The organism is Streptomyces sp. NPDC046985, from assembly GCF_040644415.1.
Taxonomy (GTDB): domain Bacteria; phylum Actinomycetota; class Actinomycetes; order Streptomycetales; family Streptomycetaceae; genus Streptomyces.
The window spans coordinates 1-56549 of the sequence record NZ_JBEYWK010000032.1; the positions used below are offsets into that span (position 1 = coordinate 1).

50 protein-coding genes and 3 pseudogenes are annotated in these 56549 nt (G+C 73.1%); 26 read left to right on the top strand and 27 right to left on the bottom strand.

All coding sequences use genetic code 11. From position 1 onward, the window contains the following. The 3 genes and pseudogenes from ABZ861_RS29745 to ABZ861_RS29755 form a co-directional block, all read left to right on the top strand. Positions 1-102 (top strand): annotated as a pseudogene (locus ABZ861_RS29745) (alpha/beta hydrolase); the annotation flags it as partial. Between the two features lie 55 nt (positions 103-157). Next, on the top strand, positions 158-631 hold the full coding sequence (locus tag ABZ861_RS29750; RefSeq protein WP_361636548.1) for a nuclear transport factor 2 family protein: 474 nt from the start codon (positions 158-160) through the stop codon (positions 629-631). A 570-nt stretch (positions 632-1201) separates the two neighbouring features. Next, positions 1202-1590, top strand: a pseudogene (locus ABZ861_RS29755) (transposase family protein); the annotation flags it as partial. A gap of 57 nt (positions 1591-1647) precedes the next feature. Here the strand turns inward: ABZ861_RS29755 and ABZ861_RS29760 are convergent. Next, positions 1648-2481, bottom strand: coding sequence for an MBL fold metallo-hydrolase (locus tag ABZ861_RS29760; protein ID WP_361636551.1), 834 nt, complete (start codon positions 2479-2481; stop codon positions 1648-1650). Positions 2482-3751: 1270 nt separating this feature from the next. Between ABZ861_RS29760 and ABZ861_RS29765 the strand changes: the two genes are divergently transcribed. Both ABZ861_RS29765 and ABZ861_RS29770 read left to right on the top strand, forming a co-directional pair. Further along, a complete protein-coding gene (locus ABZ861_RS29765; RefSeq protein WP_361636554.1) occupies positions 3752-5209 on the top strand; it encodes an FAD-dependent monooxygenase in 1458 nt (485 codons plus the stop codon). A 104-nt stretch (positions 5210-5313) separates the two neighbouring features. Next, positions 5314-5625 (top strand): hypothetical protein, encoded by a 312-nt coding sequence (locus tag ABZ861_RS29770; protein ID WP_361636556.1) that lies wholly within the window; start codon positions 5314-5316, stop codon positions 5623-5625. 223 nt (positions 5626-5848) lie between these two features. Here ABZ861_RS29770 and ABZ861_RS29775 read toward each other — a convergent pair. Together ABZ861_RS29775 and ABZ861_RS29780 are read right to left on the bottom strand one after the other, a co-directional pair. Next, a pseudogene (locus ABZ861_RS29775) lies at positions 5849-6045 on the bottom strand (hypothetical protein); the annotation flags it as partial. A 234-nt stretch (positions 6046-6279) separates the two neighbouring features. Then, positions 6280-6993: a chaplin gene (locus ABZ861_RS29780; RefSeq protein WP_361636559.1), complete on the bottom strand. Its 714-nt coding sequence runs from the start codon at positions 6991-6993 to the stop codon at positions 6280-6282. Positions 6994-7285: 292 nt separating this feature from the next. On the opposite strand from ABZ861_RS29780, the gene ABZ861_RS29785 reads away from it, so the two are divergent. Next, positions 7286-8941 (top strand): alpha/beta hydrolase, encoded by a 1656-nt coding sequence (locus ABZ861_RS29785; RefSeq protein ID WP_361636562.1) that lies wholly within the window; start codon positions 7286-7288, stop codon positions 8939-8941. A 34-nt stretch (positions 8942-8975) separates the two neighbouring features. Here ABZ861_RS29785 and asnB read toward each other — a convergent pair whose 3' ends face one another. Next, the gene (gene asnB, locus ABZ861_RS29790) at positions 8976-10817 is read right to left on the bottom strand and encodes an asparagine synthase (glutamine-hydrolyzing) (protein ID WP_361636565.1); all 1842 of its coding nucleotides are present in this window, start codon (positions 10815-10817) and stop codon (positions 8976-8978) included. Positions 10818-11202: 385 nt separating this feature from the next. Between asnB and ABZ861_RS29795 the strand changes: the two genes are divergently transcribed. Both ABZ861_RS29795 and ABZ861_RS29800 read left to right on the top strand, forming a co-directional pair. Continuing rightward, complete coding sequence (locus ABZ861_RS29795) at positions 11203-12228, top strand: Gfo/Idh/MocA family oxidoreductase (RefSeq protein ID WP_361636568.1); 1026 nt, start codon at positions 11203-11205, stop codon at positions 12226-12228. Positions 12229-12651: 423 nt separating this feature from the next. Next, positions 12652-13263 carry a PAS domain-containing protein gene (locus ABZ861_RS29800; RefSeq protein WP_361636571.1) on the top strand — a complete coding sequence of 204 codons (612 nt, stop codon included), beginning with the start codon at positions 12652-12654 and terminating at the stop codon, positions 13261-13263. 41 nt (positions 13264-13304) lie between these two features. Here ABZ861_RS29800 and ABZ861_RS29805 read toward each other — a convergent pair whose 3' ends face one another. Continuing rightward, positions 13305-14798: a hypothetical protein gene (locus ABZ861_RS29805; protein WP_361636573.1), complete on the bottom strand. Its 1494-nt coding sequence runs from the start codon at positions 14796-14798 to the stop codon at positions 13305-13307. A 234-nt stretch (positions 14799-15032) separates the two neighbouring features. Between ABZ861_RS29805 and ABZ861_RS29810 the strand changes: the two genes are divergently transcribed. Both ABZ861_RS29810 and ABZ861_RS29815 read left to right on the top strand, forming a co-directional pair. Continuing rightward, a complete protein-coding gene (locus ABZ861_RS29810) occupies positions 15033-16160 on the top strand; it encodes an aminoglycoside phosphotransferase family protein (protein WP_361636576.1) in 1128 nt (375 codons plus the stop codon). Positions 16161-16397: 237 nt separating this feature from the next. Next, positions 16398-18374: a peptidoglycan recognition family protein gene (locus ABZ861_RS29815; protein ID WP_361636579.1), complete on the top strand. Its 1977-nt coding sequence runs from the start codon at positions 16398-16400 to the stop codon at positions 18372-18374. 88 nt (positions 18375-18462) lie between these two features. Here the strand turns inward: ABZ861_RS29815 and ABZ861_RS29820 are convergent, their stop codons facing one another. Together ABZ861_RS29820 and ABZ861_RS29825 are read right to left on the bottom strand one after the other, a co-directional pair. Then, positions 18463-18960 (bottom strand): hypothetical protein, encoded by a 498-nt coding sequence (locus ABZ861_RS29820; RefSeq protein WP_361636582.1) that lies wholly within the window; start codon positions 18958-18960, stop codon positions 18463-18465. Between the two features lie 127 nt (positions 18961-19087). Beyond that, complete coding sequence (locus tag ABZ861_RS29825) at positions 19088-19330, bottom strand: DUF397 domain-containing protein (RefSeq protein WP_361636585.1); 243 nt, start codon at positions 19328-19330, stop codon at positions 19088-19090. Positions 19331-19619: 289 nt separating this feature from the next. On the opposite strand from ABZ861_RS29825, the gene paaK reads away from it, so the two are divergent. Beyond that, complete coding sequence (gene paaK / locus ABZ861_RS29830; protein WP_361636588.1) at positions 19620-20912, top strand: phenylacetate--CoA ligase PaaK; 1293 nt, start codon at positions 19620-19622, stop codon at positions 20910-20912. Positions 20913-20942: 30 nt separating this feature from the next. On the opposite strand, the gene ABZ861_RS29835 is transcribed toward paaK, so the two are convergent. The 4 genes from ABZ861_RS29835 to ABZ861_RS29850 form a co-directional block, all read right to left on the bottom strand. After that, a complete protein-coding gene (locus ABZ861_RS29835; protein WP_361636591.1) occupies positions 20943-22427 on the bottom strand; it encodes an acyl-CoA synthetase in 1485 nt (494 codons plus the stop codon). Positions 22428-22621: 194 nt separating this feature from the next. Beyond that, entirely contained in the window at positions 22622-22813 is a 192-nt protein-coding gene (locus ABZ861_RS29840; protein ID WP_361636593.1) for a DUF2795 domain-containing protein, read from the bottom strand. Between the two features lie 188 nt (positions 22814-23001). Then, the gene (locus ABZ861_RS29845) at positions 23002-24564 is read right to left on the bottom strand and encodes an NAD(P)/FAD-dependent oxidoreductase (RefSeq protein ID WP_361636596.1); all 1563 of its coding nucleotides are present in this window, start codon (positions 24562-24564) and stop codon (positions 23002-23004) included. Between the two features lie 91 nt (positions 24565-24655). After that, positions 24656-25072, bottom strand: coding sequence for a ferredoxin (locus ABZ861_RS29850; RefSeq protein ID WP_361636598.1), 417 nt, complete (start codon positions 25070-25072; stop codon positions 24656-24658). A gap of 91 nt (positions 25073-25163) precedes the next feature. Between ABZ861_RS29850 and ABZ861_RS29855 the strand changes: the two genes are divergently transcribed. Next, a complete protein-coding gene (locus ABZ861_RS29855) occupies positions 25164-25568 on the top strand; it encodes a ChaB family protein (protein WP_361636601.1) in 405 nt (134 codons plus the stop codon). A gap of 77 nt (positions 25569-25645) precedes the next feature. Then, entirely contained in the window at positions 25646-26032 is a 387-nt protein-coding gene (locus ABZ861_RS29860; protein WP_361636604.1) for a DUF6479 family protein, read from the top strand. A gap of 87 nt (positions 26033-26119) precedes the next feature. Here the strand turns inward: ABZ861_RS29860 and ABZ861_RS29865 are convergent, their stop codons facing one another. From ABZ861_RS29865 to ABZ861_RS29880, 4 genes are all read right to left on the bottom strand, one after another. After that, entirely contained in the window at positions 26120-26569 is a 450-nt protein-coding gene (locus tag ABZ861_RS29865; protein WP_361636607.1) for a hypothetical protein, read from the bottom strand. Between the two features lie 59 nt (positions 26570-26628). Next, a complete protein-coding gene (locus ABZ861_RS29870) occupies positions 26629-27120 on the bottom strand; it encodes an SHOCT domain-containing protein (protein WP_361636610.1) in 492 nt (163 codons plus the stop codon). Positions 27121-27292: 172 nt separating this feature from the next. Further along, positions 27293-27994: an HdeD family acid-resistance protein gene (locus ABZ861_RS29875; RefSeq protein ID WP_361636612.1), complete on the bottom strand. Its 702-nt coding sequence runs from the start codon at positions 27992-27994 to the stop codon at positions 27293-27295. 239 nt (positions 27995-28233) lie between these two features. Then, entirely contained in the window at positions 28234-29139 is a 906-nt protein-coding gene (locus ABZ861_RS29880; RefSeq protein ID WP_361636614.1) for a DUF1918 domain-containing protein, read from the bottom strand. 283 nt (positions 29140-29422) lie between these two features. Here ABZ861_RS29880 and ABZ861_RS29885 point away from each other — a divergent pair, with 283 nt between their 5' ends. Beyond that, positions 29423-30409 carry an SDR family NAD(P)-dependent oxidoreductase gene (locus ABZ861_RS29885; protein WP_361636617.1) on the top strand — a complete coding sequence of 329 codons (987 nt, stop codon included), beginning with the start codon at positions 29423-29425 and terminating at the stop codon, positions 30407-30409. 116 nt (positions 30410-30525) lie between these two features. Continuing rightward, entirely contained in the window at positions 30526-30978 is a 453-nt protein-coding gene (locus ABZ861_RS29890; RefSeq protein WP_361636619.1) for an SRPBCC family protein, read from the top strand. A 166-nt stretch (positions 30979-31144) separates the two neighbouring features. Here ABZ861_RS29890 and ABZ861_RS29895 read toward each other — a convergent pair whose 3' ends face one another. Beyond that, positions 31145-31558, bottom strand: a complete 414-nt coding sequence (locus tag ABZ861_RS29895; RefSeq protein ID WP_361636622.1) for an SRPBCC family protein — start codon at positions 31556-31558, stop codon at positions 31145-31147. Between the two features lie 220 nt (positions 31559-31778). On the opposite strand from ABZ861_RS29895, the gene ABZ861_RS29900 reads away from it, so the two are divergent. Together ABZ861_RS29900 and ABZ861_RS29905 are read left to right on the top strand one after the other, a co-directional pair. Next, positions 31779-32156, top strand: a complete 378-nt coding sequence (locus ABZ861_RS29900; protein WP_361636624.1) for a WhiB family transcriptional regulator — start codon at positions 31779-31781, stop codon at positions 32154-32156. 197 nt (positions 32157-32353) lie between these two features. Continuing rightward, entirely contained in the window at positions 32354-34018 is a 1665-nt protein-coding gene (locus ABZ861_RS29905; protein ID WP_361636627.1) for a GAF domain-containing SpoIIE family protein phosphatase, read from the top strand. A gap of 214 nt (positions 34019-34232) precedes the next feature. Here the strand turns inward: ABZ861_RS29905 and ABZ861_RS29910 are convergent, their stop codons facing one another. From ABZ861_RS29910 to ABZ861_RS29925, 4 genes are all read right to left on the bottom strand, one after another. Beyond that, the gene (locus ABZ861_RS29910; RefSeq protein ID WP_361636684.1) at positions 34233-35609 is read right to left on the bottom strand and encodes a glucose-6-phosphate dehydrogenase; all 1377 of its coding nucleotides are present in this window, start codon (positions 35607-35609) and stop codon (positions 34233-34235) included. Between the two features lie 338 nt (positions 35610-35947). Continuing rightward, positions 35948-36325, bottom strand: coding sequence for an STAS domain-containing protein (locus ABZ861_RS29915; RefSeq protein ID WP_361636630.1), 378 nt, complete (start codon positions 36323-36325; stop codon positions 35948-35950). A 266-nt stretch (positions 36326-36591) separates the two neighbouring features. Next, positions 36592-37044, bottom strand: coding sequence for an ATP-binding protein (locus ABZ861_RS29920; protein ID WP_361636633.1), 453 nt, complete (start codon positions 37042-37044; stop codon positions 36592-36594). Further along, positions 37041-37382 carry an STAS domain-containing protein gene (locus tag ABZ861_RS29925; RefSeq protein ID WP_361636636.1) on the bottom strand — a complete coding sequence of 114 codons (342 nt, stop codon included), beginning with the start codon at positions 37380-37382 and terminating at the stop codon, positions 37041-37043. The genes ABZ861_RS29920 and ABZ861_RS29925 overlap by 4 nt, the downstream gene beginning before the upstream one ends. Before the next feature lie 244 nt (positions 37383-37626). Between ABZ861_RS29925 and ABZ861_RS29930 the strand changes: the two genes are divergently transcribed. The 7 genes from ABZ861_RS29930 (at position 37627) to ABZ861_RS29960 (ending at position 45231) form a co-directional block, all read left to right on the top strand. Further along, positions 37627-39003, top strand: coding sequence for a mycothione reductase (locus tag ABZ861_RS29930; protein WP_361636639.1), 1377 nt, complete (start codon positions 37627-37629; stop codon positions 39001-39003). 210 nt (positions 39004-39213) lie between these two features. Further along, positions 39214-41031 (top strand): SpoIIE family protein phosphatase, encoded by a 1818-nt coding sequence (locus ABZ861_RS29935; protein ID WP_361636642.1) that lies wholly within the window; start codon positions 39214-39216, stop codon positions 41029-41031. Beyond that, on the top strand, positions 41028-41513 hold the full coding sequence (locus ABZ861_RS29940) for a hypothetical protein (RefSeq protein ID WP_361636645.1): 486 nt from the start codon (positions 41028-41030) through the stop codon (positions 41511-41513). Before ABZ861_RS29935 ends, ABZ861_RS29940 begins: the two co-directional genes overlap by 4 nt. Positions 41514-41779: 266 nt before the next feature. Next, a complete protein-coding gene (gene dhaK, locus ABZ861_RS29945; protein ID WP_361636648.1) occupies positions 41780-42772 on the top strand; it encodes a dihydroxyacetone kinase subunit DhaK in 993 nt (330 codons plus the stop codon). Positions 42773-42826: 54 nt separating this feature from the next. After that, complete coding sequence (dhaL, locus tag ABZ861_RS29950; protein ID WP_361636651.1) at positions 42827-43435, top strand: dihydroxyacetone kinase subunit DhaL; 609 nt, start codon at positions 42827-42829, stop codon at positions 43433-43435. Positions 43436-43438: 3 nt separating this feature from the next. Next, entirely contained in the window at positions 43439-43849 is a 411-nt protein-coding gene (locus ABZ861_RS29955; protein WP_361636654.1) for a PTS fructose transporter subunit IIA, read from the top strand. A gap of 746 nt (positions 43850-44595) precedes the next feature. Then, on the top strand, positions 44596-45231 hold the full coding sequence (locus ABZ861_RS29960) for a hypothetical protein (RefSeq protein ID WP_361636656.1): 636 nt from the start codon (positions 44596-44598) through the stop codon (positions 45229-45231). 185 nt (positions 45232-45416) lie between these two features. On the opposite strand, the gene ABZ861_RS29965 is transcribed toward ABZ861_RS29960, so the two are convergent. From ABZ861_RS29965 to ABZ861_RS29975, 3 genes are all read right to left on the bottom strand, one after another. After that, on the bottom strand, positions 45417-45971 hold the full coding sequence (locus ABZ861_RS29965) for a PadR family transcriptional regulator (RefSeq protein WP_361636659.1): 555 nt from the start codon (positions 45969-45971) through the stop codon (positions 45417-45419). A gap of 31 nt (positions 45972-46002) precedes the next feature. Further along, complete coding sequence (locus tag ABZ861_RS29970; protein WP_361636662.1) at positions 46003-48018, bottom strand: NADPH-dependent 2,4-dienoyl-CoA reductase; 2016 nt, start codon at positions 48016-48018, stop codon at positions 46003-46005. A 222-nt stretch (positions 48019-48240) separates the two neighbouring features. Further along, on the bottom strand, positions 48241-48612 hold the full coding sequence (locus ABZ861_RS29975) for a hypothetical protein (RefSeq protein ID WP_361636664.1): 372 nt from the start codon (positions 48610-48612) through the stop codon (positions 48241-48243). Between the two features lie 227 nt (positions 48613-48839). On the opposite strand from ABZ861_RS29975, the gene ABZ861_RS29980 reads away from it, so the two are divergent. Beyond that, positions 48840-50924 (top strand): SpoIIE family protein phosphatase, encoded by a 2085-nt coding sequence (locus ABZ861_RS29980; protein ID WP_361636667.1) that lies wholly within the window; start codon positions 48840-48842, stop codon positions 50922-50924. A 129-nt stretch (positions 50925-51053) separates the two neighbouring features. On the opposite strand, the gene ABZ861_RS29985 is transcribed toward ABZ861_RS29980, so the two are convergent. Both ABZ861_RS29985 and ABZ861_RS29990 read right to left on the bottom strand, forming a co-directional pair. Continuing rightward, complete coding sequence (locus ABZ861_RS29985) at positions 51054-51854, bottom strand: putative protein N(5)-glutamine methyltransferase (RefSeq protein WP_361636670.1); 801 nt, start codon at positions 51852-51854, stop codon at positions 51054-51056. Positions 51855-52246: 392 nt separating this feature from the next. After that, positions 52247-52972, bottom strand: a complete 726-nt coding sequence (locus ABZ861_RS29990; RefSeq protein ID WP_361636673.1) for a class I SAM-dependent methyltransferase — start codon at positions 52970-52972, stop codon at positions 52247-52249. Positions 52973-53236: 264 nt separating this feature from the next. On the opposite strand from ABZ861_RS29990, the gene ABZ861_RS29995 reads away from it, so the two are divergent. Then, positions 53237-54388 carry a serine hydrolase gene (locus tag ABZ861_RS29995; RefSeq protein ID WP_361636676.1) on the top strand — a complete coding sequence of 384 codons (1152 nt, stop codon included), beginning with the start codon at positions 53237-53239 and terminating at the stop codon, positions 54386-54388. Between the two features lie 116 nt (positions 54389-54504). On the opposite strand, the gene ABZ861_RS30000 is transcribed toward ABZ861_RS29995, so the two are convergent. Both ABZ861_RS30000 and ABZ861_RS30005 read right to left on the bottom strand, forming a co-directional pair. Next, positions 54505-55521: an asparaginase gene (locus ABZ861_RS30000; RefSeq protein WP_361636679.1), complete on the bottom strand. Its 1017-nt coding sequence runs from the start codon at positions 55519-55521 to the stop codon at positions 54505-54507. Between the two features lie 11 nt (positions 55522-55532). Continuing rightward, on the bottom strand, positions 55533-56282 hold the full coding sequence (locus ABZ861_RS30005; RefSeq protein WP_361636681.1) for a FadR/GntR family transcriptional regulator: 750 nt from the start codon (positions 56280-56282) through the stop codon (positions 55533-55535). Between the last annotated feature and the right edge of the window lie 267 nt (positions 56283-56549).

Consider the following 56549-nt stretch of genomic DNA (forward strand, 5'->3'; position numbering starts at 1 on the left):
AAGAACGGGACCCTGAAGAGCTACGAGGGCTACCCGCACGGAATGCTGTCGCTCCACCCGGACGAACTCAACCCGGAGATCCTCGCCTTCATCGAAACGTGACCAGTTCGTTCGTGTCGCCCGTGGCCACGGGTCGGGAACTATCTCAGGGGATGGTATGAGCAATGACGTGCGCCCGCCGCAGCCGCCCTTCAACGAGCGGACGGCGACCGAGAAAGTACGGCTGGCCGAGGACGGCTGGAACAGCCGCGACCCCGCGCGGGTCGCACTCGGCTACAGCGTTGACTGCCGGTGGCGCAACCGGGCCGAGTTCCCCACCGGCCGTGATGAGATCATCGCCTTCCTCCAACGCAAATGGAGGCGTGAACTGGACTATCGGCTGATCAAGGAGCTGTGGGCCTACAGCGGGAACCGCATTGCCGTCCGCTTCGCCTATGAGTGCCACGACGACTCCGGGAACTGGTTCCGATCCTACGGAAACGAGAACTGGGACTTCGGCGAGAACGGGTTGATGGTCAGACGCTATGCCTGCATCAACGACCTTCCCATCGAGGAATCGGAACGCGCGTTCCATTGGGACCTCGGCCGCCGTCCCGACGACCACCCGGGCCTGAGCGACCTTGGCCTGTAACAGTCACGGGTCATGGTCAACGGCAGCCTTCACGTGGAACTCGCTTCAGGATTCGCCCGAGAGCGAGGTGGGCGGGGGGAACCCAGACGCACAGCATGGCATCGGATCCGCCCGCTCTTGTGCTGGGCTGGTGGGTGATCAACGGGTGGTGTCGCGGACGAGGACGAGTTCGGTGCTCGTCCGGCGGCGGGTGGCCCGCTGCATGGATCGGTCGGAGACGAGTGAGGCGATCGCGAGATGGGTCTCGGCGCGTGTGTCGCGGCGTCCGTGTGGCCGTCTCCATGTCCGCCAAGGCCGTAAACCGGTAGACGGCTCTCCGGCTCTGGACAAGCATCACCGCGATGGAGAACGAACCTCTCTCCGCCCCCAAACGCGTCCGCTTCGCCGAGCTCAGCGCAAAGGCACTGCGGGCGCTTGCCGACGGTGACCTCGCTGGCGGCAGCGCCGAGGCCGGGGTCGCCCTTGACGAACACTTCGTCGGTGAGCGAGCCCGCTGGATCTTCGGCTACCGCGCCGACCAGCTCGCCAAGGACCCCTCTGCCGCGCCCTGGATCACGCGTGCTGCGGTGTCGGAGGGCGGAGGGCGCCGGCAGAGAGCCCAAGCTGGTCTTCCTCGATCGGCTGCCGGTCACCCTGGTCCATCTGCGCCCTCAGTTGCCGCATGTGGTGCTCGCCGAGCTCTTCGAGGTGGATCGCTCCACCGTCTCCACGGCCATCCGCCAGGTCCGCCCGCTGCTGGCAGCCCGTGGTTTCGCTGTGCCCGACCGGCCCGGCCTGCGGCTGAAGACGCTGGAGGACGTCTTCGCCTATGCCGAGGCGGCGAGTTGCGGCTCGACGGGGCCGCGACTTAGGTCCGCCGCCCGCATGCCGACCGTCCTGGGCGCCGGGCGTTCGTCTCCGGCAAACGCAGGCAGAACACCATCAAGACCACGTTCAGCGCCGGCCGGGGCCGCCTGCTGCTGTCGGGCTTGGCACACCCGGGCCGGCATGTCCACCTCGCGGGCGCCGGCACACCTTCAGTGCACGCCGCGATACACGAGCTTGGTGAAGAGGTCCGGGCCGATGAGTCCCTGCCCCCACTTGGCGTCGAAGGGCTGGGTGGGCTTGGCCGCGATGGTCTGTTCGACCGTAAGGCCCCTGTGCTTCAGGTCGGCGACGCGGTGACGAATTCCCACGAGCATATCGCGGAACTTCACGAGATCGGCGCGCTTTCCAGCCGGTCCGTGCCCGGGAACGACGATGGTGTCGCCGCCCACCATTGCAATGTTCTGGTTTGCGTCCCGGATCATGCCGTCAATGCTGCCGCCGGTCTCGTAGTCGATGAACGGGTAGAGACCGTTCCAGAACGTGTCGCCGGTGAACAGCACGTTCGCCTTGGTGAAGTCGGCGGAGAGGTCACCGTCGGTGTGGCCGGGGCTGTAGGGGCGCAGGCGCACCGACTGGCCAGCGGTGAAGGTCTTTTCTGATGAAACGGTCACCGTGGGACGAGCGGCGGCAGGGACGGGGGTGAAGGTGTGCGCCCATTCTGCCACCCGGATGGTCCTGCTCAGGTTGCGCAGCGTATTCGGGGTGGCAATGATTTCCGCCCCGTGCTTGTGGACCCAGGCATTTCCGCCCGTGTGGTCGAAATGCCAATGGGTATCCACTAGGTACCTGACGCGGGAGGCCCCGATCTTGTGCAGGGCGCCTTCCAGCTTCGAGCGGGACACGGTAACGCCGGCGTCCACCATGAAAGCGCCGTCCTTGCTCGGCAAGACGCCAATGTTGCCGCCCGACCCCTGGAGCAGATACACCCCACCCCGAAGCGGCGTCACGGTGATGGGGTTTCGGGCGGCGTCGGCGTTGATCACCTCATAAGGGTTCCTCTGCTTCTTCTGCGTGCCAGGAGAGGGAGTTGTGTCCGATGCGGCCGTATGCGGCGAAATAGCCTCGTGGGCGCTGAGCGGGTGCGTCTTACTCGATGCGATCGCAGGAGGCGCGCCTATCGTACACGCCGCCAAAGCCGCGGCGATTGCCGCTTTTCCTGAAGTCTTCATCTTTCGTGCAACCCCTTCTTCCCGCCCCCTGCGCTGATCTTCTGTGGCTCCACTGGACGTCGAGCTTTGTTCGTTTTCCAACAGCTCATCCGCACGATCACGCCCAGGCCCTATTGTCAACGGGCGCTTATCAACGTTAGCGGCGTGACGCTAGGGCTGCAGCCTGGCTTCGTGATCTTGCCGGGTGGTCAGCGAGGGGACTCACCTCGGCGGCTGACGGAGGGGCGCCGGCCTCTCTCCGCCTTCACCGTGCGGGCCGCCGCTGCTCATCAGTCGTTCAACCTCTGGGACGGTCGCTGGGGAAGGTCATTACGCTTTACAGAGCGCTCCCTTTCACGAACCGGGATCGAGGCTCGTTGCACTGAGGACTGTGCGGTGCTCGCACTACGACGGGCGGGAGATTCACACGGCGGCCGCCAGTTCGCGGACGAGGATGGCGCCGACCTGTGGCGCCTCGCCGTATCCGGGTCGTCGCCGTCGACGGGGAGCTGTTGCCGCCACTGGCCGGGAAGTGCAGCCGAAACCGGCTTTCGTCACGATGGCCGGAGGCGTTCCGGAGCGCGAGGACGAGGGCGCCCTCACGGTGGACGGACTGGCTGTTGGCGAGCAGCGCCAAGGAGGCCGCGGCAGTCGGCATGGCCAGGATCAGGGCCGCCGACACGGCAACCCGAAAACCGGAGCAGCGGAATCCGCCGCCACCGCTGAACGACAGTCGGCCCTCGGCTTGCTCACTCTCAGCCCACGGCACGAAAACGGCCCACCGACTCCGCCGGCGAACCGTCACAGAACGTCGAGGTCAACGACTCAGGACACCGGCTACGGCGGAGCCACTGAGATTTTCTCATTCGGGACGGGGAAATACAGGGAGAACCTGGCGGGCGGTGGATGAACGCGCCGCGCCGCCCTCACCCTTTGTCGGTACGGTGAGAGAAGGCCGGGCGGTTCGCGTGAACCCAACGGCGGCGCGGTGCCGTACGCGCGGTGCTTTCGTTGGTCAACATGCTTCGGACGCGCCGGCGAGGCATGTTGGGCAAGTCTCTCTGGAGCTACCCGGCAGGTTTCTGATCGCGGTAGAGGAGAGCACATGAGCTCCGATGTACAGGTAGTGGTCGTGGGGGCGGGCCCGGCAGGGCTGCTACTGGCGGGCGATCTGGCGGAAGCAGGTATCAGATGCATCGTTCTGGAGCGACGCGTGAAGGATTCGAACCTCACCCGCGCCTTCTCCGTGAACGCCCGGACACTGGAGCAGTTGGATGCCCGTGGAGTCGCCGACGAACTGATTGAGACCGGCCTTCGCAGCTCTGTGCTGCAATTCCTGCAGATCGATCTGTCGCGGTTGCCGACCCGTTTCCCTCACGTGCTGGTCACGCCGCAGTACAACACCGAACGTGTGCTTCGCACACGGGCCCGCACTCACGGTGCCGACATCCGTGAGGGCTGCAAGGTCACAGGAATTTGGCAGGATGCCACAGGCGTCGACGTGCAGGTGCACGACTTGGGTGGCACCACTCAACGTCTGCGTGCGGACTACGTGGTAGGCGCTGATGGACGCAACAGCACCGTACGTCGGTCCCTGGGCCTGCCGTTTCCCGGCCGCGCGGCGGTGCGGTCGATGATGCTCGCCGATGTACGGCTGTCCGATCCCCCGCGACACCCCCCCACGGTCGGCGCGGTGGGGGACGCTTTCGCCATCGTGGTCCCCTTCGGCGACGGATGGTTCCGCGTCATGGCCTGGAACCGACACCACACTATGCCCGACAGTGCACCCGTCGATCTCGAGGAGATTCGTGCAGTAGCCCGCCGGTCCCTGGGCCACGACTTCGGCATGCACGACCCACGCTGGATCTCACGCTTCCACAGCGACGAGCGGCAGTCGCCGCGCTACCGTGTCGACAGGGTGTTTCTCGTGGGTGACGCGGCACACGTGCACTCACCGGCCGGAGGCATGGGCATGAACACCAGCATTCAGGACTCGGCCAACCTCGGCTGGAAACTCGCTGCTGTCCTACGCGGCCGGGCCCCTGAGAGTCTGCTCGACACCTACCAGGCCGAAAGGCACCCAGTGGGACGCAGGGTTCTCCTTCGGAGCGGCGCGCTGCTCCGTGGGGTACTGACCACCCCACGACCTCTCTGCGGCCTGCGAGACCTCGCTGCACGCACCGTTCTGCGCTTTCCGCCACTGGCCAGGCGGCTGGCACGGGCCATGGCCGGAATCGACGTCGCCTACCCGGCTGCGACCGGCGCCCACCCGCTCACCGGCAAGCGAGCCCCGGACATCCGACTGACCGACAAGCGACGCCTCTACGAGGCACTTCGCGCGCGGCGATTCGTACTAGTCACCCCCGCGAACACACCGCTGTCTGCCCTCATCGCTGACACCTGGGCAAATGACGTGGAATTCGTCGCTTCATCTGGCCCGACCGGTGCGACAGTCCTGGTCAGACCGGATGCCTACATCGCATGGGCCACCTCCGAGCACTCCCCCACCAAGCGAGACGAGAGTCTCCGACACGCCCTGACTGATCGTTTCGGAAGGAGTTGAGCCGCGAGGCCCGGGGCGTGGGGGATGCTGCAGGTGGTCGGGGGTTGCCTGCGGTCGCTGATGTTGGGGAGGGCGCCTCAGTGACCTCCTTTACCCAGCGATACATGAGTGGTGACCATGACGGTGTCTGGGCGGACCTGCACCGTATTGACTCCGTTCCCGACGCGCTCGACGAGGACTGCCGAGGTGTGGCGTTCGCGACGATGCAGCGGGTGGCACGCCGTGTGGATCGTCTAGCAGAGCAACTGACCGACCTCGGACTCGTGCCTGTCATGCCCGTCCGAGAACCGGTCACAGCCGATTATCTGCGGGATCTCGATCTTCTTCAGGCCGAGATCGGGTCCACGCCCCCGGCTCTCGATGCCTGCCTTCGTCAGGTCGGCGGCGCGTGGTTCGCCGGGACTGTCCGGCGCTGAGCGAGTGCTGTTCCGGAGGCAGCCAGTACAGCGGCGCCCCGATCCTTCCTGACCCACTGGTCCTTCCTACGGTGCAGCACCTGCGGGAGACCTGGGGCGACTACCAGGCGCTGTTGAGGATGACCCCGAGGTTGGCGAGGACGGGTCCTTCTTCGACTTCGCGCCGGACGAGTTGTACAAGGCCGACCTCAGCGATGCCGCCCACGAGATCGAGATGGCCGAGTACAGCGCGCCAGGCGACGCCGGTCCGCAGCTCGTACCTCACCCCTGCGAGGGCCGTCTGGTCGGGAAAAACGCGGCCGGCCTGGGGGGGCGGTGACGCCACGAGGGAGCAGGCGGCTGCAGCGGTGACACGCGCTCCCAGAGGTCGTGAGGAACAAGATCAGAACGCACGCGGACACCCTTGCCCGGCACGATCATGAAGCGCAAGACCTGCGGGCCGACTCATTCTGAAACGAAGAGTAAGGCGTGTTCCGGCGTGGTGACCCTGAAGTCCGGGTGCTGGGCGTAGGGCCGGGACCGGGCCGGTCCGACCAGGGTGGCTTGCCACGCGAGCGGCACGGCAGCTCTCAACCGGGGCGCCACGCCCCGCGGGGCCCCACCCGTCATCGCCTGACGCTGGGGCCCCGCGTCCACGGGACAGGCGTTCCGGTGTCAGCGGGTCGCGGCCGGCCGAAAGCGCCGGTACAGGACCGCGCCGCCCAGCAGAAGCGCCGCGCTGGCGGCGACGGCGGGAGCGGTGCCGTCCGCCCCGGTGTGGGCGAGTGACGGCTGCGTGAGGGGCGTCTGCACGTGGGGCGAGACGACCGGCTGCGGCACCCCCCTGGGCGTCCGCTCCGGGTCCGGCTTCGCCTGCGACGGCGTGACCGGCGTCGGCGTCGGCGTGGCCGACGGCGGGGCGGGGCGGGACGTCGAGGACGTGTTGGTGGAGCTGTTGCCCGAGGACGGGTTGCCGATGCCGACCACGTTCACGGAGTTGCCGCTGACGTTGACCGGGGCGTGCACCGGGATCTGCGCGTTGTTGCCCGAGAGCACGCCCGGCGAGTCACTCGACTGCCCCTGCGCCGTCGAACCGGACGACGTCGTCGCGCTCGTCCCGGTCGTTCCAGTGGACGCGCCGCTGTTGGCGCAGCGGTTGCCCGCCGCGGGGTTGAGCAGGCCCACCACATTCACTGTGTCGCCGCACACGTTGACCGGGACGTCCACCGGGATCTGGATCGTGTTGCCCGAGATCAACCCGGGCGAGCCGACGGCGGCGCCGTCCGCAGCGGCGCCGTCGGCGGCGAACGCGGCGGACATCGGCACGGTCATCGCCATCGCGCCGGTGGCGGCGACGGCGAGCACGCCGTTTCGGGTAACCCGTTTCATAGGTCCTGTGCCTTCCAGACAGAGGGTGCGAGCGCTCGCCCGCACCCGTTCAACGCAGCGGAAGGCTGAGGGGAACGCTGCAATGTCCGTCAGGTGCGTCTTTCACTCCATCGAGCGGTTCGCACGTACGAACGGCGCGGCGGGCTGGTATAGGCGGCTGACCGCGGGCCGCCGACCGGCCTGAGCGGTCAGCGGGCGCCGGACGGCGCCGACGGGCGCGGCTCACAGGGTCCGCTTATGGTGAGCGAGGGCGTTGCCCCGGTCCCGCGGCGCAGCGCCCCAGGAGGCATTCATGCCGGTCAAGCCGCCGATGCGAGCCGCGGCCCGGCGCTGCGCCTGCGTCGGGGCCGCCGCCCTGACCCTGGTCGGCGCCACGCTGCCCCCCGCGACCGCGGGCAGGGCGCAGCGCCCGCACGACGACGCGCGGGCCGAGTCGGGACTGAGCCGCTTCTACCGGCAGAAGGTGACGTGGGGAACCTGCGAGTCCGGTGCGCCCAAGGACATGCAGTGCGGAAAGGTCACCGTCCCCGTCGACTACGCCCGGCCGAACGCCGCCACCCTTGACCTTGCGGTGGCCCGCTACCGCGCCACCGGCCCCTCGCGCGGCTCGGTGCTGCTGAACTTCGGCGGTCCGGGCGGTGCGGGCGTGCAGGGACTCGCCACGTCCGGCAAGGACTTCATGGATCTGACCAACGGCTACGACGTGGTCAGCTTCGATCCGCGCGGCGTCGGCAGGTCCTCCCCGGTGAGCTGCGGCATCGGCGAGGACCCCGCCGCCTCGGACGCGGCCGGCGAAAGCGGCGGCAGCCTCAATCCGGGTGACGCGCGGTCGGCGCGCAGGGCGCTGGAGGAGTGGAAGAAGGTGGCGGCCGCCTGCGCCAGGCACTCCGGCCCGCTGCTGTCCCACATGGGCACTGTCGACGCGGCTCGCGACATGGACGTGATGCGCGCGGCGCTCGGCGACGACCGCCTCAACTACCTGGGCTTCTCCTACGGGACGCGGCTGGGCGCGGTGTACGCGGCCGAGTTCCCCGACAAGGTGGGCCGGATGACCCTCGACGGGGTGGACACGCTGACCGAGCCGCTGTCGGAGCAGGGCCGGGCGGCCGCCGAAGGCCAGCAGACGGCCCTGGAGGACTTCCTGGACTGGTGCGTGAAGGACGTCGCCTGCCCCTTCGGGCAGGACCGGCGCGGCGCCGACGACCAGGTGCTCCAGCTCGTCCGGTCGCTCGACGGGCATCCGGTGCCGTCCGGCGCCGGCGGCAGCCTGTCCGGCCAGGATCTGGTGGGCGCGATCGGCCAGGCGCTGTACAGCAAGTCCATGTGGCCGTCCCTGGAGCGGGCGGTCTCCTCGCTGGTCCAGGACGGCGACACCCGCGGCGTCGAGGCGTTCTCCTCCGGGTCGCTGACGCTGCCCCCGGCACCGGTCCGGCGCCGGGCCCCGGCGGGTTCCCCGGGCGGCGGGCTGGTCGCCGGCGCCGACGTGCCGCCGGACAACCTGCCGGCCGCGCTGATGGCGGTCGACTGCGCGGACGACCCGGACCGGCCCGGCGCCGCCCGGATCGCCCAGGACCTGGGCCGGCTGAACGCCGAGTACCAGCAGGCGTCGCCGGTCTTCGGGCGCTACCGGCTCAGCCAGGTGATGATGTGCTATGGCCGCCCGAAGGGCAGCGACTTCATCCGGGAGAAGGTCAAGAACGTCGACACCGCGCCGATGCTCCTGGTGGGCACCCGCGGCGACCCGGCGACGCCGTACCGCTGGACCGAGGAGACGGCGCGGCGCCTGGGCTCCTCGGCCGTGGTGCTGGACAACCGGAGCGACGGCCACACCGGGTACACGTCGTCCCGTTGCGTGCACGGCAAGGTGAACGACTTCCTGCTCTACGGCTCCCTGCCGCCCGACGGCAGCTCGTGCGCGGCGGACCCGCAAGCGGACCTGACGGGGTGAACCGCCCCGCGGCCGCCGACCGCGCGCTCGCGGCTCAGTCGGTGACGATCTCGGGGCGGTAGAGGTCCAGCCACAGCGCCAGGTCGAGGGTCCGCTCCAGACCGCGCCGCGCCGCCTGCGTGACGACGGGGGTGTCGCGGTGCGCGGCCCGGCTCACCCGCTCCCGGTCGACCAGGTCGAACACCGGATGGCCGGGCCGGGCCAGCAGATCCTTGACGTGGCTCTGCAAGGCGAGCGCGTACGCGGGGTCCTGGGTGGACGGGTAGGGGCTCTTGACCCTGTCGTACACGGACCGGGGCAGCACGTCGGCGGTCGCCTCGCGCAGCAGGCTCTTCTCCCGGCCGTCGAAGGACTTCAGGGACCAGGGCGAGTTGTAGACGTACTCGACGAGCCGGTGGTCGCAGAAGGGCACCCGGACCTCCAGTCCGACTGCCATGCTCATCCGGTCCTTGCGGTCGAGCAGGACGCGCACGAAGCGGGTCAGGTGGAGGTGGCAGATCCGCCGCATCCGGTACTCGAAGTCGCTCTCGCCGTCGAGGCGCTCGATGCCGGCGACGGCGTCGCGGTACCCGTCGGCGATGTAGGCCCGCAGGTCCAGGGCGTCGGCGAGGTCGGCCCGCAGCACGTCGCCGTCGTCGCCGAAGTCGCGGGCGAAGCGCAGCAGCCAGGGAAAGGTGTCGGCGCGCCGTGCGTCCTCGTCGAAGAACTGGAGGTAGCCGCCGAAGACCTCGTCGGCGGACTCGCCGGACAGCGCGACGGTGGAGTGGTCGCGGATGCTGCGGAAGAGCAGGTAGAGCGAGGCGTCCATGTCGCCGAAGCCGGCGGGCAGGTCGCGGGCGCGCAGCACCTTCGCCCGTACGTCCGGGTCGGCGAGGGTGTGCGAGTCGAGCACGATGTCCTGGTGGTCGGTGTCGCAGGCGCGGGCCACGTCGTGGACGAACGGCGCGTCGGGGGTGCCGCGCAGTTCGTCGGCCACGAAGTGGTCCGTCTGGCCGACGAAGTCGACGGCGAAGCTGCGCACCTTCTCGCCCTGCGCGGCGAGCTGCCGTGCGGCCAGGGCGGTCATGGCGGAGGAGTCGAGGCCGCCGGAGAGCAGGGTGCAGCGGGGCACGTCGGCGACGAGCTGGCGGCGCACGATGTCGTCCAGGAGGGTGCGGACAGTGGCGACGGTGGTGTCGCGGTCGTCCGTGTGCGCCCGGGTCTCCAGGCGCCAGTAGGCGCGGGCGCGCACGCCGTCGCGGTCGACGGTGACGACGGTGCCGGGCACGACCTCATGCATGCCGTCCCACACGGCGTGTCCCGGGGTCTTGACGAAGGTGAACAGCTCGCGCAGTCCGTCCAGGGTCACCCGGCGGCGGGACAGGGGGTTGGCGAGGATCGCCTTGGGCTCGGAGCCGAACAGGACGCCGTCGGGGGTCGGCTGGTAGTAGAACGGCTTGATCCCCATGCGGTCGCGGATCATGACCAGCTCGCCGCGGCGGCCGTCCCAGACCGCGAAGGCGTACATGCCGTTCAGCCGCTCGGCGACGCCGTCGCCCCACTCCAGATAGCCGCGCAGAACGACCTCGGTGTCGGAGTCGGTGCTGAAGCGGTGTCCCCGTGCGGCGAGTTCCTCGCGCAGCTCGGTGAAGTTGTACGCCTCCCCCGAGTACACGAGCGCGACGGCGCCGTCGGGAGTCGAGGCCGACATGGGCTGACGGCCGCCCGGGAGGTCGATGATCGCGAGGCGGCGGTGGCCGAGCCCGGCCGGCCCGTCGGTCCAGACGCCCCGGTCGTCGGGACCTCGGCAGGCCATCGTCTCGGTCATCGCGTCCAGTGTCGCGGTCTCGGTGCTCAGGTCGCGGTCGAAGGAGACCCAGCCGGTGATGCCGCACATGTTCCTACCTCCCGGACGAAACAAGTTGGTTTAGGCACCTTTATTACGAGCGTGTGTCACGGACGCCGGGCCGGTCAACGCGGCCTGCGTCCGCCTACCCCTCCGACCGTCGCATTTCCGGCCGTGCTTTGCTTCCGCGACACCCGCATAACCCGCCGCGACCTGGCGATGCCTGACGAGAATCGGCCATCGGCAAAGACTTTCCCAACCCGGCGAGTACCCTCCATCGGCATACAACCTGCCCGGCTGCCGCACGCCCGACCCGACGGCGGGGTCCCTGCCCTTCCGTGCCCTTCCAGGCCCCTGCGGTCCGCTGTGGTTCCGCTGCGTCCCGGGGCGGGCGTCTACGCTACGCGGGACTCGTCGGCGAGGAAGGAACGCGCACGTGGGAGAAGTGCTGGGAGTCGCCGTGCTGGGCGCGGGACACATGGGGGCCGATCACGTACGACGTCTTGACCAGGTGGTGAGCGGCGCCAGGGTGGCGGCGGTCGCCGATCCCGACGCGGCGCGGGCCGAGCAGGCCGCCGCCGCGCTCGCGGGCGCGTCGGTGCACGAGGACCCGGTGGCCGCGCTCGACGCCCCGGGCGTGGAGGCGGTGCTGATCGCCTCGCCGGCGCCCGCGCACGAGGAGGCGCTGCTCGCCGCGTTCGCCCGCGGACTGCCGGTGCTGTGCGAGAAGCCGATGACGCCGGACTCCGCGGGCGCGCTGCGGGTGGTGGAGGCGGAGGCTCGGCTCGGGCGGCGGCTGGCGCAGATCGGGTTCATGCGGCGCTACGACGCCGGGTACGCGCGGCTGAAGTCGCTGCTGGACGGCGGGGAGCTGGGGCGCCCGCTGATGCTGCACTGCACGCATCGCAACGTCTCCTCCCCCGCGCACTTCACCAGCGCCATGCTGATCGACAGCTCGGTGGCGCACGAGATCGACGCGGCCCGCTGGCTGCTCGGCACGGAGCTGACCGCGGTGACCGTGCTCCGCCCCACCCCTTCCGCCCTGGCGCCGGAGGGGCTGCTCGACCCGCAGTTCGTGCTCTTCGAGACCGCGCGGGGAGCGCTGGTGGACGTGGAGGTCTTCGTGAACTGCGGCTTCGGCTACCAGGTGCGTTGCGAGGCGGTGGGCGAGCGGGGCAGCGCGCGGATCGGCGAGGAGCACGGGATGGCCGTCACCGCCCGGGGCGGGGCCCGCACGGAGGTGCCCCAGGACTACCTGGTGCGTTTCGCCGACGCCTACGACCGCGAGGTCCAGGCGTGGGTGGACGCGACCCGGCGCGGGCGCGTCACCGGGCCGAGCGCGTGGGACGGCTACGCCGCTTCCGCGGTCGCCGAGGCCGGGGTCCGGTCGCTGCACGGCGGCGGCCGCGTGGGCGTGGACCTCGCCCCGCGCCCCGAGCTGTACGCGCCGACCGCCGACTGAGCGACGACGACGCGGCGTCCTCGGCAGGCGGTGGCCAGCGGTGGCAGGTGGTGGGCCGGTCGAGCGCGAGGTGCACGACCGGTCTTCGTAGACGAACACACGAGCGTCGAACGTTTGCTCACGTGCGACGGAATCGCCTGGCAGACCTTCAACTCCCCTTACATTACGATGACTTGACCGATCCTTCAGATCGCGTCACGAGGGGCGCAGAGTGTGTCCGGAAAGACTGTGGCATATGCCAGAAGCACCTCCGTAACGTGTGGCGCCGAACCTCTTACGAGCCGTCGGCGGCTGTGTCAGAGTCAGGAGCTGCCTCTCCGCCGCCGCTGTTAGCCCGTACCGTCCGCCGTCCCCGCACCGGAGCGCGTCATGCCGTCCCCTCTCTCCGCGGGCCCATCGTCCGCCCCGCCGCCGGGAGGCGGCGTGCTCGACGCGCCGAGCACGCCGACCGCGCCGGGCACGCGGGCGCGCCGGGGCCGAGGCGAGGCGGACGCCGCGGCCCAGCAGACGCGGCGAGAGCGCCCGGGGCCGGCGCGGGAGGACGAGCCGCCGAGCCCCCGGGCTCCCCTGTTACCCCCCGCTCCCCCGGCGACGGCCGCCGCACCGGCCGGGGCGGCCCTCTCCGCGCCGCCTGACCGGGTCGCCAGCGCGGAGTGGAACCTGCTGACGGGCGAGGCCGACTGCTCCGAGCAGTTCCACCGGATCCTGGGCCGCGATCCCTCCTCCCCCGCGCTCACCCTGGACGAACTGCCCTCCGTGGTACCGGAGGAGGACCGGCCCCGGCTGACCGCGATGGTCACCGGCTGCCTGGTCGACGCCCGGCCCGGGGGCGGGGAGTTCCGCGTCGTCCGGGCGGACGGCACGGTCCGCACGGTGCATCTGGCGGGCGAGCCCGTCCTCGGCGCCGACGGCTGCGCCGTCGCCCTGTGGGCCGTGCTGCGCGACGTCGGCGCCTCGCACCGGACCCCGTCGGCAGTCCGCCGCGACCGCGCGGGTCCCCTCGGCGCCGGCAGCGCTCAGGAGCGCCTGACCTAGGGCTGTGACCGGTGCTGTCGTCGCACTCCCCGGCCGCCCCGCTACGCCGGTGCGGCGCCCGGGTTCCTGGGCCTGCGCCTGGGCGTGGCCAGCCTGATCTCCTCCCGCAGTTCGCTGATCGTCGGACAGGACGCGTACTGCGCGGCGAGCCGGTTCATCTGGAGCAGCCGGTCCCAGGTGCGGCGCGAGGAGTTCGAGCCCATCGCCGTCAGGGCCAGTCGCGCGTAGCGGGCCGCCTGTTCGGGGTCGGCGCCGATGAAGCAGGCGGACGCCATCGACAAGTGGTCGAAGATCTTGGACCGTTCTCGTCCGTCGACGCGCAGGGCCAGCGCCTTCTCCGCGTAGAACCGGGCGTGCGCGGCCGCGCCCGGGTCGGACTCGGCCAGCGTGCGGAACGCCAGCGCGTGCATGCCGTACAGATCCTCGGCCTTGAAGGTCTGCATCCAGTCCAGTCTCTCCGCTTCGCCCTTCTCGGAGACGAACAGGTCCTCGGCCTGCCCGAGGGTGCGGCGCATCGCCTGGCCCTTGCCCATGGACGCCAGCGCCCACGCCTCGATGGTGTGGAACATCGCCTTCGTGCGCGGCTGAAGGCGCTCGCCCGAGCCGGAGTGGGCGAGTCCCATCAGGTCCATGGCCTCTTCGGGCCGGCCCAGGTGCACCATCTGACGGGCCGCGCGCGACAGCGCCTCGCCCGCGCGGGGCCGGTCGCCGCCCTCGCGAGCGGCGTGCGCGGCGATGACGAAGTACTTCTGGGCGGTCGGCTCCAGGCCGACGTCGTGCGACATCCACCCCGCCAGGACGGCGAGGTTGGCGGCGACGCCCCACAGGCGCCGCTGGAGGTGGGCCGAGTGGCGGTAGGCGAGCATGCCGCCCACCTCGTTGAGCTGGCCGACGACCGCCTTGCGCTGGAGCCCGCCGCCGCGGGCCGCGTCCCAGGCCCGGAACACCTCCACCGAGCGCTCCAGTTCCTCCACCTCCTGGGAGCCGACGGGTGCGGCGTCGTAGCGGTCGAATCCGGCGGCGCCGGCGTGCAGGGGCTGGTCGAAGTCGGGGGCGTCGGCGCGCAGAACCGGGTCGGTGTGCAGCCAGTCGTGCATGGCGCCGCTGAGTGCGGATCCCGCGGTGAGCGCGGCGCCCGCGCCCACCAAGCCGCGTCGGTTGAGCATGAGGTCCATTCCCGTGAATTCGGTGAGGACCGCGGCGGTCCGCTCGGGCGCCCACGGCACTCCGTCGGGGTGCTCCGCACTCCCGCCGCTCTGCCGTCTCCCCGCGCGCCCGTGCCGCACCAGACCGAGGTCCTCGATGGTCACGACACGGCCGAGACGCTCGGTGAACAGGACCGCCAGCACCCGTGGGACGGGATCGCGCGGGATCTCTCCCGTGTCGATCCAGCGCCGCACCCGGGAGGTGTCGGTCGCGAGCTGCGGATGGCCCATGGCCGCCGCCTGCCGGTTGACCAGCCTCGCGAGCTCTCCCTTGGACCAGCCGGCCAGGCCGAACAGGTCCGTCAGTCGGGCGTTGGGTTGTCCTGCCACGTCAAGCCCCCAGGTACTCGGCTGAGTTGACAGTAGACCCGGCGAGACTTGCCGGGCGACTATTCGCCAGGGTTCGCCAGGGTGCGCCAGATGGTGTGCCACTGGGCCGCGGGTGTCAGGTAGGAACGCGCCTTCCCGACCCGGTCGCCGAGGGACATTCCCCAGGGTGCACCCGGGCGTCCGGGCCGGGCAGCGCGCTGGAGAAGCAGGCACATGAAGGGATGTGTATCGCCTATGTACGCAGCATCGGCTTCCGTGTCCGCGCCGCCCCGGTCGCTGCGAGCCCGTCCGGGCCCCGCCGCCCCTTACTTGGACCCCGCCGCGCGACCGGCCGGCCCCATGCTCGGCGTGGGCCGTCCGCGGCGCGCCCCCGGCGCCCAGCCGTTGAGCGGGAGGATCGACCTCTCCGGCCCGCAGGGCGCCCGGCTGCGCGCGGCGCTCGCTGCCGTGCACCGGATCTGCCCGGAGTTCGCGCCGGTGCAGGTGCTGCGGCGCAGCGGGCGCTCCGTGCTGCTGGTCGGCACGACCGGGCGCAGCACCGCCGTCGCCAAGTGCTTATTGGACCACTCGCCCGCGTGGGCCGAGCGTTACCGGCACGAAATAGCGGCATACCGCTCGTTCGTCCGGCACCGGCCCCCGGTCCGTGTGCCCCGGCTGATCGCAGCGGATCCGGACAACTGCACCCTGGTGATCGAGCGCATGCCGGGCCGGGTGGCAGCCCTCCAGCGGCATCCGGCGGAGGCGCCGCCACGGGCCGACGTCGCGGCGGCGCTGAGCGCGATCCGCCGGCTGAACGACTGGCGTCCCCCGGCGGGCACCTTCGACGCGCCGCTGGACTACGCGGCCCGCATCGCCCGCTGCCACGAGCTGGGGCTGCTCACCGACCGCGACCTGGGCGACCTCCAGAAGCTGCTGCACGGCATCGCGCACGCGGCGGGACGGCAGGGCATGGGGCAGTTCTGCCACGGCGACGCGCTGCTGGCGAACGTGCTGCTGTCGCCGGCGGGCCCGGTGCTGGTGGACTGGGAGCACGCAGGCTGGTACCTGCCGGGCTACGACCTGGCCACGCTGTGGTCGGTCCTCGGCGACGCGCCGGCGGCGCGGCGGCACATCAGCCAGCTCGCTCAGGCGGCGGGTCCCGCGTCCCGGGACGCCTTCCTGGTGAACCTGATGCTGGTGCTGACCCGTGAGATCCGTACCTGCGAGACGGCCGTGCAGCGCTCGATGCACGAGGCGGCGCCCAGTGCGTCCCAGCCGGGCGGCATGCCGTCCGGGGAGGAGCAGCGGCTGCTGCTGCGACGGCTGCACGACGACTGCCAGATGGCGCGCAAGGCCGTGCGCGCGGCGGTCGGGACCCGCTGACGGCGGCGTCCGGCAGGGCGCGCGGCGCCCGTGCCAGGCGCCGCGGTCCGCGGCCAGTGGTGTACTCCACTGACGCCCCGCAGGCCCCGCCGCCGCCGTCGCGAAACTCGCCGTGACGTCGCATGACCGGGGAAATCGTCTCCCAGTGCGGATGATTGACGGATCGTCGGCAAGCCGGTACCACTGATCCACGCCGGCCCCGCACCTCGTCACGCCCGAGTGCCCCAGGAGGCAGCTTTGCGAGGACCCGTCACCCATCCGAGAACCGCGCTGGGCCGCAGAGGCACGCGCACGGCGGCGGGGGCACTCGCCTCCGCGGCGCTGCTGCTGCCCCTGCTGGGCGCCGCGCCGCCCGCGGGCGCCGCCGACGACACCGGCCGGTTGCAGCGGGCGTTCACCGACGCCGCCGCCGCGTACCACGTGCCGCTCAGCGTGCTGCTGGGCGTCTCCTATCTCCAGTCGCGCTGGGACGGGCACGGCGGCGCCCCGAGCGTCACCGGCGGCTACGGCCCGATGCACCTCACCGACGCGCGCACCGCCCTGGCTCGGGCGCCCCACCGTGACGAGGGCCAGGACGACCCGCGCGGCGACGGGGCCCGGCCCCTCCGGCGCCCGGCCGCGGCGGCGCCCGCCGAGTCCGCGCTGCCCGACCGGCTGAAGACCCTGCCCAAGGCGGCCGGGCTGACCGGCATCCCCGCCGAGCGACTGCGCGACGACCCGGCCGCCAACGTGGCGGGCGGCGCGGCGCTGCTGGCGGCCTCCCAGAAGAAGCTCGGCGAGCCGCTGAGCGGGGACCCGGCCGCCTGGTACGGGGCGGTGGCCGCGTTCTCCGGCGCCGACGACACCGCGACGGCGGCGGCGTACGCGAACGACGTGTACGGGGCGATCCGCTCCGGCGAGCGGCGCACCACGGACGCTGGGCAGCGGGTGGTGCTGACCGCCCGGCCGCGGCTCGCGCCCGCCGTCGGCCAGATGGCGCGGACCGGGCTGCGCAAGGACTCCGCGGACGGCACGGAGTGCCCGTCCTCCGTGTCGTGCGAGTGGATCCCGGCGCCGTACGAGCAGTTCGGGACGGACGACTACGGCAACCACGACCTGGGCGACCGTCCGGCGTCGCAGGGCATCCGCTACATCGTCATCCACGACACCGAGGGCGCCTGGGAGGGCGTCATCAACCTGATCCAGGACCCGACCTACGTGTCCTGGAACTACACGGTGCGCTCCACCGACGGGCACATCGCCCAGCATGTGAAGGCCAAGGACGTGGCCTGGCACGCGGGCAACTGGTACGTCAACGCCAAGTCGATCGGCCTGGAGCACGAGGGCTTCCTCGCCGAGCCGGACGCCTGGTACACGGAGGCGATGTACCGCTCCTCGGCCCGGCTGGTGCGCTACCTGGCCGACAAGTACGGCATCCCGCTGGACCGGCAGCACATCCTCGGCCACGACACGGTGCCGGGCCCGACCCCCTCGACCATCCCCGGCATGCACACCGACCCGGGCCCGTACTGGGACTGGCGGCACTACTTCGAGCTGCTGGGCCGTCCGTTCCGGGCGACCGCCGGCCGGGACGGCGGCCTGGTGACGATCCGCCCGGACTACGCGTCGAACCGTCCGCAGTACACGGGCTGCACCGCGTCCGGACAGCCGTGCGACCCGCACGGGTCCAGCGAGGTCCGGCTGTACTCGCAGCCCGACACGTCCTCAGCCCTGATCAAGGACATCGGTCTGCGGCCGAGCGGCGACGCCTCCACGACGGACGTGAACGACGTGGCCTCCCGGGCGGAGACCGGACAGCAGTACGCGGTCGCCGGCCGGCAGGGCGACTGGACGGCGATCTGGTACCTGGGCCAGAAGGCGTGGTTCCAGAACCCGGCCCGGAAGCCGACGGCGGTGAACGCGATCGGCCTGGTGGTGACGCCGAAGGCCGGTGCGGACAGCGTGCCGGTGTACGGGCGGGCCTACCCGGAGAAGGAGGCGTACCCGGCGGACGTGCCGGTGCAGGCGGTCACGCCGCAGCCGTACAAGCTGCTCGCGGGCCAGAGGTACGCGATCGGGGACATGGTGCGCGGCGAGTACTTCTACTCGGTCACCTTCACCACCGACTCACACCGCGTGGTGAAGGGCAAGGATCTGTACTACGAGATCCAGTTCGGCCACCGGGTGGAGTTCGTGCGGGCCGCGGACGTCACGGTGCGGCCGTCGGACCGATAGCGGCAGGCGACGTGCGAGAGGGCCGGCTCCCCTGGGGGTCGGCCCTCCGTCGCGCCTGCGGGGCGGCTCCGTCGCGCCTGCCGGGCGGTCAGCCCTGCTGGAAGAGCTGGGCGGGCAGCGGCTTGAGCAGGGCGTACAGGTCGTCGGTGATCGGGCGGTCCCAGGCGGCGATGGTCACCAGGACGCCGTCGCTCCGGTCGAACTGCACGCAGGAGATCCGGCTCTCGGAGAGTTTCAGCCGGCGCACGATCATCAGGTTGTCGCCCTGGAGCACCGGCATGTCCTCGGTGCCGACGACGATGACCTCCTCGTCGTTCTCCAGGGCCAGCAGCAGTTGGGCGGCCTCGAAGGGGATCTCGCCCTCGGCGACGTCGCGGGCCGGGGAGCCCTCGGGCAGGTTCCCGATGACCATCGCGGTGCCGCGGCCGCCGAAGAGGTCGTAGCGCAGGAAGACGCCCTGGCAGGTGCCGTCGGGCGCGGGCAGCAGCCCGGCGCCGAGGTTGCCGGGCCAGTCGCCCGGATCCATGGCCAGGACGTCGAAGTCGGGCCCGGCGGGAGTGGCGCTGCGGCGACGGAGGAACGACATGCCGCCATGGTACGTGCCCCGACCCGCCTCCCGTCCTGCGGGCGGACTCCGACCGGGGGCTTCCGCGCAGCCCGCCCGCCCCCGCGACGGCGTCCGCCGGGCGCCTCTCAGGTCGGGTCGAGCGCCGTCAGGTCAGGTCGAACTCTCCCTCCCGCGCCCCCGAGACGAAGGCTCCCCACTCGTCGGGGGTGAAGATGAGGGAGGGACTCTCCGGACGGCCGCTGTTGCGCATCGCGATGAATCCCTCGACGAAGGCGATCTGGACATCCCCCCGGCCCCGGCTGCTGGACTGCCACTCGGCCTCGCTGAGATCGAGTTCCGGCTTGTCCCAGCCCGCGAGGGGGTGCTGCTGGACAGTACTCTCGGCCACGTCCGTGCTCCTCCCGATTCCGTCGTCCGCGGGCCAGCCTAGCGAGCGCGCGGGAGCGCCGACAGGCCACGTTAGAGGGACCTTCGCGGCCGGGCGCGATCGGCGCGGGCCCCTCCTCCCGTACGAGCCGCGGCGCCGGCGGGCCGCGCGGACGGGCGGCCGGCCAGGAAATTCCCCGCCGGGTCTTGCCCCCGGCCGGTCCGCCTGCATAACTGAGCGCAGCCACACGACCGAATGATCGGTCGGCCGTGGTCCACTGAACGTGTGCGCGAGGCAAGGGAGGGTCCCGGTGGCGGAGGCGACGGAGCTGCTCGACGCGGGGGAACGGCTGGACGCTCAGAGCCTGCGAGCGCTGCAACTGGAGCGGCTGCGCTCCACCCTGCGGCGCGTCTACGACCGCGTGCCCTTCTACCGGGAGTCCTTCGACAAGGCGGGAGTGCGCCCCGACGACTGCCGCTCGCTCGCCGACCTCGCCCGCTTCCCGTTCACCGGCAAGGCGGACCTGCGCGAGCACTACCCGTACGGGATGCTCGCGGTGCCGCGCGAGGAGGTCCGCCGCATCCACGCCTCCAGCGGCACCACCGGCCGCCCCACCGTCGTCGGCTACACCGACGGCGACCTGTCGGTGTGGGCGGACGTCGTGGCCCGCTCGCTGCGCGCGGCGGGCGCCCGGCCCGGCGACGTCGTGCACGTCGCCTACGGCTACGGGCTGTTCACCGGCGGCCTCGGCGCCCACTACGGCGCCGAACGGCTCGGCTGCACGGTGGTGCCCGCCTCGGGCGGCATGACGGCACGTCAGGTGCGGCTGATCCAGGACCTGAAGCCCCGGGTCATCATGGTCACGCCGTCGTACATGCTCGCGCTGCTCGACGAGTTCGAGCGCCAGGGCGTCGATCCGCGCTCCACCTCGCTGCGGGTCGGCGTGTTCGGGGCGGAGCCGTGGACCGAGCGGATGCGGCAGGAGATCGAGGAGCGGTTCGGGATCGACGCGGTCGACGTCTACGGGCTGTCGGAGGTGATGGGCCCCGGAGTGGCGCAGGAGTGCGTGGAGACCAAGGACGGCCTGCACGTCTGGGAGGACCACTTCTACCCGGAGATCGTCGATCCGCTCACCGGCGAGGTGCTGCCGGAGGGCGAGGAGGGCGAGCTGGTGTTCACCTCGCTCACCAAGGAGGCGATGCCGGTGGTCCGTTACCGCACCCGGGACCTGACCAGGCTGCTGCCGGGCACGGCGCGGGTGTTCCGCAGGATGGGGAAGATCACCGGCCGCAGCGACGACATGGTGATCCTGCGCGGGGTGAACCTCTTCCCCACCCAGATCGAGGAGATCGTCCTGCGCACCCCGGGCGTGGCGCCGCACTTCCAGCTCCGGCTGACCCGCGTGGACCGCCTCGACGCGCTCACCGTCCTCGCCGAGGCCCGTCCGGGCGCCGGCCCCGAGGTCCGGGAGGCCGCCGCGCGGTCCATCGCCGCCGCGGTCAAGGACGGTATCGGAGTGTCGGTGGCGGTGGAGATCGTCGCACCGGAGTCGCTGGAGCGGTCGGTGGGCAAGATCAGGCGGATCGTGGACCTGCGGTCCTGACGGGGCGCCGGACCGCCGGGGCGGGCCGGGTCACCGGTCCCGCAGCTCCCGTTTCAGGATCTTGCCGCTGGCGTTGCGCGGCAGCGCCTCCACGAAGACCACCCGCTTGGGCGCCTTGAAGGGGGCCAGGCGCTGCCGGACGTGGGCGATCAGCTCGGCCTCGGCGACCTCTGAGCGCGGCACGACGAACGCCGTGACGGCTTCGATCCACCGTTCGTCGGGCAGGCCGACCACGGCCGCCTCCGCCACCTCGGGATGCGCGTAGAGCGCGTCCTCCACCTGGCGCGAGGCGACCAGCACGCCACCGGAGTTGATGACGTCCTTCACGCGGTCGACGATCGTGTGGTACCCCTGCGGGTCGCGCACGGCGAGGTCCCCGGAGCGGAACCAGCCGTCGCGGAACGCCTCGGCGGTCTCCTCGGGCTTGTCCCAGTAGCCCTCGCACAACTGCGGGGAGCGGTAGACGATCTCGCCGCAGGCGCCGTCGGGGACGTCCTGACCGTCCTCGCCGACCACCCGGGCGTCCACGAACAGCACCGGCCGCCCGCAGGAGTCCATCCGGCCCTTGTGCTCGTCCGGTCCCAGCACCATGGCGAGCGGGCCGATCTCGCTCTGGCCGAAGCAGTTGTAGAAGGCGAGTCCGGGCAGCCGGGCGCGCAGCCGCTCCAGCACGGGCGACGGCATGACCGAGGCGCCGTAGTACGCCTTGCGCAGCCCGCCGAGGTCCCGCGCGGCGAAGTCCGGGCGGTCGGCCAAAGCGATCCACACCGTGGGCGGAGCGAACAGGCTGTCGGCGCGTCCGGCCTCGATCAGGTCCAGGAGGCGGTCGCCGTCGGGGGCGTCCAGGATGACGTTCGTCGCGCCGACGGCGAGGTAAGGCAGCAGGAACACGTGCATCTGCGCCGAGTGGTACAGCGGCAGCGCGTGCACCGGGCGGTCCCCCGCGCTCAGGTTCAGCGCGGCGATCGCGCTCATGTACTCGTGGACCAGCGCCCGGTGGGTCATCATCGCGCCCTTGGGCAGGGCGGTGGTGCCCGAGGTGTACAGCAGTTGCGCCAGATCCGCGCCGTCCGGCTCGGGACCGTCGTAGGGCGCCGTGGACGGCAGCCGGGCGAGCAGCGAGTCGTCGGCGTCGCGCAGCGGCAACGAGACGGCGTCGCCCGGCAGTCGACCGGCGAGGTCCGGGTCGGCGAGCACGAGCGCACAGCCGGACTGGCCGACGACGTAGGCGAGGTCGTCCCCGGTGAGGTGCTGGTTCACCGGCACGTGCACCAGGCCGGCGCGGGCGCAGGCGAGGAACGCGATGAGATAGGCGTCGGAGTTGTGCCCGTAGGCGCCTACGCGGTCTCCGGGGGCGAGGCCCCGCGCGCGCAGGAGGGCCGCCGCGCGGGAGACGGCGTCGTCGAGTTCGGCGTAGGTCCAGGCGCGTGCGCCGTACTCGACGGCGGTCCGCGCGGGCGTGCGCCGGGCGCTGCGCCGCAGGACGTCGTCCACCGTGCTGCCGTGTCCCGTCATGGGACCCGATCCTCGGCTGGGCCGCGGGGGAGGTCAAGCGTGCGGACCCGGCGCGTGCCCGCGACGCGCCTGCCCCCGCGGAGCGGACCGCGGCCACGGCGGCGGTCCGCTCCGCGGGCGGAGCCGCGGTCGCGCCAGAGGGGAGGCCGCTGCGGGCCTCCCCTCCGTCACGCCGTCACTCGTTCATGTCGCCGTCACTCGTTGAAGACGGCCTTCTGCACCTCGTTGGGGCCGTCGAAGTGGTCCTGCTTCAGGCCGTGCAGACGCTTGACGATCTTGTCGTCCGCGTGGTTCTCGCGGGCGCGGTCCACCAGGTGCTTGCGGTCCGTGGGGTAGTCCGTGCCGCTGAGGGCCTTCTGGAGGTCGATCGGGCTGAGATCGGCCATGGGAGCCTCCCGTGGGGGTGCGGCCGCCGCGAGGCGGCCGGGACGTACGGCGTACTGCGGACATTCCGCACCTTCGGGGTGCCCCGTCACGGGAAGGACATGCGGCCGAACTGTCCCGTTCACCCCCCTTTTCCCGTGCGCCCCTCCGCCCCCTGCTCCCCCTGCGCCCCTTAGTCTCCCTAATCCCCCTAATCCCCCTCCAGCACCGCCATGGCCGCGTTGTGGCCGGGCACCCCGCTGACTCCGCCGCCGCGCACCGCGCCCGCGCCGCACAGCAGCACGTTGCCGAGCCGGGTCTCCACGCCCCAGCGTCCGGCGCCCGGCTGGGCGTAGGGCCAGCTCAGCGCCCGGTGGAAGATGTTCCCGCCGGGCAGCCGCAGGTCGCGCTCGAGGTCCAGGGGGGTCTTGGCCTCGATGCAGGGCCGGCCGTCGGCGTCGGCGGCCAGGCAGTCGGCGAGCGGTTCGGCGAGGTGGGCGTCGAGCTGGGCGAGGGTCGACTTCAGCAGTTCGTCGCGGACGGCGTCGTTGTCACGGGTGAAGAGCCGGGCGGGGGTGTGCAGGCCGAACAGGGTGAGCGTCTGCCAGCCGCGCTCGGCGAGGCCGGGGCCGAGGATGCTGGGGTCGGTCAGGGAGTGGCAGTAGATCTCCGACGGCGGCGCGGCGGGCAGCTCGCCCGCCGCGGCCTGGGCGTGCGCGGCGGCGAGCTGCCGGTAGCCCTCGGCGATGTGGAAGGTGCCGGCGAAGGCCTCGCGCGGGTCGACGGAGGAGTCGCGCAGCCTGGGAAGCCGCTTGAGCAGCATGTTGACCTTGAGCTGGGCGCCCTCGGCGGGCGCCGGCGGCGCCTCCCCCAGCAGCGCGGCGAGGGCCTGCGGGGAGGCGTTCACCAGGACGTGCCGGGCGCCCACGGCGCCCTCGCCGTCCCGGGTCCGGTAGGCGACCTCGGCGCTCCGGCCGTCGGCGGCGACGCTCACCGCCTCGTGCCCGGTGGCGAGGACCGCGCCCGCGGACCGCGCGGCGTCCGCGAGCGCGTCGGTCAGGGCGCCCATGCCGCCGACCGGGACGTCCCAGGCGCCGGTGCCGCCGCCGATCACGTGGTAGAGAAAGCAGCGGTTCTGCGCCAGGGACGAGTCGTGGGCGTCGGCGAAGGTGCCGATGAGGGCGTCGGTGAGGACCACGCCGCGCACCAGGTCGTCGTCGAAGAAGTCCTCGACGGCGGCGCCGATCGGCTCCTCGAAGAGCATGCGCCAGGCGTCCGCGTCGCCGACGCGCCGACGCAGCTCCTCCCGGTCGGGCAGCGGTTCGGTGAGCGTGGGGAAGACGTGCCGGGCGACGCGGCCGGTCATGTCGTAGAAGCGCTGCCAGGCGGTCCATTCGCGGTCCGAACCGGTCAGCCGGGCGAAGGCCGCCCGGGTGCGCTCCGCGCCGCCTCCCACGAGCAGCCCGGTGGGCCGCCCGTCCCGCTCGACGGGCGTGTACGAGGAGATGGAGCGCGAGCGCAGCCGCACGGTCAGGCCCAGGTCCCGCACGATCTTCGCGGGCAGCAGGCTGACCAGGTACGAGTACCGGGACAGCCGGGCGTCGACCCCGGTGAACGGGCGGGTGGAGACGGCCGCGCCGCCGGTGTGCCCCAGCCGCTCGAGGACCAGCACCGAGCGGCCGGCCCGAGCGAGATAGGCGGCGGCGACCAGACCGTTGTGCCCGCCGCCGACGATCACGACGTCGTAGGTGCCTCGTGCCTCGTGTGCGCTCATGGCTCTTGGTAGCACGGAGTGATCCACAGGGGCCAGGGGTCTCCGGGCGTGCGCCCTACGGCGCCCGTCCCCGCGCCCGTCCCCGCGGCCGTCATCGCAGGATCGCGATGAACTCCTGGCACGCCTTGGCGCAGGTGCGGCAGGCGTCCGCGGTCTGCTCGGCGCCGGGATGGCGGTCGAAGACGTGCGCGCTGTCCAGGCACACGCTGACGCACCATTCGAGCTGGACGCGGAGCGCGGCCTCGTCCTGGCTGTTCTGCTCCGAGAGCATCCGGCACGTCGCGTCGCAGACCTCGGCGCACATGATCCCTCTGCGGCGCAGCAGCTCCTGCTCCTCGCTCCCGCCGGGATCCACCAGGCTCGCGCGCAGGGCGGCGGCCCGCGCGCACTCCGTACACGCCTGCGCACAGGCGAATCGATCCTCCAGGAACTGGATGAGCTCCTGTTGCGAAGCCGTCGATGATGTCGTAGTCACCTCGATCGGGTAGCCGGTGTCCACACCCGCCAAACCCAGCGCTCCCAAGGGCCGCGGCCGTTTTCCCCTCGCCGCGCCGGGCACTCGTCGGCCCACGGGGCGACGCGCGACGGAGGTGGGGCACGTGCCCGGACGACAGGAGCTGCCGTCGACGCTCGAGCGCTCCGCGCAGGACGCCCAGCGCACCTGGATCAAGGCCCACGACTCGGCGGTGGAGCAGTACGGCGAGGGCGAGCGCGCGCACCGGGTGGCGTACGGCGCGCTCAAGCACAAGTTCGAGAAGGCAGGCGATCACTGGGAGCGGAAGGAGGGCGGCCGCATGGGGCCCTCCGACCCGCTGGCGGCGCACCCCCGCGACCAGGGCGGGCGCAGCGGCGAGGGCGTCGACGACAAGGCGTCCAAGGAGCACCTGTACGGCATCGCGAGGCGGCTCGGCGTCGCGGGCCGCTCGCAGATGTCGAAAAGCGAGCTGCTCGCGGAGATCCGCAAGGCCAACCGCGCGAAGACCCGGCAGGCGCGGTCCGGTTGAGCGGGGGCGCGCCGCACCGCGCGCGCAGGCTCGGCGCTCGGCGGGTTCATCGCGGCGCCCGGGGGTACTCACGGTCCATGATGATCGCATCACGCACCGTTTTGTCTTCGCCGGACGTCGCCGCTGCCAAGGGAGCCGCGATCGGCGTCTGGCCGTTCGTCCTCGGCTTGCTCCTCGTGGCGCTGCTGATCGGCGCCTTCTGGCTGGGCTCGCGCATCCGCCGCCGGGAGTCCGCGCCGCCGCGGCCGGAGGAGCAGCCCCGTCTGCCGGAGTCAGGCCCGGTCGGCGACGTGCTGGAGCGGCGCGAGCCCGACGAGGTGCCGACCGACGGCGACCGTCTGCGGCCGCACGACCTGAACGCGCACGGCAACCTGGGGTCCCGTACCAGCCCCTCGCAGGCCCGTCCCCGCTGGGACGAGGGCAGCAGCGGTTCGTTCGGCAGCGGCGGCCCCGGCGGTCACTGATCGCACGCGGCCACACGTGGGACGCGCTGACGCGGCCGGAGGCGGGTGTGGACGCCTCCGGCCGCGTCGGCTCGCGCGGAGAGAGGGTCAGGGTGCGGGCGGACGGGTCGTGGCGGCGTCGGCGCCCTCGGGGCGCCGGGCCACGCACAGGGCCCAGATGATGAACCCGGAGATGGCGATCGTCACCACCGACCAGATCGGCGAGTACGGCAGCGACAGGAAGTTCGCCAGGATGAGGAAGGCCGCGATGGCCACGCCCGTGACGCGGGCCCACATCGCCGTCTGGAACAGCCCGAGGCTGACGATCACAGCGAGCACGCCGAGGATCAGGTGAATCCAGCCCCAGCCGGTGAGGTTGAACCGGAAGACATACCTCGGCGTCGACACGAACACGTCGTCCGCCGCGATGCCCATGATGCCGCGGAAGACGTCGAGCACTCCGGCGATCATCAGCATGACGGCGGCGAAGGCGGTCAGCCCGGTGGCCCAGGCCTGCTTCGCGGTGTGCGCGGGGGCGGTGGTACGGGTCGTCGTCATCTTCTGCCTCGTTTCGTCTCGGGCGAGGTCGGGTGCGGGAGCGTGGCCGGCGGACGCGCTCAGCGGGGGCCGGGGGCGGAGCCGACGGGAGCGTCCGGCACGGCGGTGGCGGACGTGACCTGCCCGGCGGGAGCGTCCCCGTTCAGGACCATCTCCTTGGCGCGCGCGAACTCCGCGTCCGTGATGTCACCGCGAGAGCGCAGCTCGGACAGCCGGGCGAGTGCGTCGACGCCGCCGGCGCCGCGGCCGCCCGCCGTCTGGCGGATGTAGTCGTCGACGGCCTTCTGGTGCGCTCGGGCCTGGGCCGTCTCTCGGCGGCTCATGCCGCGGCCGCGGGCGATGACGTAGGCCAGCACGCCGACGAACGGCAGCACGATGCAGAACACCAGCCAGCCGGCCTTGGCCCAGCCGCTCGTCTCCTCGTCGCGGAAGACGTCGAGGACGACCCGGAAGAGCAGGACGAACCACATCACCCACAGGAAGAACCACAGCATCGTCCAGAAGGCGCTCAGCAGCGGATAGTCGTAGGCGAGATACGTCTGGGCGCTCATGTCTCTCCTCCGTTCCGGGCCCGCGCCGGGCAGGCCGGTCTGTGCCGGTCTCAGCGTGCGCACGGCGGCGGGGGGGCGGCCTCACCCGGGGCGGGTGAGCCTGCCGGGCGGCGGACGGCATACGCGGACGGCGTGCGCAGCGGCCCGCGCTGCGCGTCCGGCGGTACGCGGCTCAGCGCGCGGCGGAGGGCGTGCCGTGCGGCCGTCCGGGGCGCCCCGCGCGCAGCGTGGACCGCCGTGCGAGGGCGAGGCCCGTCTCCGCCAGGCCGAGCAGGACGAGCCACAGGCCGAGCAGCCGGGTCAGGACGAGAGCCGACCGCGCGGGCAGCGCGAGCACCACGATTCCGGCGACGACGCCGAGCGCCGCCGCTCCGAGGACGAAGCCGCGCCGGGGCAGCTCTCGGAAGGCGAGGGCCGTGTAGGCGGTCAGCATGCCGGACACCAGCCAGACGGCGCCGACGATCACGGAGAGCGCGGCGACGGTCTGCAACGGGTGCCGCAGACACAGCACTCCGGCGAGGACGGACAGCGCCGAGACGAGCAGCGGCGCCAGCCGTTCGCCGTGCCCGGCCCGGGAGAAGGCGGCGACGAACCGCAGCGCGCCCGCTGCCAGCAGGTACAGCCCGACGACGACCGCCAGGACGTTCAGGGTCTCGTGCGGCCAGACCAGCACGATGATCCCCGGGACCAGGGTCGCCAGCGCCGAGGTCAGGATCCAGGTCCAGGAGTCGCCGAGCCGTCCCAGCAGGTCGGCGGGGTCGTCACCGGTCCCGGAGGCGCTGTGGGCGCCGGGGATGCCAGGGGCGCGGCGAGCGTTTCCGGCGGGCTCCGGTTCCGGACCGCCGTGTGCTGACGGACCAGGCGACTCGGTCATGGCTCCTCCTGGCGATGTCGGGGGGGGCGCGGAATCGGCCGCGGGACGCGCCCGCTCGCGCAGGCGCGAGCGGGCGGCGGGCCGGTCAGCGCCCGGAGCGCCGGTGAGGGGCGTCGGCCCGTCGGCCACGCTGGCGCACGTCGGCCACGCTGGCGCACGTCGGCCACGCTGGCGCACGTCGGGGGCTTGCGGCTCACCCTTGACGGGTGATCCGCCGCCCCCGTGACTCCCGCGGTTCCTCACAGCCCGGCGGGCATGATGCGGCGCCCCGTCAGCCGTACCGGGCGGATCCTCACCCACAGCGTGTGCGGGTCGCCCGCGCTGGGCGCGGAGTGGAAGCGTTCGTCCAGCAGACGCCGCGTCTCGGGATCGGTGACCGCCTCGGCCCGGCCGACGGCGAGCACGCTCCAGCCCCGGCTCATCTCCTCGTCGACGTGGTCGACCTCGAAGGCGACCTCCGCGCCGACGGCCGCGGCCGGGCCGCTGTCGGTCGCGGTGCGGAAGACGACGGCGTCGTCCAGCATGTCGTACTCGACCGCGAACACCGCGGGACCGTCCGCCGTGTTGAGCGCCACGCGGCCGACGTCACGGGTGGACAGCGCCGCCCTGCACGCCTCGGGGCCCAGATCCCGCAGATGCGGGTGAAGCAGTTCGCGCCCGGGTCCGGGAGGCGGTCCGGCGCCGGCGCCGCGGAGCCTGTCGAGGGTCGTGCCGAGGGCGTCGGCCAGGCGCAGCAGGGTCCCCAGGCTCGGGTCGGACGGCCGCGCCTCCAGACAGGCCAGGTACTGCGGCGACATCCGGGCGCGTCGAGCCGTCTCGCCGAGGCTGAGCCCTCTGCGGCGGCGCAGGGCGCTGACGCGCCGCCCGAGGTCGTCGGGCTGCGTCGCGGCGTCGGCGGCGCGCGAGTCGGCGCCGGCCGCAAGGGGTTCGGCCGCCGCGGCGGTGGGCGGCGCCTCGTCGCCGGGGTGGCGTACGCGGGCGTCCGGTCCGGGGAACACCAAGGTGATCTCGCCGGTGTCCGACCAGCGCACGTCGTACGGAGGGGTTCCGTCGTCGTGGTGAAGGCCGATGATCTCGCCGTCGCGCCGGACGGATCCCGCGACCGGGCTTTCGACGACCAGCCGATCACCGAGCTGAGCGTGCATGGCACCGCCTTCCTGTGCGGTTCCGCTGGCAGAGCACCAGATCCGCCGCCCTGCCGTGGGTTCGACGACCCCACGACGTGCGGCGTCGACTGCCGGGTACCACAGAACGCTTCGCGCCAAAATGCCCGCCTCTGAGGACCGCTCGGTGCGGCGGTCTCGTCGGGGACGGCCCGGGAGACCGGCGGACGCCGTGACGGCAGAGGCCGCGACGCGGGTGCCGAGCCGAAGGGCCATTGTGCGCGGCCGGGGTGTGGCGGGCGGCAGCGTGGATACTTCGTCCGGCATGAGTGTGTCGTCTGTCATCGATACCGTGCTGGACCGCTCGATCGTCCTGGGCTACGGCTGGCCGGGACTGTTCGTGCGCCGCCTCCTGCCGGGCTGGCCCGCCGGACCCCAGCGCATGGACGGCAAGGTCGTCCTCGTCACCGGCGCCGGCTCCGGGATCGGGCTGGCCGCCGCGGTCGGCTTCGCGCGGCTGGGAGCCTCGGTCCGGGTCCTCGGCCGCACCGAGCACCGCGCGGAGGAGGCCGCCACCCTGACCCGGGAACGCGCGGGCGCCACCGCCGACGTACGGCCCGTGGTGTGCGACGTCAGCAGTCTGACCGCCCTGCGGGAGTTCGCCGACCGCTTCCGGCGGCAGGAGGAGCGGCTCGACGTCCTGGTCAACAACGCCGGCGTGATGCCCGACGAGCGGGAGGAGAGCGCGGACGGCGTGGAACTCACCTTCGCCACCCACGTGCTCGCCCCCTGGGTGCTGATCGAGGAGCTGACGCCCCTCCTGGAGCGCAGCGCCCCCTCGCTGGTCGTCAACGTCACCTCCGGCGGCCAGTACGGCCAGCAGCTCCCGGCCGGGGACCCGGAGTCCCGGCAGACCTCCTACAGCCCGAAGAAGATCTACGCCCGGACCAAACGCGCCCAGGTCGTCCTCACCGAGCAGTGGGCCGACCGCCTGCGCGATCGCGGCGTCCACGTCCACTCGATGCACCCCGGCTGGGCGGACACCAAGGGCGTGCGCCAGTGGATGCCCGTCTTCCGGGCGCTGAGCCGCCCGATCATCCGCACTTCCGCCGAAGGCGCCGACACCATCGTGTGGCTCGGCTCCGCTCCCGAAGCGGTCCGCAGCACCGGCCTGTTCTGGCACGACCGCCGACCCCGCCCCACGACCTACGCCGTGGGCGCCGAGGCGGACGCCCCGGAGACGCGCGAGGAGCTGTGGCAGTACGTGGCGGCGCTCGCGGGCGACGAGGACGAGCCGACCCCGCTCCTGTAACGCCCCTGGTGTGTCACAGGCGGCGTCGTCGATCGGGAAGCGGATCCACGCTTAGCCGGCCCCGGACTTGGAACCCGTCAGTGAAACACCCTCAAGAGACGACGAGGTGCCGACTCATGTCGCAGGTCGAAGAATCCATCGAGGTCCACGTCCCCGTGAACGCCGCGTACAACCAGTGGACCCAGTTCGAGGACTTCCCCCAGTTCATGGACGGCGTCGAGCGCATCGAGCAGCGCTCCGACACTCTCACCCACTGGACGACGAAGGTCGCCGGAGTGGGACGGGAGTTCGACGCGGAGATCACCGAGCAGATCCCCGACGAGCGGGTCGCCTGGGCCAGCATCAGCGGCGACGCACGCCAGGCCGGTGTCGTCACGTTCCACTACATCGACGACAACACCACCAAGATCATGCTTCAGCTCGACTACGACCCCGAAGGCATGACCGAGACCATCGGCGACAAGCTCGGTTTCGTCAAGCGCCAGGTGCACGGCGATCTGAGGCGGTTCAAGGACTTCATCGAGTCCCGCGGCGGCTCCGAGACCGGCGCGTGGCGCGGCGAGATCTGACCCGCACACGTGCTCACCGCGGCCGCTCCGGCGAGCGGTCGCGGTGAACGCGAAGAGGTCGCGGTGAGCACGAAGAGGTCGCGGTGAGCGCAAAGAGCGGCGGTCGGCCGGATTCCGAGAATCCGGCCGACCGCCGCCCGGTGTGTGCGGTCCGCTGACGCCGCGGTCAGCTCTCGCGGGTCTCCACCGCGCGCTTGATGCCGCTGAGGGCTTCCTCGAGGCCGACGTCGACGTGCTCGCCTTCCGCGTGCTCCGTGTGCAGCTCCACGGTCAGGCGGCAGGTGTCCGGGCTCTGACCGTCCTGCACGTGCAGCTCGCCCCGGTAGTCGTGCGGGCCGGGCGCGCCCCACTCCAGGATCCTGTCGTCCTGGTGCACGTGAATCCACGCCTCGCCCGTCACGTCGTGCTCCGGGGCGTCGGGGGGATCGATGCGCGCGGTCACCTCGACCTTGTCGCCGCCTTCCGGGCGCGCGGACTTCAGCCGCGGCAGATAGGAGGGGAGATGCTTCACGTCGGACAGGTAGGTGAAGAGCCGCTCCGGCGGCACGTCCACGATGATGCTGTCGCTGTAGTCACCCATAGCCAAGGGAGTCCCCGAGACATTCCATGACCAAACGCACCGGATCAGGGCGCCGTTCGGGGCCGCCGCCGAGGGGCGCCGGACCGGGTCGGACCCCGGGCCACGGCTGGTGAGGACGGCGGCGGGGCTTTTACGATGGGATGGACCTCTGCCGGGGCTGCGGCGGCGCTCGCCGCAGTCGCCGACCGGGCCTGCGTGGTCCGCCGCTGCGGAGGTCGCCGTGACCAGTTCGTCCCAGCCTCAGCGGGCGCTTTCCGACTGGCGTGATCAGGCCGCTTGCGTCGGAGAGGACCCCGACATCTTCTTTCCGCTCGCCGACTCCGTCGCCCCGGGCGCGGAAACCGCTCTGGCCCGCTCCATCTGCCGTCGGTGTCCCGTCCTGCTCGCCTGCCGGACCTGGGCGATCGAACGCGGCGAGGACGAGGGCATCTGGGGCGCCACCACGGCGGCGCAGCGCAGGGCCATCCGGCGCGCGGCGGCGGAGAGGGGATCCCCCTTTCCCGCCCCGGCCAGGATCGGTCCGGACGCGCGCGACCGGTCTCGCGAGGAGGGGGCCGCCCGCGCGGCCGAGGCCCGTTCGACGGCCGCCGAGAGGTGATCGTCGGCGCCGCCCGCGGAGTCCCGTCGTCCCGTCCGCCGTGCGGGGCCCGCGGCGGACGGTCCGGGCCGGACCCGTGACCACGGCTGGAGCCGGACCCTTGACCACGGCTTGATTGGCCGACTGGTGTGCGAGAAGGTACAAACCGTGTCTTCCCAGGGAAGGTGGGCAGACCTGCTGCGGCGGGTCCGGGAATCATGAAGGGTTTCGACGGCTTGGCGCGTTCGGCGCCGGGCCTGGCAGCGTCAGTGGGCGCCTCGTGGATGCGAGCGCCCTATCCGGCGTTGGTCGCGGACGCGGCGGGCAGGATCGTGGAGGTCAACGCGCAGGCCGCGGCCCTGTTCCCCGAGGCGAGGCCCGGGGCGCGGCTGGAGGACGCGGCGCCCGAGTGGCTGGCGGCGGCGCACCGGCGCGCGGCCAGCGGCCCCGCAGACGCGACGGAGACGGCGGAGACGGCGCGCGGGCAGTACCGGGAGCACACGCTCGAAGCTCACGCGACGCGGGGGACGGGCGGGGACGTGGTGTGGTGGCTGGTCGACGACACCGATCGGACGCTGGCCGAAGCGGCGCTGAGGAGCGAGCAGGAGCGGACCGCGTTCCTGGCGGACGCGTCCAGTCGGCTGCTGGCCTCGCTGAACGCCGAGCGGTGCATGGAGATCGCGGTCGAACTGGCGGCCGAGCATCTGGCCGACGCCGCCGTCCTGGTCGCTCCGGCCTCCGGCAAGCGCCACCCTCTGGCCACCAGCGCGGGCGGCCAGGCCACCCGTCGGCTGATGCACATCGACCCGTCGATGGTCCCCGGGCTGGCCGAGGCGCTCCAGGGCTTCCCGCCGGTGCCCTCGCGGTGGATCGACCCGTCCTCGCTGCCCGCCTGGGCGATCCCGGACGACTTCACCGGCCCGGCCGGCTCGGTGGTGGTCACCCCGCTGCCGGGGCACGGACTTCCGGCCGGCGCGCTGATCCTGCTGCGGCGCGGCGGCCAGACCGCCTTCGACGCCTCCGAGGAGGTCTTCGCCCGCGTGTTCGCCTCGCGCGCGGGGGCGGCGCTGTCCGCCGCGCGGATGTACCAGGAGCAGTCCGGGATCACCGCGACGCTCATGGCGGAGTTGCTTCCCCCGGTGCTCCACCAGGTGCGCGGAGTGGAGTTCGCCGGCGGCTACCGCTCGTCGAGGGACGCCGAGCGCGTCAGCGGCGACTTCTACGACGTCCACCCCGGATCCGGCGACGACGAGGAGACCCTGGCGGTCCTCGGTGACGTCAGCGGCAAGGGCCTGGACGCGGCGGTCCTGACCGGCAAGATCCGCAACACGCTTCAGGCGCTGCTGCCGCTGGCCGGCGACCACCAGCGGCTGCTGAGCCTGCTGAACGGGGCTTTGATCAACAGCCGGCACACGCGCTTCGCCACCGTGGTCCTGGCCTCGGTGCGGCGGCGGGGCGGGGCTACGCGTCTGCGGCTGACCAGCGCCGGGCACCCCGCGCCGCTGATCGTGCGGCAGGACGGCAGTGTGGAGGAGGCGGCCACCGCCGGAACCCTGATCGGGGCGCTGCCGGAGATCAGGTCGAGCACCGCCGAGGAGACACTGCGTCCGGGCGAGACGTGTCTGCTGTACACCGACGGCGTCACCGAGGCCAAGGGCGGGCCGCTGGGCGACGCCCTGTTCGGCGACGCCCGGCTGCGCAGGGCGCTGGGCGAGTGCGCCGGGATGCCCGCCGAGGCCGTCGTCGAGCGGATCCAGATGGTCGTCGCCGACTGGATCGACGGCAACCGGCACGACGACATCGCCATCATGGCGATCACCGCTCCCCGCACCGCGCATCTGACAGCCGTGGACGGACGCACTCCGGGCAGGTACACCGCATGACCGATCCCACCCTCCCCGTCGACGGCGGCGACGTGCTGCGGCGAGCCCGGGATGATCTGTGGAAGGCCGTCAGCGACCGTGACGAGCATCGCCGTAGACAGCCTGTACGAGGACGCGGCCGCGTGAGCGCACCGCCAGCGGCGCCCCGGCCCACCGGATCGCGACCCTGGGCCCGCGGCGCCCGGGTCACGGCCCCGGGGCCACGGCGCCCAGTTCAGGAGGCGGGCGTCCTCCAGCCGCCGTCGGCGGCCAAGGCGTCGGCGGCCCGCGGCCCGAACGAGCCGCGCGCGTAGGGCAGCGCACGCGGCGGCGCGTCGAGCACGGGCGCGGCCAGCTCCCAGATCCGCTCGACCTCGGCCGGTGTGGTGAACAGGCGACGGTCGCCGTCCAGGGCGTGCAGGAAGACCCGCGCGTACGAGCTGAGGGGCGTGCCGGACGCCGAGGGCCCGCGGGCCAGCCGCAGTTCGGCGTCGACGACCTCCCTGTGCGGGCCGGGGCGGTCCAGGCGCAGGCCGAGGCGTACGCCGTCCTCCGCACCCAGGTGCACGACCAGGTCGCTGCCGGTGGGCGCGGTGTCCCGCGCTCCGGCGTCCGGGGGCCGGAAGCGGACGGTGACGCGTGCGTCGGACGACCCCATCGCCTTGCCGGTGCGCAGCAGGAAGGGCACGCCCTCCCAGCGGGGGTCGTCGATCCAGACGCGCAGCGCGGCGAAGGTCTCCGTCGCCGAGTCGTCGGCCACGCCCTCCTCGTCCCGGTAGCCGTCGTACTGCCCGAACACCGTCTCGTCGGGCTGGAACGGGCGGGTCCGCCGGAACAGGCGCAGGCGCGCCGCGCGCTCCTCCTCCGCGTCGTCGGACGCCGGAGGTTCCATCGCGACGGCCGCGAGCACCTGCGCCAGGTGCGTGGGGACCATGTCGCGAAAGACGCCGGTGGCCTCCATGAACGACGCCCGGCCTTCGATGCCGAGCGTCTCGGGCACGTCGATCTGGACCCAGGCGATGCGGCGGCGGTTCCAGAGCGCGGCGAGCCAGCCGTTCTCGGTGCGCAGGGTGAGCAGGTCGCGGACCGGCTCCTTGGCGAGGAAGTGGTCCACGCGCAGGACGCGCTCTTCCGGCGCGGTGGCGGCGAGCAGGCGGTTGAGGGCGCGTGCGCTGTCCACGTCCTCGCCGAGCGGTTTCTCGACCATGAGGTGCGCGTGGTCGGCGAGCCCGGTGCGCTCGGCCATGTGGAGCATCTCCGCCAGGTGGCGGGGCGGCAGGGCCAGGTAGAGGAAGGTGCGGCATCCGTCGCCGAGTTCGGAGCGCCGTCGCGCGACGGCCGCCGCGAGGTCGGTTCCGTCCTCGGCGCTCGCGGCGACGAACTGCGTCCGTTCGGCGAAGCGGCGCGCCTTCTCCGGGTCGGCGCCGCGCGCGGAGGCCAGCACCGCTTCCGTGACGCGGCGGCGGAAGTCCTCGTCGGCGCCGGGGGAATGCCGGCTGGAGCCGATGACGGCGAAGCGGGGCGGGAGCAGTTCTCGGTCGTACAGCTCGAACAGCGCGGGGAAGAGCAGACGGGTGGCCAGATCGCCGGTCGCTCCGAACAGGACCAGCAGGAGGGCTGTTCGCGCGCTGGGGACGCCGGTGCTGAGGCGGACATGGCGAGGGCTCCTTGTCGTCGTTCACGGCGGCGCCGGGTCAGGGCGCCCGCCAGTGGCCGCACGCCTTCCTTCGCACGGTCGCACTCACCCGATGATCGACACCGCTGCGGCGACACGCCTACGGGAAACGCCGGTGAGACCGCTTCGAACAGAAGTACGCGGAGGGGCGTGCCCGTCACCTGCTCGGCGGTCCGTCGGACGGCGCCTCTGGCAACCGCGCCTCCGTCAACCGCGCCTTCGTCGACCGGCGACGGGCTCCGCGGACGGCCCGGTTCAGCAGCCCCCGGGCCGGTTCAGCAGCCGCCCGGCGGGCACGTGGGCATGCCCAGCGCCGCCGCGGCTTCGTCGACGTCGTCGAAGGACGGAAGAGCGCCCGAGGTGCCGGTGACGTCGAGGACCCTCCGCAGGAACGGATTGGCGCCCACCAGGCCCACCGGCCGGTGCTGCCGGGTGCGCAGCAGATGGTTGAGCAGCGTGGAATCGGCGAAGCCCAGGCCGCCGACGTCGAACACGATGGGGTCGGCCGACCGCGCCGCCAGAGCAGCGGTGACGCGCTCGACCGCCTGGATGCAGTCCATGTCGACGTCGCCGGACAACTCGACGAGCCAGACCGGACCCGACCGGCGGGAACTGATGACACCGGCCTGGGAGGGATCTTGCGGCGCGGACATGCCCGCCATCATGACCGCACCTCGGCGAAGACGACAACTCCGGGAAAAAGGGCGAGGAAAGCGCGTGTCAAACAGCCCGGGATGGGCACTCAACCTGGTTTGCTCACCTGCGGGGGCCTCGCACGCGGGCATGACGGCCGCGACCCTCCCCGGGAAAAGCGCCTCCTCCGGCTCGCTTCCACCCTGGTGCGGCGCTGTCCTGCCGCACCGGTTCCGCACGCCGGGAGGGGTGCGCCTCGGGCCCGCCAGGAAGGGCCACGGGCCGGTCAGCGCGCGAGCCTCCACTGGGCGACGATCTTCTTTCCGGATTCCATGGGCTGCGTGATGACGTGGTCGCTGAGGTTCTTGACGATGCCCAGGCCCAGGCCGCCGCGCCCGTCCAGCGGCAGCGTGCCCCTCGGCTGCGGCACGAACGCGCTCGCGTCGCTCACTTCCAGCGTGAGGGCGCTCTCGCCGATGTGCAGGGCGAGCGACCAGACGCCTTCCGGGGTGTGCCGGACGGCGTTGGTCACCAACTCGCTCAACACCAGTTGCACCGCCTCCAGATCGGCCTGCGGGCAATGCGCGCGGAGGTACTCCACGGCCCGGCGCCGGGCGTCGGCGGGCGAACAGGCCGAAGACCAGGCCGTGAACACGGACTGCTCCCCGTTTCCCCCGTCTTGGAGCACGAGGTCCGATTCCTCCTGCGGCGCCTCGCCCAGGGGATTCCGGCCGCTCATGCCTGCTCGAACGGGTTCGGGTTCCGCGTCAGGGCCTCGCGCGCGGTCGTCAGGTCCGGGTACTGCGCGAAGTAGTCGTCCAGACCGGTCACGGCGAGCAGCCGCTGCACCAGGCGACCGACGCCCACCAGCGCGACGGACCGCTGGTTCGCCATGCGGATCAGGTGGTTGAGCAGCGAGGAGTCGCAGAAACCCAACGCGCCCAGATCGAACACCACCGGCCCGTCGAACGAGTCCAGGGCCTGGGCCGTCGCCTCCTCCACCGCGTCCAGGTCCTCGGGGTCGAAGTCGCCGCGCAGCGCGACCACCCACACCGGCCCCTTCCGCGTGGATCGCACCTCCACTGGGGACCAGTCTGACGTTTCACCGTTCCATGACATGCCGGCCATCGTCCCCGCACAACCGCTTCGCAGACAACTCGGCCATCCGCGGGGCGCCGGACGCCACGGTTGCACGGCCGCACGACATGTCCCGTGAGACGCGGGGCACACGCAAGGAGGCCGGTCGGCCCGACGTCCCGCTCTTCCCGTGAGAGCCTTCCCATATGGGCATGAAAGGGCGCAAGTTGGATAGCCTCCCCTCATGCCCCATCACGACCTCGTCATCATCGGCGCCGGCACCGGCAACGCGCTGATCGACGACCGATTCGCCCGCCTCGACGTCGCGATCGTCTCCGAGGGCCCCTTCGGGGGGACGTGCCTCAACGCGGGATGCATTCCGAGCAAGATGCTGGCCGCGACCGCGGACACGGCCGACGCGGTCGCGGACGCCGGACGCCACGACGTGGACGCCCGACTGGGCGGCATCCGGTGGCGCGACGTCAACAAGCGCGTGTTCGACCGTCTCGACGCGGTCGCGGCGGAAGGCGAGGAGGGCCGCCGCGCGGCGGAGTCCGTCACCGTGTACCGGGGTCGGGCCCGCTTCACCGGCGAGCGGCGGCTGTCCGTGCAGACGGAGACCGGTCCCGTGGAGATCTCCGCCGACCGCGTCGTCGTGGCGGCGGGCGGACGGCCGGCGGTCCCTCCCGTCGTCGCCGACTCCGGGCTGCCGTACGAGACGTCCGACACCGTGATGCGGATCGCCAGGCCCCCCGAGCGGCTGGCGGTGCTCGGCGGCGGCTACATCGCGGCCGAACTCGCGCACGTCTTCCACGCGGCAGGCAGCCAGATCACCGTGATCGAGCAGGGCGAGCGGCTGCTCGCCCAGCAGGACCAGGACGTCTCCGACGCCTACGCCGACGCCGTGCGCCCTCATTACGATCTGAGGCTGGGCCGCGAGCTGGTGGGCGTGGCGGGCGCTCCGGGCGATCTGCGGCTGACGCTGGACGACGGCGCGGTGCTGACGGCGGACGCCCTGCTGGTGGCGGTCGGCCGTCGGCCCAACAGCGACCGCCTCGATCTGGAGAAGGCCGGGATCGCCTACGGGGACGACGGCCTGATCACCGTCGACGCGCAGCTCCGCACCAGCGCCGAGGGCGTGTGGGCGCTGGGCGACGTCTCGACCGGCGTCCCGCTGAAGCACGTGGCCAATCGCGAGGCGGAGATCGTCGCCCACAACCTGCTGCATCCCGGCGAGCCGCGCGAGATGTCGTACGAGGCCGTTCCCTCCGCCGTGTTCACCTCCCCGCAGATCGCGCAGGTCGGCCTCACCGAGCAGGAGGCGCGCGAGGCGGACGTCGCGTACGCGGTGGCGGTGCACCGCTACCAGGACGTGGCCTACGGCTGGGCGCTCGAGGACACCAGCGGCTTCTGCAAGGTTCTCGCCGACCGGTCCACCGGACGGCTGCTGGGCGCGCACCTGTTCGGCCCGCAGGCGGCGACGCTCGTGCAGCCCCTGGTCCTCGCCATGGCGATGGGGCTGACCGTCCACGACGTGGCCCACCGGCCGATGTGGATTCACCCGGCCCTGACCGAGGTCGTGGAGAACGCGCTGCTGTCGCTGGAGCAGGCGCTGCGGTGACCTATGGTCCGCGGCGGCGGCGCCGGCGCGGTCGCCGTCTCGACGCGGAGCCCCCCGCGTGCCAGTCTGAGCACTAGAGGTCTGGGCGCCACGAGCCGGGACCGGTCGAACAGGGCGGCGGTCACCTGACATTGGATCGGGTGAAGGCCAGTTGACTTGGCGTGGTCTCCTGGGGCCGAATAGGCGCGTCGGTGTCGTCCGGAGGCGATAGTGGACCGGTTCGCCCGTTTGGTTGCCCGCGTGCTGGACGTGCCGCATGCGCTGGTGTCGGTCATGCCCGACGGCGATGCCCTCGGCCCCGAGCTGGTCGGGATCTGGCCTCCTGGACCTCTTCGGAACACGTCCCTGGCACGGGAGTTGTGCCGCCGGGTGGTGAGCAGCGGCGCGCCGCTGGCGCTGGCGGATCTCGTCTCCTGGAGGTCGGAGGCGAGCGGTGAGAGCGCCGCGGCGGACGGGCGCCGTCCCGGCTCGTTCCTCGGAGTGCCGCTCACCGGCCGGTCGGGGGAAGTGCTCGGCGCCGTCGGCGCGTTCGGCGGTGAACCTCGGACCTGGAGCGAGCGGAACGTACAGGATCTGAGCGATCTGGCGGCGGCCCACAGCGCGGAGCTGCGCGAGCGCGCCGGAGGAGCGAAGCGGGCGGCGCTCGCCCGGCGCCCTGACGGGGTAGCCGACGGGGAACCGGCGCGGCACGCGGCCGGGTCGGCGTCCGAGGAGCCACGGCGACTCCAGGCGCTGCTCGGCCGTTCGCAACTGCTGCTGCGCGCCGCCGAGGTGCTGGCCGACACCACTGGGCTGGACGAGGTGCGCCGGCGCGTCAACGAACTGGTCAGCGGAGATCTCGAACCGGCCTACGTCGGGCTGTCGTTGCTCGACGACGGCGCGATGCGGCGGACGGTCGACCCGCACGCCCCGACCGTCGAACTGGAAAGCAAGTTCCCCGAGTACGCGCTCACGGCGGACTGGCCCAGCGCGCAGGCCGCTCGGGAGAGACGCCTGATCGTGATCCCCGACCGGGAGACGCTGATCAGGCGGTACAGCCCCGACACGGTGGCCGTGTTCGACGCCATGGGCCTGCGGACGGCCGTCTGCGTGCCGCTGCCCGGCGCCCTCCGCCCCGCCCTGGGCGCCCTCGTCGTGGCCTGGGACACCCTCCACGAGGTCGACGTGTCCGAACAGGCCGTGCTCATGGCGCTCGGCCACTACACCGCCCGCGCCGTCGAACGCGCCCTCTTCCTCGACGGGCGGGTCAGCGTGGTGCGCCAGCTCCAGCAGGCCATGCTCACCGACCTGCCCGTGCTGCCCGGTCTGGACCTGGCGGCCCTGTACCGGCCCGCCGCCTCCCACGACATGGTCGGCGGCGACTGGTACGACGCCTACCCCCTGGGGCCCGCCGCGGCCGGCGCCCCCGGGGCCGCCGCGGTCACCGTGGGCGACATCACCGGGCACAACGCGCGTGCCGCCGCCCTCATGGGACAGGCCCGCAGCATGCTCCGCCAGGCGGACCACGACCACCGGGGCCGCAGCCCCGCCATGGCGGTCCGCGCTCTGGAGCACGCGAGCGCGGACCTGGAGGTTCCGCTCAGCGGCACCCTCGTGCACGCCCACCTCACCCCGCGTCCTGAAGGCTGCTGGCTGCTGGAGTGGACCAACGCCGGGCACCCCGCGCCCCTGCTCGCCGTCCCCGGCGCGCCCGCGCGGGCGCTGCTCCCCCACGACCGGCTCATCCACCCCACCCTGCCCGCGGACCGGCGGCGCACCTCCCACCGCCGCCTGCTGACCCCGGGCAGCGTGCTGCTGCTCTACACCGACGGCCTCGTCGAACACCGCGGCCGCCCCGTGGACGAGAGCACCGACCGGGCACGCCGCATCCTGGCCGAGGCCGCGGCAACCGGCGCCGCGCTGCCCGCGCTGCTGCACCGCCTGGCCGACACGATCGCCGGCGCCGCCCACTCGGACGACATCGCCCTGCTCGCCGTACGCGTCCCCACCGCCTCCGGCGGCTCCCTGGAGGAGCAGCACCGAAGATGACCGCCGCGTCGAACCCCCAGATGTTCCTTGCCGCAGCCGACCGCCTGACCTCGGCGATCGAGCGCCACGCGCTCGCTCTGGCGCAGGACCCGGACGATCCCGCCGAGGTCGTGCCCGCGGCGGACGCCGTGACGGAGGCCGCCCGGGAGTACGCCGACGCCGTCTTCGACGCGACCGGCTGGGGAAGCCCGTTCGTCCAGACCGAGCAGGAGGACGAGCATCCGCGTCCCGCCGCGGACGCTCCTCGGGACATCCGCGTCAAAACCGACTACGTGCTGCGGGCCAAGGACGTGCGTGCGGCCGCTGGAGTGCTCCGCAGGAGAAGGGCGGTGACCGGAAGGCCGGGCTGCGACGACCTCGGCGACGATCTCTCGGACATCGTCCACGCCCTCTTCCTGATCGACGGATGGGACCCGGGATCGTACGGTGAAGCCATCGAGGCGGTCGGCCAGGAGTGGTCAGCGGGCCCCTCGGAGGAGTAACGCACGAGACGCAGGCGTTCTCGCGCGTGACCTTCGCTGCCGCAAGGCCGATACTGCCGACAGCAGTACTCCAGCCGGGGCCCCCGACCGCCCAGCCACCTGGCGCCCCCTCGCCAACGTCAGCATGAAGTCAGCGTCAGTGCCGCGTGAACCCGCTTCGGGCCGCCGCGGACCGCCGAGATCGCACGTCGCCCGCTCTCCCGCACTCACTGACCAGCGAGAACGCAGGCCATGGACTCGTCTGCTCACCTTCTCAGGAGGTACCCATGAGGATGCTGATCAACGTCGCCGAGACGGTCGTCGCGGACGCGCTGCGGGGCATGGCGGCCGCGCATCCCGAGCTGACCGTCGACGTGGAGCACCGGGTGATCGTGCGGCGGGACGCTCCCGTGGCCGGGAAGGTCGCCCTGGTCTCCGGCGGCGGGTCGGGGCATGAGCCGTTGCACGGCGGGTTCGTGGGTCCGGGGATGCTGTCGGCGGCGTGTCCGGGCGAGGTGTTCACCTCGCCGGTCCCCGACCAGATGGTGCGGGCCGCGGCGGCGGTGGACAGCGGCGCGGGCGTGCTGTTCGTGGTGAAGAACTACACCGGCGACGTGCTCAACTTCGACATGGCCGCCGAGCTGGCCGAGGACGAGGGCATCCAGGTCGCGAGGGTGCTGGTCGACGACGACGTGGCGGTGACCGACAGCCTCTTCACGGCCGGACGGCGCGGCACCGGCGCCACCCTGTTCGTGGAGAAGATCGCGGGCGCGGCGGCCGACGAGGGCCAGCCGCTGGAGCGGGTGGAGGCGATCGGCCGCCAGGTCAACGACAACGCGCGCAGCTTCGGCGTGGCCCTGAGCTCGGTCACCACGCCCGCCAAGGGCGCCCCCACCTTCGACCTGCCGGCGGGCGAGCTGGAGCTGGGCATCGGCATCCACGGCGAGCCCGGCCGGGAGCGGCGGCCGATGATGACCTCGGGCGAGATCGCCGACTTCGCGGTGCACGCGATCCTGGAGGACCGCCGACCGCGCAACCCGGTGCTGCTGCTGGTCAACGGCATGGGGGGCACCCCACTCCTGGAGCTGTACGGCTTCCACGCCGAGGTGCGGCGGGTGCTCGACGAGCGCGGGGTCGCGATCGCCCGCACCCTGGTCGGCAACTACGTCACCTCGCTCGACATGGCGGGCGCCTCGGTCACCCTGTGCGAGATCGACGAGGAGCTGCTGCGCCTGTGGGACGCGCCGGTGAACACGCCGGGCCTGCGCTGGGGCGCCTGACCCGCCGACCGCCGACCGATCCGAACCTCACTCACGCCACGCAAGGGAGTTCCCGTGCTCGACGCCGACTTCTTCCGCCGCTGGATGGCGGCCGCCGCCGCGTCCGTCGACCGCGAGGCGCAGCGGCTCACCGACCTCGACTCGCCCATCGGGGACGCGGACCACGGCAGCAATCTCCAGCGCGGGTTCGCGGCCGTGCGCACCGCGCTGGAGGAGGAGGCGCCGGACACGCCCGGAGCGGTCCTGACCCTCGCCGGGCGCCAGTTGATCTCGACGGTCGGCGGGGCGTCCGGGCCGCTGTACGGGACCCTGCTGCGCCGCACCGGGAAGGCGCTCGGGGACGCCGCGGAGGTGAGCGAGGCGCAGCTCGCCGAGGCGCTGCGGGCCGGGGTGGACGGGGTCAAGGCGCTGGGCGGAGCGGAGGCGGGTGACAAGACGATGGTGGACGCGCTGGCGCCCGCCGCGGACGCGCTCGCCGACGGGTTCGTCGCCGCGCGGGCCGCCGCCGAGCAGGGCGCGGAGGCGACCACCGCGATGCGGGCGCGCAAGGGCAGGGCGAGCTATCTGGGCGAGCGCAGCGTCGGGCACCAGGATCCGGGGGCGACGTCGTCGGCGCTGCTGATCGCGGCGCTGGCCGAGGCCGCCGACGCGGTGGAGGGCTGACCTGTGGGCGAGGACGGACTGGTCGGCGTCGTGCTGGTGTCGCACAGCGCGGAGGTGGCCGCGTCGGTGGCCGAGCTGGCGAAGGGCCTCGCGGGCGGCGCGGCGGCGGTCCCGGTGGCGGCGGCGGGCGGCCGGCCGGGCGGCGGGCTCGGCACCAGCGCCGAGTTGATCGCGGACGCGGCGGCGTCGGTGGACCGGGGTGCGGGGGTGGCCGTGCTGACCGACCTCGGCAGCGCTGTGCTCACCGTGAAGGCGCTGATCGCCGAGGGCGACGAACTGCCCGCGGACACGCGCCTGGTGGACGCCCCGTTCGTCGAGGGCGCGGTCGCCGCGGTCGTCACGGCGGCCACGGGCGCGGACCTGGACGCGGTGGCGGCGGCGGCCGGGGAGGCGTACGACTACCGCAAGGCGTGAGGCGGCCGGGCCCGTCCGCGGGAGCGGGTGCGAAGCGCCCCTCAGCGGCGGGCGCCGGGCCGTCCGCTGGGCAGCGGGTGCGGTCACCGGGTCCGGGCGGCGACGGCGACGCGCCGTAGCATATTGGTCCGGACCATTGCCCGAGCGGTGTCCGGCCCGGCGGCATCGCGATGAACGGGGAGGCAGACCGCGTGCGACGCGTTCCCGAGCCGGTGTCGCGTCCAGGCCGCCTTCCCGGGCGTGTCGTCGCGGCGTGCGGAGCCGCGGTCCTGCGGGCCTGCTGCGGCCGAGGAGCCGCGGACGAAGACGAGGGCGGCGCACCCGGCGCGCCGGTCGGCGTCACCGCGGCGACGGGCAGCGCGACCAGCGTGCACGTGATGTGGGACGCGGTCTCCTCCACCTCGGCGGGCGTCGACCGGTACCAGGTGTACCGGGGCGCCACCGAAGTGCGGGAAATGCCGGCATCCGAGCACATGGCGGACGTCATCCGGCTCAGCCCCTTCACCGCGGCGACGGGACCCTCTGCCGGGCCAGGCTGCCGGACGGGACCTGGGGCGGCTTCTCACCGCTGCTGACGGTGACGGCCGGGCGTCCACAGGCCCTGTCGAAGGTCACCCGAGCGGTCGCACTGCGGGTGCGGCGGGCGCCCGGGGCGGGTTGGCTGCCGGTGAGGAAGCACGGGCGAATCCCTCTCTCCGGCGACGGCCGGGGATCGTCCGCCGACCCGCGCCACCGGAGGACAGCCCATGCGCATACAGCCACCGCTCCGCCCCCGCACGGCCGCCCTGGCCGCCGCCGTCGCGCTCGGATGCGCCGCCGGACCGGCCGCCGCCGCGTCCGGGATCTCCGTGAGCGCCAACGGGTCCACGGTGTCGGTGACCACCAGCACGTGCACTCTCGTCAACGGCGGCTGGGGCACGGCGTCGTTGCTGGCCAGCGGCCAGACCGACTTCAACCAGGGACGCCAGGTGGCGCTCGTGGGGTCGGCGTCGCGTCAGACGGCCGCCTGGCAGAGCGTGCAGCCGGGCACGTACACCGTGGTCGTGCTGTGCTCGAACAGCATCAACGCGGGCAGTCAGTCCATCGCTGTCACCGGCGCCTCCCGGCAGACGGCCCCCGCGACGTCCGTTCCGGTGGGTCCCTCGGGCGTGCCCTCGCGCGTGCCCCCTGGCGTGCCCTCGCGCGTGCCCCCGGGCGTACCTTCGCGCGTGCCCCCAGGCGTGCCCTCGCGGACGCCCTCGGGCGGTGTGATGGGCGGCCTGGGCGGCGGCTTCAAGGACTACGGGACGCTGACGCTCGCGGTGGGCGGGACGCTGGTCGGGGCGGCGCTGATCGCCACCGGCTGGGTGCTGCGCCGCCGCTCCAGGCCGTATCGCCTCTGACGGCGGCTCACCGACGGCGGCCGGTTCCCCGCGGCCGCGCGCTGCCCTGGGCCGCGGGCCGCCCGGGGCCACGCGCGGCGGACGACGGCGGCAGGCCCCCGGCGGACGACGGCGGCAGGCCCCCCGGCCCCCGGCAGACGACGACGGCAGGCCGTCAGGGCCGGTCACCTTGGTCCGGCAGGCAGTCAGGGCCGGTCGCCGTGGTCCGGCAGGTCGGCGAATTCCTCCAGCGCGTGCCGGAGCCACCCGGCCCAGAAGGTCTCCAGATCGATCCCGGCGCGCAGCACCAAGTGCTGCAACCGGTCCTGGGAACTGTCCTTGCCCGGCGGGAAGTCCCGTTTCTCGATCTCCTGGTACATGGCCAACTGCCGCTCGCGCAGCTCCAGGTGACGGCGCAGGTCGTCCTCGACGCCGTCGGCGCCGACCACCGCGGCGGCCCGCAGCCGCAGCAGCAGGGCGTCCCGCAGCGGCTTCGGGTCCTGGGCGGAGGCGGTCCAGCGGGCCAGTTCCGCCCGGCCCGCCGGCAGCACCTCGTAGCTCTTGCGCTGCCCGCGGGCCGGCTGCTCGGCGGGCAGCGCCCGGATCAGCCCGTCCGCCTCCAGCCTCCCCAGCTCCCGGTAGATCTGCTGGTGCGTCGCCGACCAGAAGTAGCCGATCGACTTGTCGAACCGGCGCGTCAGCTCCAGCCCCGACGACGGCTTCTCGAGCAGGGCGGTGAGGATCGCGTGCGGGAGTGACATGGGCTCATCCTAGGGACGCGGGCCTCGGCCTCTACAGCGCCGCCGCCACCTCGGTGCCCTGCTTGATGGCCCGCTTGGCGTCGAGTTCGGCCGCGACGTCGGCGCCGCCGATCAGGTGCGCGCTGCGCCCGGCGGCGATCAGCGCCTCGTACAGGCCGCGGCGCGGCTCCTGGCCGGTGCACAGGACGACGGTGTCGACTTCGAGGACGGTGCTCTCCTCGCCGACGGTGATGTGCAGCCCGGCGTCGTCGATCCGGTCGTAGCGGACGCCGGGGACCATGGTGACTCCGCGGTGCTTCAGTTCGGTGCGGTGGATCCAGCCGGTGGTCTTGCCGAGGCCGGCGCCGACCTTGCCGGTCTTGCGCTGGAGGAGGTGGACGGTGCGCGGGGGCGCCGGGCGCTTGGGCGCGGTCAGGCCGCCGGGCGCCGCGTAGCCGGTGTCGACGCCCCAGTGCTGGAAGTAGGTCTCGGGGTCCTCGCTCGCCCGGTCGCCGCCGTCGGTCAGGAACTCGGCGACGTCGAACCCGATGCCGCCGGCGCCGAGGATCGCCACCCGGTCGCCGACGGGGGCGCCGTCGCGCAGCACGTCCAGGTAGCCGACGACGCGGGGGTGGTCCACGCCGGGGATGTCGGGCGTGCGCGGGGTGACGCCCGTGGCGACGACCACCTCGTCGTAGCCGGTCAGGTCGTCCGCTCCGACGCGGGCGCCGAGCCGGACGTCCACGCCGTGGGCGTCGAGCTGGTGGCGGAAGTAGCGCAGCGTCTCGTCGAACTCCTGCTTGCCGGGGACCTTGCGGGCGACGTTGAGCTGGCCGCCGATCTCGTCCGCGGCGTCGTACAGGGTGACGTCGTGGCCGCGCTCGGCCGCGCTCACCGCGCAGGCCAGGCCCGCCGGTCCCGCGCCGACGACGGCGACGCGCTTGCGCAGCCGGGTGGGCGAGAGCACCAGCTCGGTCTCGTGGCAGGCGCGCGGGTTGACCAGACAGGAGGTGATCTGCCCGCTGAAGGTGTGGTCCAGGCACGCCTGGTTACAGCCGATGCAGGTGTTGATCGCCTCGGGCGTCCCGGCCGCCGTCTTGGCGACGAAGTCGGGGTCGGCGAGCATCGGCCGGGCCATGGACACCATGTCGGCGACGCCGTCGGCGAGCAGCCGCTCGGCGACCTCCGGCGTGTTGATCCGGTTGGTGGTGACGAGTGGGATCGAGACCGCGCCCATGAGCTTCTTCGTCACCCAGGTGTAGGCGCCGCGCGGCACGGAGGTCGCGATGGTCGGGATGCGGGCCTCGTGCCAGCCGATGCCGGTGTTGATGAGGGTCGCCCCGGCGGCCTCGACGGCGCGCGCGAGGAGGACCACCTCTTCCAGGGAGGAGCCGCCGGGCACCAGGTCGAGCATGGACAGCCGGTAGACGATGATGAAGTCCTCGCCGACCGCCTCGCGCACCCGCCGGACGATCTCGACCGGGAAGCGCACGCGGTTCTCGTAGGCGCCGCCCCAGCGGTCGGTGCGCTGGTTGGTCTGCGCCGCGATGAACTCGTTGACGAGGTAGCCCTCGGAGCCCATGATCTCGACGCCGTCGTAGCCGGCCTGGCGGGCGAGGCGGGCGGTCCGCACGTAGTCGTCCACGGTGCGCTCGACCTCGGCGTCGGTCAGCTCGCGCGGGACGAAGGGGCTGATGGGGGCCTGGAGCGGGCTGGGGGCGACCAGGTCGCGGTGGTAGGCGTAGCGCCCGAAGTGCAGGATCTGGAGGGCGATTCTGCCGCCCTCGCGGTGCACGGCGGCGGTGACGGTCCGGTGCTGCGCCGCCTCGTCCTCGGTGGTGAGCTTCGCGCCGCCCTCGTAGGGGCGGCCCTCCTCGTTGGGGGCGATGCCTCCGGTGACGATGAGGCCCACTCCCCCGCGGGCGCGGGCGGCGTAGAACTCGGCCATCCGTTCGAAGCCGCGCTCGGCCTCCTCCAGACCGACGTGCATGGAGCCCATCAGAACGCGGTTGGGCAGGGTGGTGAAGCCCAGGTCGAGCGGGCTCAGCAGGTGCGGGTAACGGCTCATCGGGCCCTCCGTGCGCGGTGTCGTCACCGTAGTTGTAGAGGACTCCGATGGTTTTATGCAACTAGTTGCAGAACGAGGGGCCGTGCCGCGCGGGCGGAACGGCGAGAGGCCGCCCTCGCTCGGGGCGGCCCTACGGCCGTCGCCCGGGAGGCGGCGCGGCCGTCACTCCGGTGGCGGTACGGCCGCCGCCTTCCTCGGAGGCAGGCGGACGTACCGCCCAGCTCAGCGGTTCTCCAGGCGGACGTGCAGCTCCCGCTCCTGGTCGCCGGAGGCCATGCTGAGGTCCTGCACGGTGAACAGCGAGTCCAGGGCGGTGCGGAACCGGTCGATCGCCCAGTAGCCGCCCTGCACGTCGGCGGTGACGGACGCCCCCATGCGGTTGGCCTCACGGCCCGTGCCGTGGTCCTCTCCCACGTCGAACATGCCGAGCCACACCGTCGGCCGCACCTCGTCGTAGTCGCGGGGCACGTCCTCCGTGCACCGGTCCGAGGAGAAGCAGCCGCACAGGGCGTCGAACACGATCCGGGCGTCTTCCTTGCTGCATCCGCTCAGCTCCACCGAGACGGATTCCTCATGCCCCTGCTGGCTGTCCATGGTGATCGCTCCTCTCCTGGCCGCGCTGCGCCGCCACCGCAGGGGGTTCCCCCGAAGCGGCGCCCCACCCCACTCTCCGGCCGCTCCGGCGAAGCGGCCCCCGCGACGGTGAGGGATGGTGGGGGGAGGCGGCGGCCCCTCGGAGAGGTGAGCGCGGGCGCGGTGCGGCAGGGTGGTTCCGGCGTCCGGGGCGGCCGGACGCCGGACGGGCGAAGGCGGTGCATGGGATGACGGAAGCCGGGGCGCCCTCGGCCGAGGACGACGAGCCGGTCCGCGGTCCGGTCGGACCGAGCGGGCTCCTCGACGTGCTCAGCGTGGCCTCGGTGGTCCTGGACGCCCAGGGACGCATCGTGCTGTGGAGCCCCCAGGCCGAGGAGCTGTTCGGCTACTCGGCGGCCGAGGCGCTCGGGCAGTACGCCGCGCGGCTCATGGTCCGCGAGGAGCACTTCGACCTGGTGATCAAGCTTTTCTCCGACGTCCTGCGCACCGGCCGGGGCTGGGCGGGCGCCTTCCCCATCCGGCTCAGGGACGGCAGCACCCGCCTGGTGGAGTTCCGCAACATGCGGCTACAGGACGACCGGGGCGACGTCTACGCACTCGGCCTCGCCGCGGACCGGTCGACGGTACGCCGGCTGGAGCAGGACGTGGCGCTGTCCACGCGCATCGTCTCGCAGTCCCCGATCGGGCTGGCCGTGCTGGACACCGGGCTGCGCGTCGTCTCGGTCAACCCGGCCCTGGAGCGGATCGACGGGGTGTCCGCCGAGGAGCACGTCGGGCGGACGCTGCAAGAGGTGCTGCCCCAGTTGGACGCCGAGGCGATGGAGGAGGCGGCGCGGGAGGTGCTGGCGAGCGGCCGGCCGCTCGTCGACGTCTTCGCCGTCGGCCGCACCCCGGCCGACCCGGAGCAGGACCACGCGTGGTCGGTGTCGATGTACCGGCTGGAGGACACGGCGGGCAGGGTGCTGGGCGTGGCCGTGTCGATCGTGGACATCACCGAGCAGCACCGGGCCGGGGTCGAAGCCGAGGCGGGCCGCCGGCGCCTGGCCCTGATCGCCGACGCCTCGGCCCGGATCGGCACCACCCTCGATCTCGACCGCACGGCCCGGGAGCTGGCCGACGTCGCCGTGCCGGAACTGGCCGACGTGGCGGCCGTGGACCTGCTGGAGGCGGTCGTCGCGGGCCGCCGCAGCTCACTGGGCCCTACCGAGCCGGCGGTGATCCGCGCCCTGGCCGTACGGGCCGACCGTACGCCCGACGCCCTGGACGCGGCCGACCCGCCCGGTCAGACCGCCCGCTACGGCCCCGAGCGCCTGGTCACCGAGTGCGTGCGCACCGGCCGGCCGGTGCTGGTGACGCACGTCAAGGACGAGGATCTGTCCCGGATCGCCCGGTCCGCGGAGGCGGCCGAGCTGCTGAGCCGGGCGGGCGTGCACTCGTATCTGGCGGTGCCGCTGATCGCACGCGGCGAGGTGCTGGGCGCGCTGGACCTCAAACGCACCCGCAGTCCGGCGCCCTTCAGCGAGGACGACGTCCTGCTCGCCCGGGAGCTGGCCGCCCGCGCGGCCGTGCAGATCGACAACGCCCGCTGGTATCAGAACGCCCGCGACACCGCCCTGACGCTCCAGCGCAGCCTGCTGCCCCGGCACCCCTCGGTGACCGGCGGCCTGGAGGTCGCCTCCCGGTACCAGCCTGCGGGCGCCGCGATCGAGGTGGGCGGCGACTGGTTCGACGTGATCCCTCTGGAGGGCGACAAGACGGCGCTCGTCGTCGGGGACGTGATGGGCAGCGGCATCAGCGCCGCCGCCACGATGGGGCGGCTGCGCACCGCGACCAAGGCCCTCGCCTCCCTCGACCTGGACCCGGCCCGGCTCCTGGAGCATCTGGACCGGATCACGGACGGCCTGGACCAGGCCATCGCCACCTGCCTGTACGCCGTCCACGATCCGGAGCTGCGGCAGTGCCGGTTCGCCAACGCCGGGCACCTGCCGCCGGCCCGGGTCCGCCGCGGCCGCCCGCCGGAGCTGCTGGACCTGCCCACCGGGGTTCCCCTGGGGGTCGGGGGCGTGCCCTTCGCCACCACGACCGTCGACCTGGAACCCGGCGACGAGCTGGTCCTGTACACCGACGGGCTGGTCGAGACCCGTATGCATCCGCTGGACGAGCGCCTGGCCACGCTGCTCGCCCTGCTCGGCGACCCGCGGCGCCCCCTGGAGGAGCTGTGCGACCTCCTGCTGCGCAAGCTGCACCAGCCGGACACCCACGACGACGTCGCCCTGCTCGTGGCGCGCGCGCTGGAACAGCCGTCGACCTGAAGCGCCGGGGGCAGGCTGGCACCGCGGACGAAAGCAGGCGGCCACCGCAGGCGGGCGAACGGGCTGCCACCGCGGGCGGACGGGCTGCCACCGCGGGCGGGCGGGCTGCCACCGCGGGCGGGCGGCGGGCTACGCCCTGCCGTCGTCGCGCCCGTCGCCGCCGCCTGCGGCTTCGGCGGCGTCCTTGACGCCGATCACGACGTGCGCGTACAGCTCGGGCGACACCGCCAGGCGTGTGTCCAGACCCGCCTGGGCGAAGGCCGCCACGGCCGCCGGGGCCTGGTCCTCGCTCGTCTCGACGACAAGGCAGCCGCCGGGGGCGAGCCAGTCAGGGGCCCCGGCGGCGACGCGGCGCAGCACGTCCAGGCCGTCGGCGCCTCCGTCGAGAGCCGTCGCGGGCTCGTGGTCGCGGGCCTCGGGCGGCAGGAAGCCGACCTCGCCGGTGGGGACGTACGGGACGTTGGCCGCGAGGACGTCGATACGGCCGCGCAGCCCGGTCGGCAGCGCCGCGAACAGGTCGCCCTGGTGCACCCGGCCCCCCGCGGAGGAGACGTTGCGCCGGGCGCAGCGCACCGCGACGGGATCGATGTCGGCGGCGTGCAGCTCGACCGGGCCGAGCGCGGCCGCCAAGGCCGCGCCCACCGCGCCCGAACCGCAGCACAGGTCCACGACGAGACGGGCGCCCGGGACCGCCTGGGCGACGGCCCGGTCGACCAGGAACTCGGTGCGGCGCCGGGGCACGAAGACGCCCGGTTCGACGGTGATCCGCAGGCCGTGGAAGCGCGCCCAGCCGAGGACCTGTTCGAGCGGCAGTCCGGAGGCGCGGCGCGCCACCAGGGCGGTGACCTCGTCCGGGGTGCGGCCGGCGGCGAGGATCAGCTCCGCCTCCTCCTCGGCGAACACGCAGCCGGCGGCGCGCAGCGCGGCCACGACGGCGGCGGGCGAGGCAGGCGGGGCAGGCGGGGCAGAGGGGACAGGGCCGGAATGCGCCGCAGACGCCGCAGACAGGCCGGACGGCGCCGAGGGCGGGCGGGGCGAGGGGGACGGAAGCGAGGGCGGGACTTCAGGCATGGGAGCCGGGACCTTTCGGGAGCGTGCTGGGCGCTCCTCGCGGTCACCTACCGGCGGTGAACCGCGCCGTTCCGGAGGGGGAGCACCCGATCTGACACAGCGGCAACGGGTCTCACCTCCTCGGCTTCGTGCGGCCCGGACCGTCCGCGACCAGAGGTCACCCTACCCGAACCGTCTGATCGCGACAGTCCCCTCCCCAGGGAAAGCGCCCGGCGCCAGGTGGACGTCCCGCCAGGACGTCTTGCGAGCCGTCAGGACGCCTTGCGGGCCGCCAGCAACCGCGCTCGGGGGCTGCCGTCGGCGCGGCGGCCGAATCCGGGCAGCGCGTACAGCTCCACCGCGAAACCCGCGCGCCGCAGTTCGCGCCGTACGGCGCCGAAGCGCAGCGCGCGGTAGTACATCACGAACTGCGGTCGCCGCACGGCGTTGCGCACCCGCATCGCCGCGTCGAAGCCGAGCAGGGTCCAGAACGCGGAGGAGCGCGGGCGCGGCGGCGCGGGGACCGGGAACGCGAACAGGCCGCCGGGCCGCAGAGCGGTGTGCACCGAGCCGAAGAGTCCGGGCAGTTCGGCGGGGAGGAAGTGACCGAGCGCGCCGAAGCTGACGACCAGGTCGAAGGCGCCGGTGAACGGCAGGGCGCGGGCGTCCGCGCGCACCAGGGAGACCTCGGGCCCCGCGTCCGGCGGGCGCCGCCCCGCCACGGCGAGCATGCCCGCGCTGAAGTCGGCGCCGGTGACTGTCCTGCGGCACACCCGGGTCAGCACGTCCAGGCCGGCGCCCGTGCCGCAGCACAGGTCGAGCCCGTCGTCGTACGGTCCCGTCCGCTCCAGGACCGAGGCGACGGCGTCCAGCACCGGCCGCGGCGTGCGGAACGGGGTGCGGTCGAACTTCGGCGCGAGCAGGTCGTAGCCGTGCTCGACGGAGGACATTGCCTGCACGGCGAGTTCGCGGAGGGTGGGGCCTTCGGGGCTGAACATCTCCGTCAGCGTAGACCTCCGCGCCGTCCGCGCCTGCGCGGGACCGGTCACCGCGGCCGGGCCGCGGCTCGTGCGGCGGCCCGGCGGCGCCCCGAACGGCCGCGTGCGCTGCGACATCCGGGTGCCACGAGTCCCCGTTCGGCCCTCGGCAAGGTCCCGCCTTGTCCGGTTCGTTCCTAGCTTTGCGATATGAAGATCAGATTTCCTCGTCGAGCGGCCCGTCGCGCCGCCTTCTCGGCCTGCGTGCTGTGCACCGCGGGCATAATGACGCTGGCCTCACCGGTCTCGGCGGCGAACCACGCCGGAGCGGACCCGGGCGCACCGGGGAGGCCCAAGCCGGCGCTGCCCCAGCCGGCGCTGCTGGAGGGTGAGGGCACTCAGGTGCGGCTCCGCGACGGAGCGCCCGAGACGCCGGCGCCGTCCGCGCTGTCCTGGCTGGTCGCCGACGCCGACAGCGGCGAGGTGCTCGCCGCGCACGACGCCCACGCGAAGCTGCCGCCCGCCAGCACCCTCAAGACGCTGTTCGCGCTGACCGCGCTCCCCGCCGTGCCGAGCGGTGCGCAGCACACGGTCACCCAGGCCGACCTGGCCGGGATCGGCGAGGGCAGCAGCCTGGTCGGAGTGGTCCAGGGACACACCTACCAGGTCTCCGACCTGTGGCGCGGGGTGTTCCTCAACTCGGGCAACGACGCCGTGCACGTGCTCGCCGCGCTCAACGGCGGCTGGCAGCAGACCGCCGACAAGATGCAGACCAAGGCCCATGCGCTGGGCGCCCTGGACACCCACGTCGTCTCCCCCGACGGCTACGACGCCGACGGGCAGGTCTCCTCGGCGTACGACCTGGCCGTGTTCGGGCGGGCCGGGCTGCGCAACCCCGACTTCGCGCGCTACTGCTCCACGGCGCAGTCCACGTTCCCCGGCAACGACGGCGCGTCGTTCGGGATCGCCAACACCAACCGCCTGCTGACCGGCGCCGACGGCGTGCAGCGCTACCCCGGTCTGGTCGGCATCAAGAACGGCTACACCACCAACGCGGGCAACACCCTCGTCGCCGCGGCCAAGCGGAACGGGCACACCATCCTGGTGACCCTGATGCACCCTCAGCAGGGCGGCGGTTTCGAGGTGTACGAGGAGGCGCGCCAACTGCTGGACTGGGGGTTCGACGCCACCGGGCACGTCGACCCGGTCGGCTCCCTGGACGCGCTGCGCCCGGTGGCGCACGAGACCCGGGTGGCGGCGCCTCCGCAGCACGCCCCCACCCGACCGCACGCCGCGCCCGTCACGGCGTCCGCGGCCGCGTCGGCCTCCGAGTGGCAGCAGACCGCCGGCCTGGTCGCGGCGGGCGTCGGGCTGAGCGCGGCAGCGGTGGCGACCGCGGTGGTCGTACGGCGCAGGAACCGTCTCGCCCGCGGGTGAGCGGCGGCGCCGGGGCGCCGGGCGGCCCGCCCGGTGCGCGTCCGCCCCGCCGCGTAGCCGGGGGCGGGCAGGCGATCCGGGCCGGGGAACCCCTCGGGCTGGGCGGCGGGAGGACGTCAGGCGCAGATCGTGAGCGGGTCCGCGGCCAGCTCGGGGACCAGACGGACGCAGCCGACCGGTTCGCCCCCGCCGAGCAGCGGCTCGCCCGCGAACGCGGTGAGCAGCCCCGGGTCCACACCGGCCCGCGCGAGGGCCGCCGCGGCGACCGGGACGCGGGCCCGGTTCGCGCCGTCGGAGATCTTCACGGCGACGGCCCGGCCGTCCGGCAGCGCGGCGACCTGGACCCCCTCGAAGCCGTCCTTGGCGAGCAGCCCGGGAACGGCGCGCATCAGGGCGGCCACGTCCCGCGTCGCGCCGGAGGCCATCTCGGCGTGCTCGCGCATCGCGTCGGCCACCCGGGCCTCGGGGGCGCCGGGCGCGGCCGTGGTGATCCGGGCGGCGGCGCGGGCGAGTCCGTGCAGGGAGACGGCGAACAGGGGCGCCCCGCATCCGTCGACGGAGACATGGGCTACGCGCTGCCCCGACAGGTCCGCCACGGTCTCGGCGATCACCTGCTGGAGGGGGTGGGCGGGGTCGAGGTAGTCGTCGAGGGACCAGCCGTTGAGCCGGCATGTGTACAGCATGGCCGCGTGCTTGCCGGAGCAGTTCTGGACGAGCCGGGAGGGCAGTCGCCCGGCGCGCACCCACGCGTCCCGTACGGCGGGGTCGTAGGGCAGGTCGGGGACGTTGCGCAGATGGTCCTCGGTGAGTCCGGCCAGTTCGAGGATCCGGCGGGCGCCGGCCAGGTGCCGTTCCTCGCCGGAGTGGCTGGCGGCGGCGAGCGAGAGCAGCGCGCCCTCCAGCGGCAGCCCGGCCCGCACCATAGCCGTGGCCTGGACGGGCTTGAGCGCCGAGCGCGGATAGAAGGCGGCCTCCACGTCGCCGAGCCGGAAGCCGATCCGGCCGTCGGCGTCGAGGACCACGACGGAGCCGTGGTGGACGCCCTCGATCACGCCGCCGCGCAGAAGGTGGGCGACGGGGGCGTGGCGGGGTTCGCGGACGAGGGGCGCCTCGTCGAGGGTGCTGGGGTGCATGATCGCCTGCATCACTCGTGGGTGGGTGGGGTGGGCCGGTGCGCCGGGCCCTCCGGGGCGGGCGCCGGCCGCACGATGTCGGTGAGGGCCGTCTCGACGCGGTCCAGGTGGTGCGACATGGCCGCGGCCGCGTCCGGTTCGCTGCCGCGGGCGAGCGCTTCTACGATCGCCCGGTGCTCCCGGTGGGACTGCTCGCGCCGCCCGCCGAGCTGGTTCAGGAAGGCCGACTGGCGGGCCAGCGCGTCCTTGATCTCCTCGACGAACCGGCGGAACACTGGGTTCCGCGCGGCCTGGGCGACGGCCAGGTGGAACTGCGCGTCCAGGGCGACCCAGGCGGCGGCTTCGCTCTCGTGCTCCATCCGCTCCAGGAGGCGGGCCAGGCGGTCCAGGTCCTCGGGCGAGCGCCGCCGCGCCGCGTAGCGTGCGACGGGGATCTCCACGTGCCGGCGCACCTCCAGCAGATCGCTGGCCGTGTACGCGCCGAAGACGGGGTCCTGCGCGGCGGACGCGACGACGAAGGTGCCCTTGCCGGTACGAGAGACGGTCAGGCCCATGGCCTGGAGCGCGCGCAGCGCCTCGCGCAGCACCGGCCGGGAGACCTGGAGGGCGCGGCACAGCTCGGCCTCGGAGGGGAGCTTGTCGCCGGGGGCGTACTCCCCCTGCTCGATGGCGCCGCGGAGGTGGTGCAGCACCGCCTCCATCGCGCTGACGCGGCGAGGTCGCGGCGCCGACCCACCTGTCTGGCTGTCTGACAGGTTCACTCGGCGATGGTCCGACGCGCCCGGCGGAAGTGTCAAGCGGACAAGAGACGGCATAAAAGAGATAAGCGGCACAGGGCGCCAGCGGACGTCAGCGACCCGAGGTCGTGACGGGACGAGGGCGTGACGGCACGACGGCGTGACAGCACGACGGCGTGACGGCACGGGGCGCGCGGCCGGAGGTCCGGCCCGTCCTCTCTGCAACACCCTCTGTCCACTCGATGGCACTTGCCAATTCGTGCCCGTCTGGGCATTCCCTTGAATGTTAAC

Coding starts and splice junctions, on each gene's coding strand:
- ABZ861_RS29750 (WP_361636548.1), top strand. CDS start 158: ATGAGCAATGACGTGCGCCCGCCGCAGCCGCCCTTCAACGAGCGGACG.
- ABZ861_RS29765 (WP_361636554.1), top strand. CDS start 3,752: ATGAGCTCCGATGTACAGGTAGTGGTCGTGGGGGCGGGCCCGGCAGGG.
- ABZ861_RS29770 (WP_361636556.1), top strand. CDS start 5,314: ATGAGTGGTGACCATGACGGTGTCTGGGCGGACCTGCACCGTATTGAC.
- ABZ861_RS29780 (WP_361636559.1), bottom strand. CDS start 6,993: ATGAAACGGGTTACCCGAAACGGCGTGCTCGCCGTCGCCGCCACCGGC.
- ABZ861_RS29785 (WP_361636562.1), top strand. CDS start 7,286: ATGCCGGTCAAGCCGCCGATGCGAGCCGCGGCCCGGCGCTGCGCCTGC.
- asnB (WP_361636565.1), bottom strand. CDS start 10,817: ATGTGCGGCATCACCGGCTGGGTCTCCTTCGACCGCGACCTGAGCACC.
- ABZ861_RS29810 (WP_361636576.1), top strand. CDS start 15,033: ATGTACGCAGCATCGGCTTCCGTGTCCGCGCCGCCCCGGTCGCTGCGA.
- ABZ861_RS29820 (WP_361636582.1), bottom strand. CDS start 18,960: ATGTCGTTCCTCCGTCGCCGCAGCGCCACTCCCGCCGGGCCCGACTTC.
- ABZ861_RS29835 (WP_361636591.1), bottom strand. CDS start 22,427: ATGACGGGACACGGCAGCACGGTGGACGACGTCCTGCGGCGCAGCGCC.
- ABZ861_RS29840 (WP_361636593.1), bottom strand. CDS start 22,813: ATGGCCGATCTCAGCCCGATCGACCTCCAGAAGGCCCTCAGCGGCACG.
- ABZ861_RS29845 (WP_361636596.1), bottom strand. CDS start 24,564: ATGAGCGCACACGAGGCACGAGGCACCTACGACGTCGTGATCGTCGGC.
- ABZ861_RS29860 (WP_361636604.1), top strand. CDS start 25,646: ATGATGATCGCATCACGCACCGTTTTGTCTTCGCCGGACGTCGCCGCT.
- ABZ861_RS29865 (WP_361636607.1), bottom strand. CDS start 26,569: ATGACGACGACCCGTACCACCGCCCCCGCGCACACCGCGAAGCAGGCC.
- ABZ861_RS29870 (WP_361636610.1), bottom strand. CDS start 27,120: ATGAGCGCCCAGACGTATCTCGCCTACGACTATCCGCTGCTGAGCGCC.
- ABZ861_RS29875 (WP_361636612.1), bottom strand. CDS start 27,994: ATGACCGAGTCGCCTGGTCCGTCAGCACACGGCGGTCCGGAACCGGAG.
- ABZ861_RS29880 (WP_361636614.1), bottom strand. CDS start 29,139: ATGCACGCTCAGCTCGGTGATCGGCTGGTCGTCGAAAGCCCGGTCGCG.
- ABZ861_RS29885 (WP_361636617.1), top strand. CDS start 29,423: ATGAGTGTGTCGTCTGTCATCGATACCGTGCTGGACCGCTCGATCGTC.
- ABZ861_RS29890 (WP_361636619.1), top strand. CDS start 30,526: ATGTCGCAGGTCGAAGAATCCATCGAGGTCCACGTCCCCGTGAACGCC.
- ABZ861_RS29895 (WP_361636622.1), bottom strand. CDS start 31,558: ATGGGTGACTACAGCGACAGCATCATCGTGGACGTGCCGCCGGAGCGG.
- ABZ861_RS29905 (WP_361636627.1), top strand. CDS start 32,354: ATGAAGGGTTTCGACGGCTTGGCGCGTTCGGCGCCGGGCCTGGCAGCG.
- ABZ861_RS29915 (WP_361636630.1), bottom strand. CDS start 36,325: ATGTCCGCGCCGCAAGATCCCTCCCAGGCCGGTGTCATCAGTTCCCGC.
- ABZ861_RS29920 (WP_361636633.1), bottom strand. CDS start 37,044: ATGAGCGGCCGGAATCCCCTGGGCGAGGCGCCGCAGGAGGAATCGGAC.
- ABZ861_RS29930 (WP_361636639.1), top strand. CDS start 37,627: ATGCCCCATCACGACCTCGTCATCATCGGCGCCGGCACCGGCAACGCG.
- ABZ861_RS29940 (WP_361636645.1), top strand. CDS start 41,028: ATGACCGCCGCGTCGAACCCCCAGATGTTCCTTGCCGCAGCCGACCGC.
- dhaK (WP_361636648.1), top strand. CDS start 41,780: ATGAGGATGCTGATCAACGTCGCCGAGACGGTCGTCGCGGACGCGCTG.
- ABZ861_RS29960 (WP_361636656.1), top strand. CDS start 44,596: ATGCGCATACAGCCACCGCTCCGCCCCCGCACGGCCGCCCTGGCCGCC.
- ABZ861_RS29965 (WP_361636659.1), bottom strand. CDS start 45,971: ATGTCACTCCCGCACGCGATCCTCACCGCCCTGCTCGAGAAGCCGTCG.
- ABZ861_RS29970 (WP_361636662.1), bottom strand. CDS start 48,018: ATGAGCCGTTACCCGCACCTGCTGAGCCCGCTCGACCTGGGCTTCACC.
- ABZ861_RS29975 (WP_361636664.1), bottom strand. CDS start 48,612: ATGGACAGCCAGCAGGGGCATGAGGAATCCGTCTCGGTGGAGCTGAGC.
- ABZ861_RS29980 (WP_361636667.1), top strand. CDS start 48,840: ATGACGGAAGCCGGGGCGCCCTCGGCCGAGGACGACGAGCCGGTCCGC.
- ABZ861_RS29990 (WP_361636673.1), bottom strand. CDS start 52,972: ATGTTCAGCCCCGAAGGCCCCACCCTCCGCGAACTCGCCGTGCAGGCA.
- ABZ861_RS29995 (WP_361636676.1), top strand. CDS start 53,237: ATGACGCTGGCCTCACCGGTCTCGGCGGCGAACCACGCCGGAGCGGAC.
- ABZ861_RS30000 (WP_361636679.1), bottom strand. CDS start 55,521: ATGCACCCCAGCACCCTCGACGAGGCGCCCCTCGTCCGCGAACCCCGC.